The organism is Pseudomonas sp. PDM21, from assembly GCF_014852505.2.
Classification (GTDB): Bacteria; Pseudomonadota; Gammaproteobacteria; order Pseudomonadales; family Pseudomonadaceae; genus Pseudomonas.
Genome location: NZ_CM181223.1, coordinates 1,978,234 through 2,029,673, shown reverse-complemented (window position 1 = coordinate 2,029,673; position 51,440 = coordinate 1,978,234). Strand labels below are relative to the sequence as shown.

Below are 51,440 nucleotides of genomic sequence, written 5' to 3'. Positions count from 1 at the left end.
TGCCATAGGTGCTGTGCAGCCACTGCTCGTTTCCGATCTCGCCTACGACTAGGTAGTGGATTTTCTTGCTGACGCCTGGTGCGATCTGCCCTCCTCGCTCGACCACCATGGCTTCGCAATCTTTACGTGGTCCGTAAGCCATGACGCCCGTGAAGAGAAAGACTCTCCCACTCCAAACCAGCTCAGGCGGCGGATGATTGAGCGGTAAGCCATTGGGCCTGACGAAGCTGTTGTCGCTGGCTTTCGGCTTAGAGGCGGAAACGCCTGCGAATGACCGGAGGATCTCTAGAAGCTCCTTAGACTCCTCTGCATCCAGCACGCCATCTGCCAGCATGTTGGATAGTCGGCGGTACAACAGATTGATGACTGGATCCTCGAGGTGCACGAGATTGGTGGCGATCCAGTTCTGCAGGAATTCGGCCTCCATCTGGTTGATGTGGCCGTCTGCTGTCATGCCCGCCGCCAAGCCCACTAACGCATCAGCAGAGCGTCGATCGATGCGCTCCTGATGGTAGAAGCGGCTCCCTCCAAATTCGCTGTGCAAATCAACCATTGGTCCCCTCCTCCTCGTCCACTCCCCCAGGGCCAGCGAGCTTTGCTAGGTCGGAAGTGAAGATCACTGTCATCCCTGTTTTCGCGCACACCATGGAGAGCTCTTGGTCAGGCTCAATGCATAGATCATCTCCCCGCAAGCCCTGCCACTCTGCAAGGTACTTGTATGAGCCGAATTTCTCTGGCTTCTTCAGGAGTTTCACTACGCCACCTTTCCACCCTAAGGGCGGCAAGTGACCCGCGGCGCAGGCTGCTGCGAGTTCGGGCTCAGCAATGGCTCTGCGACGGCCTATCTCCCAGCAATGAATGATCCCTTTGTCAGGGCGCTGCCAGGTTTCTTGCCAACTTAAATTGGGCCGTAGGGGCTCTTGGATGGAGCGCTTGAATGCTTGCACCTTGAGGTCATCCTTGTGGGTGTTCGTGCAGATGCGGAGTGGGCGTTTCTGCTCCTTCAAATCGAAGCTAGCGGAAGGTCTCTCCAGTGCTGACGTCCAGATAGATTCGGTTACTCACTGTCATTCCGCCGCAGTAGGCGAAGTAAGTGCTGGGGCCTTTGCTCGTCGACTTCATCCACCCGCCCTGGTCCTTAAAGTCAGTCTCTGTGCAGGTGCCTGCATTGATCAGCTGACGCGCAGCCTTTGCAAACACAGCCTGGTGCAAGCGGAAGTCGTCTGAATCCTTAACCAACGCCGCATCCCCGCTAGCGCCCTCTCCTGGATCAGCTGGACGTTTGGCACTGAGATACTTGGATTCGACCCATTCGGCGAACATGCCATTGACGATGCCATTCGCAGGGATACAGGCCTTGTTACCTCGGTCCACGTAGTCGCTTTGCCCTGCGGTACAGGAGGCTGAGTAGGGTTTGGTGATCCTGCTCCATTTGCCTTTCACTTCGAGCACAGTTGCAGCTTCACGGAAGTACAACTGGCCGACAGCGCCACACTGCGCCGAGGGGCAGGTTCTTCGATCCAGGCGATCGGAGGTGACCCACATTTTGGAGTCCGCCCACGCGGCGCTCGCTACGCCTGCAAATAAAACAGCAATTACGGCCAGGCGCCCCATGATCCAGCTCAACGTTCTAGGTACGTTCATTCGCTAGTCCTTCAGCAAAGTGATCGTGGTGCAGCTTCGCAGCAGCTATCAGTGCCTACCGATTGAAAGGGGTCATTGCAGCCATCTGGCGCCAATGAGACCCACACACTCCTGCTGCCGCACCTGATGGCAGAATAATTTCAACGATTTCCTGGAGTGCTGACAAGGTCTAAAACGCGCTAAGAAGAGGCGCCCATCGTTCGAAAGGGACATCCCACGTCAGCGGGTCTCATCGGCTCCGAGGCTACGGCAATCAGGAGGCAGCATGGGTAGCCGCAGCGCATCGACGACGGTGATCAGCACCACCATGGAAAGAGTGAAGGTGACGGCCACTAACCCAAACTGGTGGTACGGAAGCCCGTGAGTTCTTAGCCAGTAAGTCGAGGCGACCAGGAGTAACAGGGATGCCGCAGCGGCGACCTTGCAGACTTGAGAAATGGCCCTGAACACGTCGTCCATAGCTCTCTCCTTTGAGATGAGGTAAGGACGGTTTTAGGTGCTTTGGCTCGAGGTGTATGCAGGCAGTTTCCGATGAAGCGAGGGGAAGTGGCGCTGGTGCCCGCATTTAACAATGTTGAAATCGGGCCACCAGAATTCGCGGCACCGCTAAAATTTTTCAGTAAACTTAAAAACTAACAGAGATGACAGTTCACAATTCTCGGGAAACACATTCACATTTATGAATTAGCGCATGGAAAAGCACGAGCGAATCCAATTCGCCATAGAGCAGAGCGGCCTGCAAAAGAAGGACGTAGCGAAGCTTTGCCAGGTATCCCCAGCGATTGTCACTCAATGGACGACCGGCAAAGCCATGAAAGGTATGAGGGATGAAAACCTCTTCAACCTCGCCAAGGCAACAGGCTTTAGAGCGGAATGGATTTCCCTTGGCACCGGTCCACGCAGACATCAGCCACAAGGCGATGTCATAGGCCTGGTATCTGCCTGGGACGCAAATGAGCCCGTAGCGAATGACGAGGTTGAGCTTCCTTACTACGCAGAAGTGGAGTTTGCAGCAGGTAGCGGCATGACCGAGGCTGTAGAGTCCGCAGATAGAACACTGCGGTTCTCTAAGGAAACCCTCCGGGCTGCAGGGGTCGACCCATCCTGTGCCGCTGTGGCACGGCTGAAGGGCCGCTCCATGGAGAAACTCATTCTTGACGGAGCCGCAATCGGTTTCGATATGTCTTTCAAACAGGTTGTAGACGGAGAAATCTACGCCTTCAACCAAGAGGGGATGCTGCGCGTAAAGTATCTCTATCGGCTGCCTGGAGGGGCTATTCGTGTTCGTAGCGAGAACTCAGAGGAGTACCCAGAGGAGATCCTTAGCTACGAGGAGTTCTCGCATATCATCATGCTAGGGCGAGTTTTCTGGTGGTCGACAGTGCGCCGCTCACCTCGACGCTAGCCGCACTTAACGAATAAAAGCCCGCATTTTTGCGGGCTTTTTTGTGGGAATTAGCCGCCTAGCTATTCAGAAAATTCACTTTTCATCATTTTCCCCATTAGTAATATTGAATAAATCACTTCAATAAATCTAATCTCAACGAACGCCAGACCTACTGGCGATCGCTCTTTCACAATTCGGGATCCCACGCCGGCCTCTGGTAGCCGGCCTGCTCGAAGCTTTGACGCCGATCTGGAGGCGTACGGGCTTTAGGGTTGCATCACTTAAGCTCCCTACCAGGGCTCCTCAGAACGGGGCTCAGTACCTGGTACAGCGGACGTGATGAGGACAAAAATAATCGCCCAGGCACAGGTGGCGGGTAACGGTGCTGGATTTTGGTTTGACTGACTGCCGCACGCGGGTTGCCGGTGAGGCGGTTCTCCAAGACTCCAGAAGAAAGACCCGCGGGTTGTAGAAGCCCAGTTGGCGAACGCGGGAGATACACCAGCATCACTGAAGCGCCTTGGCAACAGGGCGCTTTGGGATGAGGTGGTAGCGACGGCCTCCGATTCATGAAGGCCGGGCTTTTTGCTCAGTTCTCAGGCGAAGCTGCGATGGTGGCTTCTATGCCAGTCGAAGTACTCGTCAGCCTCCTCGGTCCAAGCGCTGCACTGCTTGTCGACCAGGTGCTGAATGGCAGACTTAACCGACGGCACAATCTTGCCGGACTGGCCTGCTTGAATTGCGCCCTTGGCATTGACGACGACGTAACCGTTCTCGAAAAGGCGGTCGCACCCGAGCAGGCAGACGGGCATGACGTTCGCCAGGTCCTTCTTCATCTCAGAAGTGCAGGAGTGGCGCTTACGGATGTGCCCTATCACGAGGAGGTCTACTGGGAGATCGCGCCCACACAGTGCACAGCATTCCGTGGCCTTGTTTTTGAGCAAGATGGTACGCAGCAGTGATTGCTCTTTGCGTCGCTTGGCGGTGGACGAGACGTCCAGATCGCCTTCGAGACCATTGAATGCCGCGAGGGCGTCGGAGACGTCGTTCTCAGAGGTCAGGAGGCTACCCGTGTTGCCCTCGAGCCCCAGTGCATCCGCTATGGCCAAGCTGTGCGCTTCTGAATGGACGGTGTAGCCCTGAACAATGTTTGCAGAGCTATAGCCGGCAGCCTGGTTGTAGTCATGGATACTGATCTGGACTGGCTCTAGATCAGAGATGAAGTACACGAACTCCCAGGCTTGCTCATCTTCGGCCGTCTTCCACAGCTCACGAGCAAGCTCTGGCAGGCGCTTCTTGTACGCAATGGTGCCGCGAAGGAAGAAGTTCTTGGCCCGGTAGAACAAGGCGGTATCGCCCAGGGCCATACGCTCCCACTTCTTCTGATTTCCACCTTTGCTATCGGTCGAGCTCTTGCCACCACTGGGCTTACCCGGCGTTACGCCCCAGACCGCGACCGCATCGGGGAAGGTGCGCTGAAAGGCTTCACGTTCGCCCTCTTCCAGATAAGGAAGAATGCGGCTGGTTTTGACCGGGTTTTGAATGGTGTCGAAGAAGTGCTTGAGCGCGTCATTGCTCGAGCACGGCTGCAATACAAGCTGCATGGCGTCCCTGTCCCTTACAGTTCTGTGTACTTTTTGGCGTTACCCCTGGCCTTCTCTGCCGGGTACTTCGCTTCGTTTTTTTCCAGCTTGTTGAGGATCGCTTCCTGAAGGTCGATCCCTAGATTGTCCGCGAACTCGATGAGGTAGGCGGCCACGTCAGCCACCTCATCAGCGATTTCGTCCTTTGCTTTGGCAGCGTAGGCCTCACTCTCTTCCAAGGTTTTCCACTGGAAATGCTCCAGCAACTCGTTGGCCTCGATGCTGATAGAGATTGCGAGGTTCTTGGGGTTGTGGAACTGCATCCAGTCCCGCGCGTCCCGGAAGCGTCGGATGCGCTCCTGAATCAGTTTCAGATCCATAAATTCCGTACTCCTACTCTCATAACGATTGCTGACCGCGTGAAAGGGGGCGCCTCGCTCCCAGTCCGCCCGCCAGCAGCTTCCCTGCGCTAGCGCTCAGAGGAAGACAACTCGAAGGATTCTACTTGCCTCGAAGGCAAGCTTTTCACAACGTAAGCCAAACCAAGCCAGAGTGGTCGCCCAATCTGCCAGACCTTTTGAGCAACGGGCGCTATTTCGGGGCCTGCTCTTGGGCGCGTCAAACGACGAACTCATCAGCTCCATCCTTGTGCTTTTTCCGGCTCACTTTATCGATCCACCCTCTTACCCCATCAGCAGCCCACCAAGGAGACAGGTGGGCCGGAGAACGGCTGAGAGAAATCCAACCCAATCGAGGAACGTACCATGCAGGCAATTTCGCATAGCAATCCGCCGCTGTTGACGCTACTCCGACTCACCGCCAAAGCTCGCGAGGCATTCGAACGACTGCGCTATCACAGCGAGCCAATCCACTACCGCGTTGAGCGTTGCGACGGTTTAGGCGAGTATCGCTGGAAGGTAGTAATTCCTGGCTCTGCTCGGGCGATCGCTCTTCGACGTACTCGGCGCGAAGCACTGGAAGCCTGTGACAAGCTTGAAGGTAAAGGTTGATCACCTCTATGGGGATCAGCGGTCTTTATCGGCGACTTGCCTCAGCTCCCAATGCAGAACCCTGTGGCAGTTAGCACACAGGCACTGGAGATCTTCGAAGCTTGTCTGGTGACCTGGGGCCATGTCCGCCACTTGTACCGCATGATGGTGGACCTCGATGCAGGAGTCGCCCCCAACGCCATATTGTTCGATGGGTCTCATACTGCAGCGCTCGCAGAAGAGCTCGCCATGGATCTCTCGGAACTTGGCCTTTTTGGCTTTCGACAGACCAGGGGCACGCTCACGGCGGAGGTGTCGCTTAAGCTTGGCGCTGCCCTCTGCCCAAAGTTTATCTTCGGACGTTAGGTCACTGTCGGGGACTGGAGCTGGTTGCCCTTTCGGGACGATTTGGAAACCGGCATCCGAGAGGATCTCAAAACAGGGGGTATTGGTCCCGGCCGTGAAATGAGTTGGCTTGACGGGAAAACCCAACGCATAGGTCGCCGCCACTCCGAAGACAGCCTTAGGTGGAAGCCTGATATCACCATCGGCGAGCAGCTCGAACTTGATCGGCTCACCGAACTGCGGTGCGGTTTTCCCTTGAGCTAAGTCCTGCACTGCCTGCCAGACATGCAGAGCAGTCACCTTCCGCAGAAGCGAGGCAGGCAAACGACCAGTCGGGCCACATTGCACGCTAGCGGCACGCTCACGAACCGTTTGAGCCTGAGCGCCTATTAGGTTGAGTACAAGCGCCCCTAGAGTCGAGGAGATGCTGCTGAGATAGAAGCCTTGATTGCCATTGCCGTTTTGCTGCAAGGGCGAGTAGGTGTCCGGAAGCAATGGGGCAATCTGGTCGATGTAATCCTTGGGACGTATCCCCGCCTCCAAGCGAACCCACTCGATCGGTACACGCCATCCCGTTTGATCCCAGACCTCACCGGCTGCTCCATAGCTGTCGGGTTTCGAGGACTCTGAGTAGTGGTCCGTCGCCACGCCGATCGCTTTGATCATTCCACCTGCATACGAGACGACGATGTCGCCGGGGCGGACTAGCTTGAGGTTGATGTAGGCCTGATTTCGAACGCCCCCTTGCTTAGTCATAGGGGACCAAATGTAGCCGCCATCAAGCTCTACCCTGCTCGTCTGCTTGTGGTTCACCCACCAGAAACCTGTCCATCGGGTAGGGAGGCACAACGAGCATTGGTTGAGCGTGCGCCCCAAATTCTGCAGGGCCCAGGCTTCAATGTCTTCGTAGCTCGCGGAGCAGACTTTGTAGTACGCGTTCGTGGTGTAGTTTTCCTTGCCGGCCAGGCTTCCACAGAACGCGTGGTGAATCATGGGGTACTGGGGATTCGAGTGGGCGTTGTCGACATTTGCCACGTAGGCGGAAGGGTTCATCGCAACCCAGTCGAGGTACTCAGCTTCCTTGTCCTGAAAAACTTCCGGCATCTCACTAGCTCAATGTGATTGATGCAGGGACGCTACCCGATCCGACATCAAATCGCCATGAGCTAAACGGTGTACCACTCAGCGGTATTCGTTTGCGGCGGTGACAGGCGCCCAGCAGAATACTGTTTATTTATACAGTTCAAGCCATGCATTTTGACATCCGCCTATTACGGGAGCGCGGCAGGCCTATCCCAGGCCGGCAGCTCGATCGAATCACTCCGCGCCGCGGTGACATTTACATCCAGCTTGAGCAGAAGTCACCAATGGGGCGCCCTTCTCTGGTTGCCTACATCCACTGCGAAAAGTCTGGATCGAACGAGATTCGGCTGTATGACGCCAGCATCAATGGCATGGCCACGACTGCCTTGGTCATAACCGGTACCGAGATCATCGGGGATGTGGCGTATGCGCAGTCCTGGCATTGCAGAGTGGTCTAGACGCCTGGACTGATCGGTCTCCCCCCCCTTGCGGGTCACGTTGCTTCGCGACCTGCCCTGCGCACTGCCCTGGCACGCTTGAGCTGATCAGGGCCTCCAGTTGTTTTACGTCATTTGAAGACTCTCAAACGAGGCCATCTGGATGAGAAAGCCATCATCTCTGCCGCCTATTCAAAGGCGAATTCTCCGCTTACCAGAAGTGATTCGACTGTGTGGTTTCAAGCGCTCGAACATCTATCTCCTCATGGCTCAGGGGGCGTTCCCAAAAGCAAAGCCGATAGGGGCGAGAGCTGTGGGCTGGGACTCCCTCGAAATAGAGCTATGGATCGCAGCGCGGCTTGAGGGTCGACCCTGGGTATCAAGGAGCGACGAATGAACAAAGAGCTAATCAAAATTAGCGAATTCCAGCGTCGCTACTGGGGTAGCAATGGCACCCCTCTGTGCGGTCAATCCATCCGGAACAAGCTCAGAAACGGGGAGTTCCCTGGCAAACGAATAGGCAAGCTCTGGTACATCGATTGGGCTGCTTTCACGAAGTCCAACGGAAACGATCTGGTAGCGATGGTTCTGCGGGGGGCAATGTAATGGCTGCCCGACCTAGGAATAAGGAGAACAAGGGGCTGCCGCAGAATCTGTACCTGGACGCTCGACGAGGCACTTACCGCTATCGACGACCAACCGATGGCAAATGGTTTCAGTTCGGGTTGGACAGGGTGAAGGCGATTGATGCGGCTAAGCAGCTCAATCTGACATTCACGCGAGGTGGCGATCTGGTCTCGAAGGTCCAGGGTGTCTCAGCGGATCTATTTGTCGACTTCCTGGACTACTACGAGCAGAAGGTCCTGCCTCCACGAGAGCTTGCGAAAAACACCCTCGAGCTTTATGCCGTGAGGTTCCGGCAGTTCCGCGCGGCTTGGCCTGCGCAGGCAGTCGAGAACATTACGATTCGCATGGTGGCTGAGTTGCTGGACGGCTTGACTCCGCGCGCTGCAAACCAAGCTCGTGCCCTACTCGTCGATATCTTCAATCATGCGGTCGCCAAGGGATTGTGCCCGGATAACCCAGCTGCAAGCACGATCCCTAGGGTCGAGAAGAAACAGCGCAAGCGCCATACCATCGATGGCCTGCGGGCAATTCGGGATAAGGCTCCTGGCTGGCTTAAGAATGCGATCGACCTGGCACTGATCACGGCCCAGCGCCGCACCGACATTCTGGCCATGCGCTTTGACGATGTTCGGGACGGCTATCTCTACGTCGTCCAACAGAAGACGGCGAAAGCTTCGGACACGGCTTGGATTCGATTTCAGGTAACGCCTCAACTGCAGGGCGTGCTCGACGGCTGCTGGGACAACGTGCCCTCCCCCTTCTTAATCCACCGTAGACCGGATCGAAAGCGGGGAATATTGGCAGAAACGAAGGCGCACTGGACGAAGGTCGACGAGCGCTACCTAACCCGAGCGTTTAAGGACGCAAGGGATCTCGCTGGCTGCTATGCGGGATGGAGTGACGAGGAGATGCCAGGCTTCCACGAAGTCAGGGCGCTGTCGCTGCACCTGTACAAGAAAGCTGGGAAGGACGGGCAGAAGATTGCGGGACACGCCAGCGAGGATATGACGAGGAACTACCAGCGAGACCATGAGGAGGTGGTGTGGTCAGATGCTGTTCCGGACCTGGATATCAGCGAGATCTCCAATTTCAGACAGCTGAGTACCTGAAAAGCAACGCGGCCACAGCGTACATTCCCACCAAAAGAGGTAGCCCGAACTCGAATCCACCGCGGCTCCAAGCTACTGCTGGAGATAGACGATAGAACCAGGTGACATCGGGAGCTTCCCGTCGAACATGGTCATACCAACTCTTCTCCTCCTGAGTCATTGTGCTCGCCTCCTCGAAAATCTCCACGAATTGATCGTGCTGCTTTTTCCTCCAAAGGAGAAAGTCCGCGCTGGCGTAGATGGAGAACGCGACGATGAAATAGCCCACACACAAGGCCATGAGCAGCAAGAACGCTCCCTGCTCAGGTGCACCGAACTCAATGCCCAAGGCTGAAAGCTTGGTTGGCACGATCCGCATATGAGCAACGGCCAAGGACAGGGCGCTAAAGAGAAGCAGATTCCTGCGCTCTTTGCGGGTGACGTCGCTTAAGGGATCAGCGAGTAAAGAGGACGTGTTTACGCTCATCGCAACAACCTTCCTTGGCAGCACGTTGGCTTGTTTTGCGCGCATTTTGCGCGAGTTTTGCGCAGGCGCATAAACGAAAACGGCCCAAGTACTGTAAGTACTTGAGCCGCTTATCAAATTTGGTCGGGACGGAGTGATTCGAACACTCGACCCCTTGCACCCCATGCATGCCAGTCACTTCGGCATGCCAGTCTACACGCCATATCCCCTGGGCGCTCGCTGCAATCGAACGCCTCACGATGCCGGACTCTGAGTGACTCGGTCACTTGGAAAGTCACTGGCCCTTCTCGCCCGGTTCTGGGCACCTATCCCCCCTTCTTCTCGTACCGCCCCATGTTCCACTCATCGGCCAGCAGCGTCCTGAGCTGGTGGATCGCCACTGAGCTTCCTCCGACCTTTTCTCGATACTGCTTGATGATTGCCTCGGCGTAGTAATGCACGTCGGCCATGACCTGGCGCGAATGCTCAACCTCGAGCAGCAGCCGGCGGATGTCCGGGTCTCGATGCTTCACCCATAGTGCGCGCATCTCGTCCTTCAGGATGGGTTCGAATCTGGGGAGCTTGCTCATGACGGCCTCATAACTGTATGCATATACAGTACAGAGTCACGTCATGCCGTCACAGCGGCTGTCGATCAGCGGATGCCGTCGTAAGCCGCTTCGCAGGCCAGCCCCCTCACTCGGGATTCGTCAGCTGCTTCTGCGTAGACGCCCGCCAGGCGGTCAGCCTCTCCAAGCAGCTCGGCAAGCACTCTGGCGTGCTGGGACGCTGCCTTGCTTGCGGCGGCAGTGCAGGAATCGCGGCCGGCTTCAGCTGCAGCAGTTCGGCCGGCGTACTGGATGCCGGCGTCCCGCACGCGCTGATCAGCAGCGGCATCAGCATTAGCGCGAACCTGATCGATGTTCCTCTGGCCATTCTCAAGCACCTTGTTGATGTTCTGTTGGTAACGCTGTTCGTTGGCGCGCGCTCTGGCTTCGAATGCGTCGGCGGCCTGCTGGTCAGCCTTCTCGTGCTGATACCACTTGGCCTGCCAGGCAGCGTCAGTTCGTTCGCTGCCCTCGTGCCATCCCCCGGCGGCAGCCAGGAATAGCAGCAGAGCGCAAAGCAGCGGCTTCCAATTGCTGAGCAGCCAGGTCACGCCACCACCCCGCCAGCCGCGCGGTATTGCTGCACCAGGTCTTCAAGACGATGCTCACGTTGTTGGTAGCCGGCACCAGGAAGCGATGCCCAAATGTTCCGGCACTTGGCGATAGCCTCGCGCACCCTACCCGCCTGGATATCACCCAGCGCTCCGCGCTCGCGTATCTGCTGGATCGCCACGCGGTCCTGGCTCTCCGGGCTGAAGTCCTTCAGCTGCAGGAGGTCTCGGTACGGCTTCCACCAGCGGAACAGCAACTGGTAACGACCGGCGGCTGTCGACGCCAGACCCTTGCTGTTGACCTGTACAAGGATGTTCGGGTGGCCCGCGTAGTTGCTGAAGGTGTTCGGCGAGTTGATCCCGCCAACCACCACGTCATAGCCATCGTCCTTGGTGTAGCGGCTGGTCCGTGTCCCTTCCGACCAGGACAGCATATCCAGAAAGGCGAGCACGTTCTTTCCGCCGGCGGCGGAAGCACTGATTCGCGGCATGGTCAAACTCCAGAAACGACAACGCCAGCTCGGCGGCTGGCGTTGTGGTAGATGCGCAGGAGCTGCGCTTCGGTAATCGGCATGATTAAGGCCCCTTCACGGACATGGTCACCATCACGGTGCCGAAGTTGTTGGCGCCGGCGTTCGTTGTGAACGTAGAGGGGTCAACACTGGCTGCCTGGAACGTCCCATAGCAGATTGCCGTTAGACCAATCGTGCCTGCGATGCCCGTGGTCCCCTGGCTTTGTATGAAGTCGCCATCGGCATATGGGTAGGCGGTAGGCTGCATATCGCCGCGGCAGACATAGCTCGCGATTACCATATACTTGGCGCTGCCGCTGCTCGGTGTCAGAGCAGGAGGGTTCGGCGCGTTGGTGAGTGCGTTGGCGAACGCGATCTCTGGAGCTACCGCAGCATTGAAGGTCCCGTTCTTGATCGACGAAATTATTCCCGACACAGCTGTGGTAACCGAGAAAGTCACCGTTACCGAAGAGCCTTCGCTACCGTCGGCTATCTTGTAGAAGGCCTGGCACTTGGTGTTCGACCCCTGGCTTTGGCTGCCGAGAGACACCCATCCAGATGGCATGGACGCAACGCTGGCCGTAGATCTCACGCAGAGCACTGCGATAAGCAGATCGTTCGTTGAATAGGTCGGCAAGGAGAAGCTTGCCGACATCGTTGATGCAGAGGACGACTTCGCTTTCGCCCTGAGTTCTGGGAAGCCGGAGCTTCCCCCGCCCCCGAACGCATAGGGGTTCAGCAACATCGTCATGGCTGATATCCGATGAGAGTGACCTTCAGGCCCTTCGCGCTTCCATCGCCAATCTGATCGATGTCGATGGTGATCTCAGCGTCGTCCGCCAGAGATGTGTCAGAAATCACCGGAGGCGTGGCGGCGGTAACGCTGGTCTTCTCGGTATTGTCGATGGTCAACTTGGTGCTGAGGATGCTGGATGCACCCTCGTTGATGTCGACGGTGAAGATGCTTCCACTGGTCTGCGCTACGTTCAGCGATGCCCGCACCGCGGTTACGGTGAAGGCATAGGGCATGCGGAACGTCACCTTGGCCGTTCCGGCAGTGAGCGCCGTGGTTTCGTCTGAGCATGCGATGATGATCGGCACCAGGACGGTTACGGCGCCGGTTCGCGCATTGACTGACGTCACGCCGCCGCCAGTCACGTCAGGCACAGACCAGGCTGAGCCTGTATAGCCATACCGCTTCGGGACGTTGTTCGCGTCGAGTTCATCGAGAACGGACACCATCCATCCCAGCAATGGGACGATGAACTGCCAGGCGTTGGCATCGGTCAGCCAATAGGCAATCTGGCCTGTCTTTCCACTCCATACCCCAGTTGGGCTAGCCGCAACAATGTAGGCATCACCGTTGTTTGGTGAGTCAGGCGGGGTCGCCAGATCCTTGCGCTTCACTCCAGCCTGCACGATCTGGTCGAGAAGCGCGAAGCTGGTATTCGCCAGCGTCTGGTTGGCGGCGCTGTTCTGCAGGTACTCGAGCTTCAGTTTGGCGGATTGCGTCACAGCGTGACCTCCAATGGGTAGCCTCTGCCTGCAGTCGCGGACAGCTGATAAATGCGGAAGGTGATTGAGGACTGCGGCGACCCGAAGTCAGTCGTCTGGTTGGCAGCTGAATAGGACCACGCAGGAGAAGTTGCCGAGATCGTCCGCTTCACCGTCGAGCCCTGCATTACGTCGATCTCATAGGACTCCGAGGCCTCACCGACCGGAGCAACCACCCCATTGATCCACCAGGTGTTAGTCAGGCGGCTGCGACGAGTGAACGTCCCAGAGAAGTTGCTGGAAACGTCGCGAGATCCCTTGGCGTATACCGGGCTCAGGCACTCCAGATTCACGCCGCGATAGGTGAAGGGAATGTCTGTCGCGCTATCGAGGCTCGCCCCGCTGGTGACGCCGCGGTACAGACGCTGCAACCCGATCGCCTCTACCGGTGAGCCGATGAATGCGTTATCCGGGTCCTCCAGGAGAACCAGGTAATCGCCGGCGGCATGAGTACCAGTCGCCCATTCCGTGCCTTTCTCCCCGCGCACGAAGCCGGACAAGTTGTACGTGCCATCGGTCTGCAACACGGCATTCTGGAAGCGCATGATCTCCCAGCGACCGTCAGCCCCATAAGCCACGTAGTGGGCGCCGGCGAGCATCTGGTCGCGAGTGATCGACTCAGGCTCACCGCTGATGAAGCTGACGTTCAGCACGCTCAGGTCGATAACCGTGCAGGTGCTGGTGTTCAGCTTGTTCTGCGCCACACCAAGGCTTCCCTTCGCAACAAAGGCCTGCAGATCCTGCCAGGTCTGGCCGTTGTCATTGGACCGTATAGCTACGCCACCAGGCCAACTGGCTCCCGGACTGGTCATCACTCCCACAAAGCCGGGCTCGTTCTGTACTGTCTCGTCGACAGTCGGGATGTCCAGCAGCATCAGGATCGATGGGCCATCCAGCGGTACCGTGCCAACCGGAGGCGGCGACGAGGCACCCACCGCATTGCTGGTGTACAGGGCAGCGTTATTCAGCGAGGCCTTGCATTCGACGATCCCGTTAGAGCCGATGGATACCTCTGTGAAGCGAAGCTCGAAGATCCCAAACTTCGACGTGACGGTCAGCACGTCCCCCGGCTCAAGCGCCTGATAGGTAGGTGGCAAGGTCAAGCTGAAAGCCTGCCTCTCCTGCCAGCGCAGTTCACAGATTTTCTCAGCGATCTGTGCAATCTCGTCGTCGCTCAGCACCAGGCCAAGATCGATCGTCTCGCTGTTGACTGCGGAAGTCCCGATTCTCTCGTAGGTCTGGCTCGAATCGGCATACTCTCGATTGGCGCTGATCCCCTTGGCGGTGATCTTCGCCGGGAGCTGGGTGTCCATTTCCCGGTCATAGGGTAGGCTGTCACCGATCTCGTCACTATCAGTTGCCGCAAGATCTCCCCATGGAACGCTGCCCATGGAAGACTGGCCGCGCGGCAAGAACTGCAGCTTAAAGCCATGCATCCGCGCATCGAATGGGTATGCGGCGCGCAGTGGTTCGATGTTGTCCCGAATGCTGCCACCGGCAATGCGATAGCCAGTAACCTGCTGCGTCAGCATCGATACGTCGATGTCCGCCGCACTGAGCAGGCTACTGAGTTCGCACTCGCTTGTGATCACCGAGGCGAGCGTCTGCTTCTCTGCCCCGAACAGCGGGAGCGTCGAATAGGCGATCCCAGAGTTTCCCTCCAAGAAAGCGGTGAAGATGACCCGCTCGAAGATTACGAATGGCACCCCTCTTCCCGGCAGAGCATTCATGCTCGGCATGGAGAAGTTTTCGATCTGGGCGCCAGTAGAAGGGCTGAACGACTGCAGGTAGTACGCGTTCGGGTCTGAAGAAACGCTGGTCGCCCAAACCTTGCCCTCGAAGTACCAGCAGAAGGCCCCGTCCGATCCAAACGAATGCGCCGGGGAAATCGCTGCCGACGACAAGACGGCCCCGCTGATCGGGTCAATTCGGTAGATGGTCGACCAGGAAACGGCGTAGAGAAAAGCGTCGTCGCCGATGCACATGGACTGGGCATCAGTCAGCGGAACCTCTACCGTTGCCGGCTCACCAATGGGCGGATTGCGTCGGATGATCACAATCTTCAGGACGCCGCCGATGAAGTTCCTGGCTTTCACATAGAGGATGTCCGGGGTAACGATCGCCTGAAAATCCAGCCATGTGGCGCCGAAGGACGTGGTAGACCACGCCGTGCTGTCGGCGAGGAACGAATTCCGATCATCCCCGACGAAGAAGTCTTTTGCGCCGACCACGCGGGTCACGCTCGTGTTGCCACGGTAGCCAACAGGGCGAGTGATGTTCCCCAAGCGAAGCTGCGTCGACGGATAGTGCTCGATAAGCCCGAAAGTCGCATTGCCAGAGCTAGGATTGCCAGAGTAGGTGCGGATCACCTGCCCATTGGTGCCGAAGTTGGTCTGGTTGATATCGCTGGCCGCAGAAACACGCTTCAGCGTCGGCGTCCCATAGCTTGAGACGGTGACCACTTCGACCTTGAATTGGGAGCCAGCCAGAGAGTCGCCGTAGTCCTTCAGCGCGAACTTCTTGAACTTGATGTAGGCGAGACCGCGGTACGCCGGAGTGTTCTCAACGCCCTTGTCAGCCTGGATATCCGGGTCAGGCTGCTGATCATCGGTCCCCAGGTAGAGCTTCCACCCCTTCGCCGTCTGGTTGCTGGCGATGATCGTCTCCAGATCATCTGAGCTGGCGTTGTAGATCAGCTTATCCCCGCACCACATGCGCCGAATGCCGGCTATAGGCCCCTCGCCAAGCGCCAGAGCGAAGGTGGCGAAGTAGCTGTAGGTGGTCTGCGCAGTGCTCTGCCCACCCTTCCCGCCCGACTTCTTCTTCGTGGTGACATCCAGCTTGCCACCCTTCAGCCAAATGACGTTGCCGGATACTCCGATCGTGCCGTAGAAACGCGGGATGGGATTGCCGTAGGCGCTGTCCTGGACGGTAGGGATGGTCGGCGAGGGAGTTTCGGCATCCTTTGGCCCAAATTTTCGATCAAGCCAGCCAGGAATTCCCAACCCGAGGACATTCGTTGCGCGATGTATGAACGAATCACGGCCGAACAGCTGCGCGCTGAGACTCATTCCTCAACCCCTTTAAAACGGTATGCCAGCAGGATTCGATGGCGCCATGTCGAGTCCACCCTGTGGTGGCAGACGTGGCCGGCCTCCTCGCTGGAGTGAACGATGTACGGCTGACCGCCGATGAACCCCGCGTGGATGGCGATGTGTTGCGGAGCGCGGCTGATTCGCATGGCCAGCAGGTCACCCGCTTTCGCTTCGGCCGGGCTGATCCGCTCGAGGCATGGCTGCCGATCAAGCTCACGCTCGAGCGTGCCGTCGTAGGGATCGCGGGCGTAGCCGGTGGTGTCGATGCACTCCAACCCCAGAACCTGGCAGACGTGGACGTACAGTCCAACGCAATCCAGAGCCCGGCCGGCAATTCTCCCCTGATGCATGAACGGCGTTCGCAGGGCGCCCATGGCTGCGTCGACGATCTCGGATCGCTTCATGAGCCACGCCCTACCTGGGTGTATTCGGAAGTTGTCGGAACGTGCGGCTGACCACCGAAGTTGATGATGTTCCCGTATGCCTGGCAGTCGACCATGCGCTTACGGCAACCCGGGATCATCTCGTAGGTGTCGCCAACCTGCGGCATGTAGTAGGTACCGCCGTGAAGGTAAAACTGTCCGCCAGCGGTGCTCTGTTTGATCTTGATGGGCGCCAGGCCAGCATTAGGACCAGTAAGGAAGCGCACCTCGCCGGAGGTGAAATAGTCGTCAGCCTCTGATCGAGCGATATCTTGGAATTGGTACTGGCCGGTGACGGCAGTTATCGCCCCGGTTACTCGATAGACATCAATATCCGGCCCGTCAGGCGCGCTTCTTGGGCCTATGCAGCGACTCCTCGTAGAAGCGATCAGTCCAGAGCCAAGGTGTTGATCAAAGAGCGTCCACTGGCATTGCGGGCTGTAGATGCGACCGACGTCCTGGCTGAGAACATCGCCAGCCGACATGACTTCTGTCGTATAGGTGTTGTCCCGAAGCGCTGTCTTACCAAGGAATGAAAGTGATCCAGGCTCCTCATCCTCTACAGCTGCCGCCCATGTCGTGGAGAAGGCATAGATACGCGCGTTGTCGAATACACCGCTGCCAAGCTGGTCGCGAGTAATGCCGTGATCGAGGATGCCATCGAGATCAAAACTTCCTGGCGCCATCGAGGCTTGATCATCGTAACCAGTGAATTCGTACCCTGTGTCACAGCGATATACCTGGCCATTGCTCATAACGAGGTCGACCGGATGCTCCGTGATACGAACGGTAGTGCCATCCGCGGCCACAATTCGGGCGCAGCGAACCTTCGTCGACCAGTCGGCAACGTGTGGTTTCATGAGGCTCCAAACGAGAAAGCCCGGCACATGGCCGGGCTTCTGAATAGATGGTCGATCAGGGGTTGAATATCTCGATGACGTCGATGTTCCCGGCGTCGATCGTTTCCCAGTTGGAGAACCTGCTGTTGAGGTCGTCGGTGAAGCGCATGGGGATATCGAACTCACACCCTGCTGTCACAGATTCACCGGTCTGCGGCGCGGTATTCACGACTCCGCCGCTGGTGTAATCACTGAATCCCGTGGAGTTAATGGCCAGGGAGATGGTTGTTCCGCTGATGGCTGTTACCAGGGCGCGAAGGCCGTTTATCTGCGTCATTCCCACCACGCCGGAGATCAGAACAGAGTCTCCGATGACAAATGTGTGCGAACCAACGGTCACCACTGCACTGCTTGCCTTGCTGATCCCTGTGATTCCCTTCGTCTTGTTCGCCGCGAAGGTCACGATGCCCGTAGTGTTATCGACGCTCCACTGGGCTGTCGGGAAGACGGCGCCATGCACTCCAACCTTCACGGTGCCGGCCACCGGCTTCCGGATGCGCCGGCGAATGCAGGAGGTGTCCGAACTATCGCCGTACCAGCGCATCAGCTGGTACACGCCAGGAACTGTTGGATTCACCAGCACCATTGGCTGGTCGAATGCGGTCGGTGGCTCCCGGTAGTTCTTAGTTGAGTAATCGGTCGGATGCATTACCCGGAAGCCGCGATACGTACCGCCAGCACGATTGTTGAGGTCGACTATCTTGCTGATGATGAAGTTTGTCTGGCGCTCGAATTCTATCGTCATGGACGCCTTGATGTACGGGTGCTTCAGGGTCCGGTACTCGTTCCCGCCGGCCGTGACGACATTCTCTGCCGCATAGCTCGAGCCGAACCCACTGCCATAGTCGATGTTCTCGGCCAGGCGCTCTTCCAGGAACTGGCTCATCATGCGTACCTGTTGGCTTTGGTGACTGCGCTGACGACGCGGCGGCCCATGCGCGCGGTCGACTCGCGCATTCCCTTGGAGTCGTTGGCGCCGTTGAGGTTGATGTTCACGGTGGTCGAACGCTGCTGGTTGAAGGTCTGGCCGGGGCTGGCGGGATCAGGACTCTGGCCGCGACGAATAGCCTCCAGGTTGTCCACTCCGATCCGGGAGACCGCAGCGGCGTCGAAGACAAATTCCTTGCCATGGACAACGCCGGCGATGTCGTTTACGCCGCCGTCACCGGTGTAGCCGCCAGTCTTGAAGCCAACGCCAGCGATGCTCGCGATGTTCGCTGCAGTCATCACGCCAGCAGAGATGGCCAGAGCCACGCCAACAGGGTAAGGCGGAACTGCCAGGGCGTTCTGAATGGCGAGGAAGCCCGAGACGGTCGCCTGCGCGATCGCTGCAGCCTTGCCGATTGCTCCAAGCTTCTTGTTCCCGGACTGGCTAAGGGTTGCCATCTCTCCGAAGAACTGCTGGCTGCTATCGAGTAGGGCCTGATTCTTCGCCTTCTCGATCTTGGCCTGGCCGTCCCTGCCCTGCTGATTGATCGAGTTCACCCTGGTGGCATAGGTCTCCTCGTTGATCGCCTTGGCGTCGAGGAAGGCCTTCTGCTTGTCCAGCTCGGTTTTGCGCCAGGTCTCAAGCTCTCGCGCCTCTTCTTCCAAGCGCGTCATCTCGCTGTTAGCGCCACCGACACTGGCGTCGAGATTGCCGACTTTTGGTGCCTTGGTGACGCCCTCGACAGTTCCCTTCTCGACATCAGACTTACTGGCAACTTCGCGGATCTGCTTCAGCGTCTCCAGACGCTGTAGCGCAGCGACGTTCCCTTGGCTCTCGTACTGCGCGATCTTTTTCGCGTAGTCGAGCTCAAACTGCATGTCGTTCGCGGCCTGGAGCTGCCCGGTCTCCTGTAGGATCGCCAGGCGGATGTTGTCCTGATCCACCAGGTCCTGCTTGGCGTCCAGTTCGGTGGCGAGGTCGAGCAGGTGCTGTTTCTGCTGGGCATTGAGCTTGGAGAGCTCGCCGTTCTCAAGGTAGTACTTGACCCTGGCAACCTCGGTCGATTGCCCGAACAGCGCTACCTGCTGAGCGAGGCTCTTCTCGACGTTCTTGTAGGCGGTAGCGAGCTGGTTCGCCGCGCGCTGCTCATCCGTCATCGCCGCGCGCTTCGCCTTGGACGGTGCAGCGGCAGCCTCAGCTTCTACCTTCGGATTTTCCTTGGGTTTTGGCTCAGGCACTGGCTCCGGAGCGCCATTATTAGCGCGCGAGTTAGCCAATTCGTCATGAAGCTTAATTAGCGTTTGAGTTGCCTTGATCTCTTCTCGCAGAGTTGCCATCTGCGGGGACTCTTTGGCATCTGGATCAATGGTCCTCAGATTCGCAAGCGCTTTCTCCTGCTCTGCCAGTTCTCCTTGCTGGCGAACCAATTGATCGTTCAGGCGAACGATGTCATCTAAAGCTGCCTTGCCTCCACTTGCCTGATAGGCAACTTCCTCACCGAACCATTGGAATACCTTGATAGCCTCGCGCGTCTTGTCGATGATTTGACTCATCGCCTTAACGACGGCTGTCGCGACATCCTGTGATGCTCGGATGATTTCTGGGTCCTGCAGGGCCTCGGAAAGCTCTCCCACAAGCCCGTTCAACAGCCCCGTCGCGCTACTCGCCTTATTGACCTCTCCGACATAAACCTGGAAGGAGTTCTGGAGTGCCGTGATGGCATCCGCCACAGACGTCTCCATTCCGGCCGCGAGGTCCTCATTAGTGTCTTTGGATTGGCGAAGCGCCTCGTTCAGCGCGGCAAGGCTTAGCTTGCCCTCGATGCCCAGCTTCCGAATTTCAGCAGTAGATCTCCCTGTCGCAGCGGCCAGAGAATCAACAATCGTCGGCATCGCCGACAGGATCGATTGCCATCCATCCGACTCGACCTTACCTGTCTGAATTGCCTTGGAGTAAGCGTCGATGGCAGAGGATGCCCTGTCTGCGGATGCGGCATTGGTCACCAGAAGAAAGCTGAAACTGTCGGTGATATCCAGCGCATCGTCAGTGTTATATCCAAGCGCACGAATTGCATCGGCCGTCCTAATGTAGACCTCTTGAGCCTCATTCAGCGGACGATAGGTGGCGTTAGCCGTTTGGAGAAGACGCGTCTGGACCTTGTTGTATTCCTCAGTTGAAGCAGACGCCATTCGGACGCGCGCGGCCATTTGCCCATATTGGTCTGACGCTCGAATGATTGCGCGCACGCTGATCGCCGCAGCCAGGGCGCCGAACGCTTTCCCCAGCCCATTGGTCGACTTCGTGAGTTCCTGGTTCGACTTATCCGCCTTCGCCGTCACATCGATCATGATGCGCAGCTCGTCGGTGGCCTTCTTCGCCGACGTAGAGTCGACCGATAGGACCAGGCGGGCGTATTCAGTCATTGTGTCGGACCTTGGTGGCGATGGCGTCGAGACGCATGATCGCTTCGACCTCCAGGGGATCGAGCTCCTGATGGGTCATCAGCGACCAGTTGCGCAGTTCGGTGTAGGTAAGCGGGTCGGGTGATCGGCGAATCTGGAAGAAAACGCCCAGCAGGTAGGCGAGATCTTCGGGGATCGGAGGGGTCTGGAGCTCTGGCGGCTGCTCGCCGATGACCTTGGCGATCTGCTCCAGGTGCTCACGAGTGGTGCGCTTCGAGCCCGGAGCGCGCTTGAGGAGCTTTAGCTCTGCTTCGGCGTGTCGCTCGAGGGCTCCGAGGCGATCCCGAAAAAACGGGAGCGGTCCGCGGCTGCGCTATCAACAGCGTCTGCGACGATCGGGGCGTTGGTGAGGAACTCACGCACCGCCTCCGGAGTGCAGTCCTCTTCGAACGACCAGCCCGCGACCAGCGAGACGAGGCTGTCCATCACGGCCTGATCCCGGGCGGCGGCGCGGTCCCAGTCGCTGGCACTTGCAGGCAGGTCTCGCATGGTGCGCGATCCTTCGAACTTGACCTTGCGGAAGGCGTCGGAGTCGATGCCCCGCACCATCAGCCAGTGCTCGGACGGGCTGCCGTCGGCCTGCATCAGTTGCATCTTCACGCCCTTGTCGGCGTTCGGCTTCGTGTAGAAGTCTTCTTTGCGCATGGTTTCTCCAGAAACTAGAAACCCCTCCAGAGAGGGGCTGCGGGATTAGCTGCGGGTGATGCGCAGGGTGGTGGTGCCGTCGTAGCCGGCCGAGTAGGTGTACTGCGGGATCACTGCACCTGGGCCGCTGGTTTGCTTCTGGCCCTGGGTGTAGCGAACCTTCGGCAGCTCGATGGTGTAGCTATCGGCGCCTTCCTCCAGCACAACGATGTGGCTGGTTTCGGTCTCGTCCAGCACCTTGGCCCACAGAGATCCGTCCTTAAGGTAGGCGTTCATGGTTCCGGTGACGGCGGCGATGCCGTTGGTGACGCAGTAGGCCTCGCGCTGGAACAGCGAGAACGCGGCTTCCATTCCGTTATCAAGACTGAGGTTCCACTCGGTGGCGTAGGCGATCACCTGGCCACCTTCGGTGAAGGAGCCATTGGTGGTGACCATCATGTCGCTGGTGGTAGCCGGCACGAAGGTGGTTCCGCCGGGAATGGTGTAGGGCTCAGCCTTGGTGCCAATCATCCCGAAGGTGATGCCGGCTTTGTCGCCCAAGGGGGCGGCGATATTCAGGGTGTTCACGCGGCAGCCGCGGTAGATGTAGTCGGCGCCAATGTCGGTGTGACGTTCGAGAATCGCGAAGGAGCGCTCGGTCGAGCCAACGATCAGCACGTCACCGGTCCAGGTTCCCTGCAGCGCGGCCTCGATCAGGTCGTCGAAACTGCCGAAGCTCACCTCAGCGGCGATCTCGCCCTGGACGCTGTAGTTTCCGCCGCGGCTCGGCGCACGCTGGCGTGCCTGGTTGATCTCCGCCGACTCGATCTGATTGATGTTCGGGCTGAGGCCTTCGGTGACGAAGCGGATCGGCTTGAACTGTGGATTACCCGGGATCGAGCCTTCCATGATGATGGTGATTGCCGGACTGGCAGCTGCATCCACCAGGGTGACAGCCGAACCGTCGACGTTGGTGACAGTGATCTTGCCGGCTGCGGCGGTAGCGATCTTGCGCTTGCCGTTGTTCGCGGCGTTGGCGAATCCGGAGACTGTGATGATCTGTCCAGCAAGGAAACCTGCAGTCAGAAAGCCGTTGCCGGAGTCGTTGTAGCTGGAGTCAGACGCAGCCGCGCTGATGGTAGCGGCGGTCTTGGTGGCGCCCTCGAGGACGTAGTAGAGCTTGACGGCAGAGCCGTTGGCAAAGCAGGCCATGGTTTATACCTCCGGGCGGATGGTGTTGGCGCTGTAGTAGATGGAGACGTTGATCTGCTGCCAGCCATTGACCGGCCGGAGGTTGTTGCGGGTGACGCGTTCGATGTGGACGCACTGGGTCTGGTAGACCAACCTGCGGCCGGCAACAAAGTAGTCGCGGAGCTTCTGCACGGCGGCGAGGATATTCCCGGTGCCATCGTTCAGCGGGTAGTTCAGGTCAACCTGGAAGACGCCGACGGTTTCATCCATGCCGCCTACGCCGAGGCTTGAAGGGTCGGTACTGGACGGAAGGTTGAACCAGGCGGCCCAAGGCAGTGAGACAGCCGGCGGCGTGAAGTTTTTGCCTTCATTGGCCGTCGGAATGCCGAGTGCCGCCGCCGTCAGCCCTCCGACCAAGGCAGCGTTGATCTTGATTTCGGACATTGGTCAGACTCGAAACTTGGCGATGGCCCGGTCGACGATGCGCTGCACGCGCGCCAGATTGCGGCGCACCATGCCGTTAGGGGCTTGCTTGCTGCTCCCGTATTCGAGCTTGTCGATATAGGGCAGCGAATTCGACATGAAGGTCTCTTGGCCGGCGCCTTCCGGCGTCTTCGCCACGATCTCGGAAATGACGGAAGAGCCTGACTTATCTTCGCGGTTAATCTCGCCCTGCGCCGGCTTGTCGGTGCTGGTAACCCAGTTCCCGCGCGCGCGGCCGGTATCGACCGGCGTGTCCTTCACGGTGCCGCTGAAGAAGTCGATGGTCGCCGCACGGGCGATCTTGTCCTGGGCGTCGATGATCTTCTTGACCGCCCCGTCCATGTCGCTCGTGAAGCTCATTACTTGCGCCCCTGGCAGAAGTACACCAGCGGAGTGCCGGCTGGGTTCGCTTCCTTCACGTTCACGACCTGCCAGAGCACGCCGTCGACGTCGATGCGGGTGGTGAGTGCCGGCGGCCAGGTCAGGCCCTTGGCCGCGATGATGATCTTCTTGTCGCCCTTCAGGATCTCCGAGCCTTCCGCATAGCTCTGTCCTGACTCTTGCGCTGTGTACTCCAGCAGGAGCAGCTGGGCAGGCTGACTGATGTCTCCAGGAGGCGTGGTCCATTCGCCCTCCACTGGGTCATACACGCCATCGGTGACGTCGCGCAGCGTCTGCTCCGACCCGAACCGGCTAATCAGGCGCAGAGCCGTGGACGCCATGCGGTCGTAGAAGGCGCTCATGCACGCACCAGGCGGCCGTTGTATGGGCCCAAGGTGTACTTGGCGAAGAACCCATCAGATTGGCGTCCTGAAGCAGCCTTGGCCTTGTAGCCAGTGATTGTGGCGTACTTGACGTCTACGGCACCTTCGACGCGCTCTTCAGTTACCGCGCCAGTGCGCCCTTCCGGCGGGTCGATGTCATCCTGATGAATCTCGCAGGCCAATGCCATCTGGCCCATCTTGATGTTGCGCGGGAGCGATGAGCCGTCCGCCATGAATCCACGGCGCACGGTGTAGTAACGCGGCCAGGGCAGCCCCTGCTCGTCATGAAGCTGGCTGCCGACCCACTCCATTGCCCACATGGCCACGCCGGCGCGGCGCAGGATCGCTTCGCGCGCGGTGGTGTCATCCGGAATCGTCCAGCCGTAGTCGCTGGCGAACTGCACCAGCTCATCCACGGTGGCGAAGGAGTCGGCATCAGGCAGCCCGCCGCCAGTTTCAATGACGAGGGCCATGATCAGGCCTTACCTTTCGCCATGGCGTCAGCGGCAGCCTTTTTCAGGCCTTCTGCGACTACCGATCCATCTGCGCGTACTACGGAGTAGTTGCCGCGGCCTTTTTGAACAACGGACAGGGCCTGCTCGGTCTCGGTCTCGGTCTCGGTCTCGGTCAGAGAGTTGGCGCCCTCTTCTACTGGCACAACCACTGTGGGCTGACCGAGCAGCTTCTCGAGCACGAAGGCGGCAGCAAGGCCCTCTTCCATCTCCGGCACCGTCCATTGGCCATAGGCGACGCGAGCGAAGTAGGACTCACTGGCATCGACTGCAACCCCAGCGTAAGGCGCCGGTCCATGGGCCTCCACAGGCACACCGGCGAGCAGGGCATCATGGCCGATGTTGCTGTTCCAGGTGACGATCTTGCCGGCGCGCGCCAGGACATCGCTCAGCGGCTCAGATTCACCACCGGCAGACGGATGAGCACGGAATTCGTCGTGCTCGATGGTTTCCGCCCAGGCTTCGAGCTTCTCCGCGGTGTCGAAGGGATGGGCAGCGTCACCAATGACCTGTCCGCAGAGGATGACCGGGCCGTCGCCTTTCACAGGCTTCTGGATGTCCAGACCCAGCGCCTCGAATCGGTCGCCCGGGCATTCGAATTGGGGAATCTGGCTCAGACCGCCGAGGCTGACTTGCCAGTAGCCGTCCGAATCTTCAGCCGTGGCGCGGTTCAGGTAGCCATAGTCGATCACGAGGACCGGAACGTCACGCTCACGGTAGTCCCGCAGCGCATCGGCGCCTTTCCCGCGCAGGCCGACGATCACAACGAGGTCGAAATCCTCAATGCAGCCATGACCGTAGTCCGGCAGGGAGCGGAACAGGGCCCGCTGGCCTTGCAGTTCGAAGCCATGCTTCATGGCCACAGCGGCAACCTGATGGTCCCGCGCATAGATGCCGATCTTCATTCCAACCTCCAAAAGAAAGCCCCTCCGGAGAGGGGCTTCTGGCCTTAACGGCTCTGGATGACCACGCCGGCGAAGTCCTTGAAGGAATCGCGGTTCGGGTCCCAGTTGGTGCCGGTACCCAGAGCGGTGTCGGTGGGGTTGGCAGCGCCGTTGGCGATGTCCCACTTGAAGCCGCGGACGCCCAGGTTGTAGGCGAACTCACCCTGCAGGCGGGTGATCAGGTTCTCGTTGCCAGTCACGTTCTCGATGACCAGTTCTTCTTCCTCGGTGTTCTCGACGATCAGACCGCCGGCGGTAAGGCCGAGGGTGTAGTAGTCGGTCACAGCGGTGGAGCCGGAGCCGGAGTTCACGAGCAGCGCGTCGGAGTCGGTGATCAGAACCGGGCGGTTCAGGGTTACCGGGGTGCCGGTGGCCACGTTGAAGTTCGATACGCCGTCGATGTTGGCGGCGATCTGCGCTTTGACCAGGTTGTAGTAGGTCTTGGAGTGCATGACCCAGCAGACGATCTGGCCGGCTGCGTCGCCGAACTTTGCCAGGCCGTCAACAAGCCCGTCGGTGTTCAGGGTACCGTTGGTGGGGACGGTGTATTTCACCGAGGCCTGTGCGTTCAGCGCAGCACGGCCGGCGCGCAGGGCGGAGTTGAGCATTTCCACCTGCATCGCCTTGGCAGCCTGCTCGCCGAGGATGAAGGACATCTCGTCTTCAGCCAGGCCGGCCATGATCTTGCGGAAGGCGTCCTTGGTCTGGTCGACCGGGCCGATCTTGCGGTTCAGCTTCACGCTGACCCACTCGTCCTGGGTCATGCCGAGGATGGTCGCGGCCGAGGTACTGGTGGTGTCGCGACGGGTGATCAGGTTCGCGACGTTCTTGAAGAACGCCTGCTGCGAGAAATCACCGCGGCGGCTGATGGTGGACAGGGCGATCGCGCCGGCCGAAGCCGCGTTGAACGCGTTGCTGTTCTGGGTCAGGGTCTCGATGACGCCCGCCTGGAACTGGTCCTGATAGACCTTGAAGTCAGAAGCTTTGCCTGCGGCCATGATTCATTCTCCCAATGGCTTAGGCGGGAAGCGCGAAGTACGCGTCTTTCCCGTGTTTGCTGATGTATTCGGCCTTCTGCTTGGCGGTCATCTTGGACCGCGGGGTGCCTGGCCGAACCTCACTACCAGTGCCGCCGGCTCCGCTGCCGCTGCCGTTGGCAGGGAACCAGTGCGGGCGAGTCTCTTTCATCTCCGCGAACCACTCCTTGAGGGTCAGCGGCTTGCCGTCTTTGCCGAAGCGACCTTCTTTGGCGATTGGGTTGCCCTCATCGTCCAGCTCGAAGTCGCGCGAAGCAGCCAGCATGGCGTCCTCCATGGCGAACTTGTGGACACCAGCGTCGGTGGCAGCGCCGATCACCTCGCCCTTGAGCACGCGGGAAGCGAACTTCTCAGTGCGGGACTGGTGACGGGTGGCCTCTTCGCGGGCGGCCTGCAGATCGCGGTCATAGCCGGACTTCATGCGTTCGGTGCGCTTGCTCAGGACTTCGTCGATCTTGCCGGCTGCGATGAGCCCGGCCTCTTCGTCGTCGGAGAAGCGCTGCAGGATGGATTTCACGGCCTCTGGGTCGATGCCGTCGAAGGTCTTCAGCTTGTCGCCCTGCTCTTTCAGCTTGCCCAGGAGTTCGGAGTTCTTGGTCTTGAGACCGCCCACTGCCGCGCTGACCTGCGCATCGATCAGAGCCTGGATTTCCGGGGTGATCTCTGGCCCTTGGCCGCCACCACCGTTACCGCCTTCGCCGCCTTCTTCCTGCATGAACAGCTGCTTGAGTTGGAACATGTGTTATCCCCTTGGGACTGTTGGCGCCCTTGGCGCATAAAAAACCCCGGCATTGCCGAGGCTGGAAAGAAAAAGCCCGCTCAGTGGCGGGCTTCTTGGATTCATCAGGTAAGTGACTCTCTTACCGCTTCTAGGGCGCGGATTTCATCCCACGAAAGCCCAAATCTGAGCAGATCATCAGGCGCCATATTTGCGATCAGTTTGATAAGTGCTGTTCTAGCTTCTGGAGGAAGGCGAAGGATGGCATCCTCTGAATCATCATTGCCTGCCAGCGGCACCCTATAGCTCATGCGACCACCACCCTCTCGCCCTTCATGAAGCAGTGCGCGCAGAGCAGCTGCTTGGTGCCTCCGGATGGCTTGCCGTTCTTGATGACCATCCCGATCTTGGTCTCAATGACCTCGATGCAGCCGCACCGGTGGCAGCTGACGGTGTAGCTCGGCCGGGACGCCTTCACACGGTCGATCACACGCTGCTTTGGCGTGTCCGGTGGGGGCGTTCCGTCGATTACCTTGAAGGGGTGCTTATCGGTCATGCAGACCGCCGATTCCACGCATCTACGGCATCCTTCACATGATTCGGGTTATTCCAGTCATCAAACTTTGGCCCGCAGGCGCTACATGAGCAGCGAACATAGACGTATGTGACGCCGCCTCCGTGTGCGCTCTCAGGCTCCTTGAACAGGTTGGCCCCATCGGTTCTCCCGCAGAACGGGCAACTCTTAAGCTCGTATTGCATTGCGGACGCCTCGCAACGGGGAAACGTCCTGATCTTACGCCGCAATTCCCGCCCGCTCAAAGAGGTCTTCGTCGCGCTTCTTCAGCTCGTCCAGGGTGTAAACCTTGCCCTTGTCGTTGGTGAACTTGTCTATGTCCACCTTGCCGTCACGGAAGAGCTTCCCGCGAGTGGCGCCAAGCACTTCGTCTTGGAACGCCGCAGGCTTGTTACGCAGCCAGTCGCTATAGGTCACGTCGTCGGCGACATAACCATCCATGCTGGCCTGAGTGCCCTTGCCGATCTCTTCCTTGGTGAGCCCTAGTTGCTCCCAGGACTTGATCACCGGGGTTGAAGTGCTGCGGCAGTTGATATGCCGCGGCGGCTGCGGGCCTTTGCCGACCGGGAAGGTCTTCCCCGAGAGGCTTGCGCAGGTGATCGTGGTCCGGCCGTCCAGTGTCGCCAGGAACTGCCATTCGTCCACCAGGTCGTCGTTCTCCGCGTAGAAGGCTTGGCGCGTGAAGTTCGACAGGTGGTTCACAGAAGTCCGAACGATCGCCTCGGCGTTGCGGCGGTCGATCTCCAGCAGGCCGTCTGCGTAGCCGGCGGTGCGACTTCCACGAATCCGGCGAACCATCTGGTCAACGGTCTCCCCTTCCACGAACCCGATGCGGACCGCGTCGCGCACCCGAGTCATACGATCAGCCTCGAGGTCCTTGGTGAACTCCGACAGCAGCTTCCCCTGGAATGGCCTGGCCATCGCGGCGGCGTAGACCTGCTGCGCGTTAACCGAGTTGATCGGCACCACCACCTGGACAGGCTCCGGGATGGTGTTCAGGAACAGCTTGTGCTGGTAGTCCGCCTCATAGGCCACATAGGCCTGCATTTCGGCGTCCAACTCCCTCCGGAGCGCCTGATAGGCCTGCGCGTTGATCTTCTGCACCGATTGCAGGAGCTGATCCAATCGTTGCACAGTGAAGCTGCCAGGCGGCATCTGCTCGATCGCTTCCATCAGTTGGCCGAAGAGGTCTCTGTCGACCCTGTTCAGCAGCGCGATCATCCGCTGGACGACACCGTTGCTGAAGCGCTGCAGGCTGACTGCGTGCGCAATCTCGGCGTCGGCCAGCTTGTCGTTAACCGTTGCCACTGCCGGCGCCCATCAGCCCGAGCGGAGGACCTTGCTGGTCGATGCGCTCCTTCTCCGAATCCCAGTCCAGTTCGCTCGATAGGATGCCGCGGCGCTGGTACTCGCCGAAGAGGGTCTCGTCGGAGAGCTTGCCCTGCACAGCCATGCTCAGCAGGGTCGGCATGGTGGTCTCCGGTGCGAAGTCCGTCTCGAAGTTGCCGCGGGCCTGAACGTGGCCACCTTCAGCCTCGCCGATGTAGTCGGCCATGATCTGAAGAACCTGGGCGACGGAGTCTTCGAACTGCCCAGACATCATCTGGAGCGGCGACATCTCGATTGCGGCGTCTTCCTGGGCCTGCTCTGCCGTCTTCGGCGCAGCATTCTCCAAGCGCAGGAGCTTGGCACCGGCGATGCGCATCTCCTCGATCATGTCCTTGAGGGAATCACGGCCGGCCTCGATAGCCTTCCCGCCGTGCTCCACGTAGGAGAGCTTCGCGTCCGGGTTGTCGTTCTTCGCCAGCGTGCCACCGCCGATAACGATGGCGTGGCTTTCCTCGAAGCCAGCACCAAAGAGAATCGGCACCCGGGCGTAGTGAAGGATCGTGTCCTGGTCGCTCTGGCTCTGCCAGTGCTTGACGTTCAGGTAAGCCAGTTCCATCAGCGGCGGCTTACCGGTGAGGAATCCGGTGCGCTTGGTGTAGAACGGCACGATCGGGATGTAGGTGAGGCTGGAGGTTCCTTCCTCGTGGATATACCAGCCATCCTTTCCGGCTTGCCGGTAGATGGTCCAACTGCCCGGCTCTAGCACGCGGATCTGCGCGACAGCCTTCTGGCCGAAAGCGCCCTCGTCCTCGTATACACACTCCTCGTAGCGGAACTGCAGGAGCTGGCCGCCCGATTCCTTCCAGCCCAGGACCTGCTCAGGCCGGATGTGGATAGCGTATGGTCGTGCGCCAGTGGTAATGACGTCCGCCTCGGTGACGATGGTTTCGCCTTCCGCTTCGCTCGCCGGGCTCTGCGGGTAGTCGACGTAGACGAAGCTGATCGACTTTGCCAGGGCGTCCTCGAACCAGCCGCGGCCGAACACAGTGCCGTTGTTGCCCTGCTGATCGATGTCCTGCCAGTACTCGCGCAGGCGCGGCGGCACGTCATCCATCAGGTGGATCGGCTCGGCGAATACCCGGCTGCCCATGTTCATCACGGTTTCCGAGTAGGCCGGAAGCAGTGTGGACGACAGCAGACGGCACTTGTAGGACTCTGCGTCCTCCGCCGGCCAGCGCGGCAGCAGCTCTTCACCCGCAACGCGCATCGCCCCAGTCCCGCCCATCAGCGGACTGACGATGGCCCAATGGGCACGCATCTTCTGCACGTCGGCACTGACGATGCTCGGATCATCGCTCATTGAGTTACATCCTTAGAGGCTCTGAGGTGGCAATACGGCGGACAATCGGGAACTGGTTGTGAATGAAGTAGCCGCCAGCATCGTTCGCGTGGTCGGCGCCCTGCGACTTGTCGGGCTCTCCGCTCTCGGCCCACACCTGCTGCTCCAGGCAGTCGGCATAGGTTGGGCAGCGGTCTGCATTCACCAGATAGCGGCGCTCGCCGTTGGCGTTGCAGAACATGGCATTCATCGCGTTCACCCGGTCTTTGACCGGAGGGTTTGCAGCCGGCGCCTTGACTTGGAATCCAGCCTGCTTGAGCAGGGCCAAGTCAGTCGTGCTGGCATTCACCGACTTGCGCGAGTCACCCGAAGCGTCCGGGTAGACGATGATTTCGCAAGTCTTCTGGTAAGTGTTGCCGTCGAAGCGCCAGTAGCGCTCCTTAATCTTTCGGATCATGTCTGGCGTGTCGTAGCCATTCATGATCTCGTCCACCGCCCGCGGCAGGCCATCACGCTTCACATGGGTCACGGCGGACATCTTGCCGACGTTGAAATCCATGCCAATGTGCAGCACCTCGCCGGGCTGTCGCTCGTCAGAGCAGCCATTCAGCCTACGGTCAAAGGCGTGGTAGACCGTCCCCGACGTAAGGTTGACGAACTGCCCTTCCAGGTATGCCTGGATCAACTGCGGCGGGTAAGACTCCATCAGAGAGCTGATGTAGTCCTCTGGCAGGTTGAGCTCGTTGTCGTAGGTGCTTGCCTGGATCAGCCCGTACAGGTCAGCAAGGTTAGGCTTCTCACGGAGCTGTTTCACGAACTGCTGGTGGACGAACTTGAAGCCTTCAGGCGTCGTTGCGACGTCTACGCCATTTCGCAGGCCATCTACGTTGTAGCGCATGCGGGCGATGATCTTGCGCCAGGCATGCTGGGCCTTGGTGACCGTAAGTACGTCCAGCTCATCAACTAGGCCGTGCCCGATCTTGAAGCCAACGATGGTCTGCGGCTTCTCCATGGATCGGCAGATGGTCGTGCTGCGATATTTTCCGCCAGCGTAGAACTCAACCTCTTTGTCGCCTTCCTTCGTCTTGACCTTCAGGCCCCAGTCGAAGGCGACTTCCTCGATGGTCGGGAAGAAGATGTCGCGGATCTGCGGGTACGTAGGAGCGAAGTACCCTGAGTTGATCCCGGGCCACTCCCAAACGTGTTTGCAGATCCCGGCAGAACCTACCCAGGTCTTGCCTGAGCCGAAACCAGCAACGAACGCCCTGAACTTGTGCGGCAAAGCCAGGAACTTGCCCTGCGGAACGTTAAGCGTCGGCATCGCGCTTCCTGGCGTCGACGATCTCGACCTCTACCCGGGTGGGCGGTACGTCATCAGGGCCGGAATCAACCTTGGCCTGACGGTTCACGTACATGTCGCCCGCTTCCTTCGCGGCCTGCTCCAGGATCTGGAGGGTCAGGCGAGCGTTCTTGCTGCTTTCTGCCTTCTCGGCTAGGCGGCCCAGTGTGCGCAACCTGAAAGCTCGGTTCGCAATCGGAATATCAGCAGTATCCTCGCGGAATCGCTTGCGGGTATCGTGGAACAGAGTTACCCACTTTGCCGCCAATGTTGAGCCAGCACGCTTCGTTGGGTCGTGCGTCTCACATTGCTGGCGGCTTATCTCGATACCAAATTCATCTTTGACGGCCTGAACCACCTGAGACGGCGTATCGAAACAGGCCAGAGCCTGAACGATGAAGGCTTTCACCTCATCTTTGAGCGCTGCCATAGATTCGAATCCGTCTAGTGCCTGTCAAATATCAGGCCGACTTCAGTAGGCAGGTTCCGCAGGCCCTCGCGATGTTGATCTTCGCCACCTCGGGCGGGTTGTTTGCCGCCTCTACCAGGGCCTTAACCCCTTCACTGGCGCCATAACGGCGAACCACACCGACGAACTCTTCGACGTCGTGGCCGCGCAGCTTGAGCTTGGGCTGGCCTTCATCGGTAAACTGCGGCTCACCTTCGGCATTGAGCTTCTGGGCCATGTGGTAAAGCTCGTGCTCCACCAAGGCGCAGAACTCGGCATCCGAGCACTCTGCGCAGTAATCTGCAGCCAGGGTTATCAGGAAGCTCGGGATATACCCGAACCACTGGAGCATCTGCTGCTCCTGCCTACCCTTCTGCCATGCACTACAGCGGAAGGTGACCTCTTCGCACTGGCCTAACACCAGGCGACCTTGCTTCTCGAAACCAGACGCCGCCCATAGGAACGCTATCGGCGCATCCTCAATGTGAGCGTGATCTTCGTTGCGGAGCTGGCCACCTTCCAGAACGAAGGTCTCCATTGCCCACTGCAGAACCTCAGGCGCCGGAATGTAGGCATCAGCCCAATCAGCGCCTTCGGCAAACTGGCCGATAGTTGAGGGCGGCATAGGGCGCATGGTTAGCCCTGGGGCAGAGTGAAGGTGCGGATCAGGCCGCCAGTGCAGGTATCGCGCTTCGCTGCTAGCTCTACTGCCTGACGGGCAGATGCACCCATGTCGAATGCGGTATAGGCATGATCAGACCCACTTCCAATGGCGTATGGGCGATCAGGCAGAACCTCGCTCTCGTACACGCGACCGTCTGCAAAGGAAATCAGGGACAGCTTGTCTTCACGAAGAACCAGCGCCCTAGCATCCATATCGAAGCCAGGGATCTCGCCGAAGTAGGCAGAGATCAGCAGATCAATGTCAGCCGTTGATCCAGAACCGAAGAACAGCACCCCATTGCGCTCGCGCTTCTTGTCAAAGTCGTCGTAAATCACGGTTCCGCCGGCAGTTACCAGCGAGTCGTATGCGATCACGCCGTCTCGATAGGCAATCGTAGTCATGGCGCAACCGATACAAATTCTTTATGTTCTGAGTCCAAGCCGGTCCTGCCGGGCACCTCTTGTACAGCTCCGTCGATGAGAACGGAGACATTCATTCAGCTATTCCGCACGAAGGCATGCCTTGACTGGGCTTTGCCCTGAAGTGGTCAATGGTCTGCCCGTTGGCGTTCTCGATATAGATGGCGTTGTAGTCAGCCATGCTGAAGTGAATACCTTTCTCCACATCGTATATCGTTGCGACGCCGGGATCGCTGTCGCAGGACTGCTCAGACCACACGACGCGATATGCGCCCTCACAGGGGTGGCAGTAACGCTCGCCGTCGCGCTTGATGGCTTTGATGGTGTACATGAGGCTCATGGTGTCTCTCCTTTCTTGCTGGTGATATCGGTGTGTCGCCACGCCTTGGGTGAAGCTAGTTCGCGAAGAGTTTGATCAGCCATGCGCCCAGCCCCATCAGGAACAGCGCGATGCCGGTGAAGAAGCGCATGCAGGCGACGATGACGTCATCCTTCCTGTGCGAGCCGATGTAGATCCAGAGGCCGGCGAGGCAGAGGAGCAGGATGATCCAGTTCATCAGTCGATCTCGCGGCCAACCTTGAACATGAAGGTCGGCTCATTGCCGAGCAGACAGTTGCAGATGCCCTCGATGTAGGAGAACACCGGCATCAGGTAATCCAACGGAAGCCACTTTGCAAAGGCGAGCGGCGCATCGCTGTCGATGTCACCCATCCAGAGCGGAATTCCGTAATAGCTGGCGTGATGAGTGCAGCCAATGGCCTTAGCTTCGCTTGCAGTCGTATAACCGAGCATCAGAAAGCCCTCACTTCAGCAGCGCGGCCTTAGCCACCGTGATCAGGTCGCCAACCATCTGGATGAAGTTCTTTCCGCCCTTCCGGTACTCGGCGTATGCGAAGAAGCCGCGGACCATGACCCACCCAGGTAGGCCACAGGCGAAGACCATGCCGAGCAGGGCGCAGAGGCCGAACACGTCATCAGCCCATGCCATGAGCCCGAAGGCCTTGATCAGTGCAGCACCACCACCAATCGAACCCACCAGGGTGCAGATCAGCGAGACGACGAACTCTTTCACCGTCTTCGGGATGGTAAGCGCCATGACCACCACAGCGGCCAGCGCTGCCATGCAGCCGAACGCGCCGAGCTTGTACAGCGCGATCCCGCCAGCGGCAGTAGTGGCCGGCTCAGTCATGTCGTTCAGCCTCATAGGGAGAGTTCCTGCGACCATCGCCGGTCGGGCACTGCGGAAATAGGTTCAGGCGGCCGGCGCTGAAATCCGGCATGATCTCTTGATGATGGAGATCGCACGTCTAGCCCGTGCGCGAATCAGCTTTCGCATTCGCCTGAATTTGGTGCCGCCACCAGGCATCGAACCCGGGACCTGCCGATTACAAGTCGGCTGCTCTACCGGCTGAGCTATAGCGGCTTGAAGAAAACGCCGGACGGAGGGCCGGCAGCGCTGGGGAGCGCAAAAGTGCATTCAAGTGCCGATTTCGGCCTCGGAAGGCTGGAATACTGGCACTTCATTGCCGATTACCTTCATCGGCAGAAAGCGTATGTGCTTCCTGGCGTATGGGTAGTCGTCGGGATGGATCAGGATTCGCTCAAGATGGATCCCCCTTCGCTGCGCTTCGAGAATCCAGCGCGAGATGCGAAGGTCTAGGTCCATCGAGACTCCAGAAACAAGAAGGCCCAGCTATGTGCCGGGCCTGTGCGCTACTTGCGTAGCATGGGAAGAATTCTGCTCGCTTGTTCGTTCGTTGTCAACGTGTATTTACAGCATTCATCTGGCGATTTGTGAAGGCACTCGACTGGAGAGGAACCTATCCTGCTTCTCCACCCATTCGCGATGAAGAGGGTCATAGAACTCTGGCGCCATGAACTCCTCCGGCACATCGACGGTGAAGCCAATCTTTGCGGCTATCACTGCTCTGCAGATCGCAGTTTGCGCCGTCTTGCCAGGGATGTACTTGCCATTCTGCTTGTAGATGGCGCGCCATTCGTTCACGAATCCAGCCTGCACACCCATCGCGTACTTGTCGATCAGTTCGCCGGCCTGCTGCCAGTTAGTCGATGGCGAATAGGTCAGGTCGCTCTGATCGCGCCCCTCGATTCCGGCCATAAGCCAGTCCATGGCTCGGTCAGTGATGAGCAGGTTGGGGATGGAGATCATTTTCATCATGCAGCCTCGCTAAAGAGGAGTTGGTCTTCGCTCAGCAGCGGGGTCGCCGCCTTGATCGCCTCGGTTACCTGATCCTCCAGCCACTTCCTGGTGATCGACTTCCAGCGGCGCAGGGTGCCTTCCGGCGTGCCGTCCGTGTCCCATGTGTGAATCTCGTAGAACGATTCAGGCAGGCCATTGCGCGAGGTCTTCACGCCATCCTTCACGCCACGCTTCGGCGGGATAGCCCAGGCAGTGACGCACTTCATGCGGAATAGGTGGTGCGCAGGGGTAACGGCGCGCGGTGCAAGCCAGCGTACCGAATCGACTACCTCGCGGTCGTTGATGCTGTACTTGGCCACCAGCACGCTCCAGTGCTCAGGCTTCAGCTCACGGTGCAGCATGGCGCGGGTCATGGCGTCCTGAGCAAGGCGCTCAGATGCAGTCAGCGGGCAAGGATTCGCAGCAGGCGGCTCCTCCTGATACCCAGCCTCATACCGGCGCTGCCAGTCAGCCTTCTGCGTGCCGTCGATGGTCTCGATGCTCATGATTCGTGCAATAGCGTGCTCTGCGTCGCGATAGATCATGTCCGTTCTCCCCAGTTCAGACCGAATAAACAGCGCGGCGAAGGCTTGCCTGAGTTCCAGGCATGGCCTTGTCGATGATGTCTTTGACTTCCTCAGCGGTGATGGTGATGCGCCCCTTCTCGCCGTAGGTCTTTGAGCGAAGCACAGCTGACAAGCACGCCCGGGAACGCCACCCGCCGTCGTGTGCCCACTTGTCCGATGGGGCCAGCTGCGCCCAGGACTCAACGGTTACGCCTGGCATCTCCTTGGCCACCATGCGGTGGTGGATGTGGCCAATATCGATGTAGCGATAGGTGGATTCACCCCAATCCCGGGCGAAGTCGGTTGCCATGACGCTGACCAGTTGCGGCGGCTTGCACTTGTCACTGTGGTGGCACATGACGAAGGTGTTCCCCATCCGGTAAGGGATGAACACGCTGGAGTTGTCCAGCACGTGGAGGCGCTTGTTGTTCTGGTAGACGTGGTTCAGGAATACGCGCATCCAGACGTCATTGGAGCGCGAGTGGTTGCCCTGGTTGACGATGACATCCACGAACTGGAACTTGGAAAGCGCCTTGTCGACGATGGTACGCATCACCCGGGCGCACACCTCAATCATCTTCGGATAGCGGCTGTCGTAGTCGAAGTCGTGGCCCGACTCGCTCTTTGCAGTGAAGTCCTGGTAGTGGCTCATATCCCCCAGGTCCTGGATCACGCAACGCTCACAAGACGGAGCCCGATCGATCAGCTTCTGCATGGCCAGGGTCAGCTCACGCTCAGCGATCTTCAGGTCGAAGTTGTGCCCGACCTCGTTCGAGTGCGCCAACATGCCGACGTGGGCGTCGCCGATTTGGAACCAAGGGATGATGTCGGAATCCAGTTCGCAGGATGGCGGATCGATTGCTGGCAGCGGTTCCGACTCGCTCAGGAAGCCAGTAGTGAATGCCTCCATCAGCTCCTTCTGGCGCTCCAGATCGATGTTCGACTTCACCCATTGAAGGATCGGCTCACCTCTCTTGTAGAGCGTGCTGTTGCCTTTTAGGTGGAAACCGTCAGGAACGCGGTGATGCATGTTGTGCTCTGGCGACCAACCAAGGCGAGCAAGCCGCGCCTTGTGGTGCCACATGCGCCGCTCGTGGATGCCGATGAAGGCAGCAGCCTCTGCAACGGTGCGGCCAGTCAGTGCTGCCATCAGCTGCTCATCGGTCGCTTTGCGTTGAGACATCAGGCTTGCTCCTGTGCGTTGTCAGCGATGGTGTAGTGCTTCGGCGCCTTGTCGGAGAACAGGCCCTTGAGGCGCGCTACCTGCGGAGTCAGGCTTTCAACCAACTCCCGGTAACCGGCACCGTTGTATTGGCGGTCATCGACGAGCTTCCCGGCCGCTTTGGCATCAACTAGGATCGCCAGGCAGGCCAGGGCATTGGCCAAGTGCGGCGACCCACTGTCCGGAGCGCACTCTTCCCCTTCAAACCACGCATCGAGGTGACGCTTACAGGCGTCCACGTAGATGGATGCGCGCACTCCAGCCTCTCGCCAGTTGCTGCGCCCGTACTTCAGCATCCCCTCGAGCAGGCCGATGCAGCCCATCGCAGTGGCAGTAGTCGGCCACAAGTGCAGAGGCAGCTTTTCGCTTCCAATGAGGTCCTTCGGGTTAGTCGGCTTGACGTCGCTCATGCACTCTCCCCTTTGCGATGAAAAGTCTTGTCGTACCAGCGGTAGAAGTACTGCGCGGAGGTGATACCGATAGATCCGCCAAAGCCGGAGATCACCAGGAAAGGGACGGTATCGATGCGCGAGTGAGCAACCGCCCAGATGTATCCGAACTGCGCGAGCGTGATCATCCAGGACACCACAAAGCCCGCGGCGATCTTGTCGTCACGCAGTAGCTTACTGTTCAGTCCAAGGAGGAAGACTTGCGCGAAAGCGGAGGTGAAGATCAGGACGCCCTGTGCTTCCGGTGTCATCACGCGCCCTCCGGTTCAAATTTCACCTGATCGAACTCAAGGTCAGTCATGATCCGATGAAGAATGGCCAGCATCTGATCGCGCATCAGCTCCTGCTCGACGCCTGAGTTCCATGCGGCATGGATGGCGCCATAGACATGCTCCTGAAAGTCAGAGCGGGCCTTGAGTAACGTTTCGAGCTTGTCCTTGCGCAGTTGAACGACTTCGCTCATTTCGTACCCCCTGATAATTCCGTGATCTTGAAGAAGCGCCATGTTCCAGGCGGCGTATTCGGTAATGGTCATGCAGTTGCTTTCTTCACTTCTCGCAGTAGGGCGCGGTACTCAACGGCAATGGCCTTGAGCTCTTCGATGGTGTGCTTGCGCGGCTCCTGATCGGCTTCCAGGGCCTCGACAGCCTCCACGCCAATGCGCTCGATCAGGCCGGCGCGGAATCCCTGCGCAACGGTTAGCCCCTTCCTGGCGTACTTGCTGGAGCCCGCATTACAGGCCTTGCACTGCAACCAGATATTGAGCGGCTCCAGTCGCAGCTCTGGGCGAGCCCCCTTCCCGAGGAAATGGCCTGCATCGAAAGCGCCCCCGGTCTTCCACCCCTGAGCGGCCTGCACCTCTGCCTGGGTCTTGCCGCAGCTGATGCAACCGCTGCCGATGGATAGCTCGTAGGTGCGCCGGTAGTCACGCACGGCCTTCTCTGCATCCTTGAGGTGATCCGCCCTGCTCTTCAGCTTCTCCCGGCGAACCTTGATCTCCCGGCGCTCGCGCTGCTCGATAGCCTTCTTGCCAAGGTTCTGGATGCGCTTGTCCGCTCGGCCCACGACCAGGGCGCACGCATGACTGCAGACCTTCTCAGTCGACCGGTAGCGCGGGACGAACTCCTGGCCGCACTCGGCGTTCTGGCACTTCTTGGGCTTGGGCTGGCGGGTGGAGAGAGTCATGCTTCCTCCTTCTCAGCCGGGAAAACGGTCCAGTCCCCGATTCCGCTCCAGACTCCGGCGCCTCCGTAGTGGCTCACACCGCCCTTTGTTGAGCCAAGCAGCGTGAGGAAGATGTCTCCCCATACCACAGGTGCGTGCATCCAGCGCGGATAGCGCAACTCACGGAAGCCATGCTCCTTTCCGCAGGCCCATGCGAAGCGCGTGAAGGAGGTGGCGGCGGCGCAGGCATAGAGCACTGCGCCAATGCCCCGGCCAAGTTTCACGCCGAGCCAGAGAGTGGCTCCCATGCCGGCGGCGAGTAGCCAAAGGATGAACAGCTTTTCCATGCTCATACCTCCACCTCCTTCGCCTTCTGCTGCTCGGGCTGGAAGTCGCCGCGGAGGGGCATGAGCCATGACTGGCGGCAATAACCTTCGCTGACAAAGATCTTCCCTATCTCTGGGCCATCTATTCCGAAGGTTGTACGTACTGCTAGGTCCTTTTCTCCGCTAATCGACCTTACAAGCCACCGCTCATGGCCTGCTGGAATGAATGAACCTCCTTCACCCGCTATCGCTCGCTCTCCGGCATATTCGACGAGTTCCACCGCCTTCCCGATATTCTCTTCTGCCGGGGAATAGATGATCAGCGCCATGTCTCCGGCCTTGAACTTGCTCACGCCGCAACCTCGCTCAGCAGATCGTCGAATACCACGCCCTTCTCTGTGAACTCGGCCACGATGGCGTCGGTGTAGGCGATGCCCTGGGCGCGGTTGAAGAGGCGTGTCACCGGGAATCCATCCGGGCCAAACATGGCGCACGGGCCCATGAGGCGCAGCTTCACTTCGTAGGGAAGGTCCAGGAACAAGCGATTCCAGCCGTCCCGGAAGTCGGCGTCGGCCTTGCGCATGATCGGCACGCCGAAGTGGAGCTTGCAGTACCGGCGTGCGTCCTCGACGTCATCCATGCCCATCTGATCGGAGATGCGCTGGTACATCGCGAACCAGAGGGCGTTCTGATCCAGGGTGCGGTCCTTGCCTGGGCGCATCGACACCACGACGAAGCGGTTCTGCTTGTACATGGCGGTCAAGGCGCTGATGGCACGCGACAGCTTGTCCGAGCTGTTGACGCTGATCTTCTCGGTGTTAGCCATGGCGCTGATCCTCCAGCGCCATCTCGGCAAGCAGCATCAGGATGTAGAGCCAGAAGATCGGCCAGAGCAGGATGCAGCGCCACGGCCGGCTGCTACCGGCAGCGAGGGCAGTCAGGAAGCAGCCAACCAGGTAGACGGTCACGATTGCCTCAGCCATTGCATGCCCTCCTCTCCACTTCTACGCCGGCATCGCCGCGCTCAACGATCTCGTCACCGATGACGCCGTTGGACTTCATAGACTCGAAGGCCTGGTAGGCGTCCCGATGGTCGTCGGCGAGGATGATCGCCACCCGGTGGACGCCGTTGTGGATGTACTCGATCTCGAATTCAGCCATCACGCCACCTCCGCAGTCGGCCAGATGGAGCGCGCAACCTGCAGCGGGTCGCAGTCTTCCATCAGGATCATCGTGAATGCCGGGCGGCCCGGCAGGATTACCTTCCAGCAGCGCTTCATGCGGCCACCTCCTGAACACGAACGCCAGGCCCAGGGTTTCGGCGCAGGAAAGAGGCGATCGCCCATTCAGCCTTCGATGTTGGTGAATGGCAGGCGACCTTGGGAGCGTTCAGTTCTTTGTGGTGATCAGCTCGAGAAGCCTCGGCCGCAGATCGCCCCACCATCTCGAGCAACACCTCCTGGAGGTAATCACCGATCATCACCGCGCCAGGGTGCTGATGTTTGATGCCTGCGCGGAGGTACTTGTTGAAGTACTGCTCGCCTAAGCCGAGACGGATCAGCTTTCTGAACTCAAAGGTGGAGAACTCAACGAAGCCTGCTGGACCAAGGCATCCAAGCATCCCACCGCAAACCCCGTCCAAGGAGAACTGCATGTCTCCCCAAGCAAAGATGACCGGGCAGCCAGTCGCTTCCTGCAGATCGCGGCCCTTTTCCAACTCGGTCTGAGTCGGGGCTGGGCCTTTCACTTCCAGGTACACGCCGGCGCCCGGAAGGTAGAAGTCGGGCAGATACCAGCCATGCCGTGTTTCGACTACCTGAGGCTCGTAGATCCAGCGAATCCCCAGCGCATCCAGCATCGATGCCCAGCGGGTTTCGGAGTGCGACCGCATCCAATAGCCCTGGAACTTGTGGATGGAGCTACCCATTTGCCACCTCCCGCGCTTGCAGCTGCTCTGCGGCAGCGATCAGTTGTGCCTTGCGCTCAGCGAACTTCCGACGCTCGCAGCGCGCATCCCAGCGGCGTTGAATCTCTTGGCGGCGCTTGCCCTGCTCGACTACCTGCTTCACCTGCTGCCACTTCTCCCGAAGCGCGGGCGATGGGGCTACGCCGTTACCGGTGATCAGCCCAGCGATTGCCTGACCATCACCAGAGATCGGCTCTTGTGTGTGCTGCGAAAGAAGGAGCGCCGCCTCTGGAGCCGGTAGGCGGCCCAAACGCTCGGCGTCACGGATCGCAGTCACGCGGCATTGCTGGTCATGACCCAGGGAGATCACCCACTTAGCCGGCTGCGAGAGCTGCCGCGCAGCGGTAGTTAGCTTTGCGTAGGCCTCGATGAAGGCCATGCGGGCGCCGACTTTGTCCTTCGCCTGGAAAATCGGGAGTGCCGCGGCAGCGGCCTGCTGAATCTCCGGCGTCATCAGGACGGTGGATGCTTCGTCGAATGACTCCAGAGCGATTGCCCAGGCCTCGTTCGGCTCAGGACGTCCGTCGGCCGCATGGATGCGCTGCAGGATCGATGCGAGTGTCAGCTTGCCGGTCAATTCGCGGCGGCACGCGCGCAGAGCGTTGGCGATGCCCTCGGCCGGAAACTCGGCGAGGTCATGAGCCATCATCTCGGCGGCAGAGGAACTGATCGTCTGCCCGAGGGTTTCTGCCGTGGCGACGATTGCGGCTGCGAGTTGGGCTCGATCAGCGGAGGAAAGCATTGGCTACCCCTCCCTGACGATCGATGATGTTCTCAGCGGCCTGCTGTGCGGCGTTGATGTTCGCCTGGGTCTGCTCGAGCTGGCGGGCAGTCGTGGAGTTCATCTGACGGTTGGTTGCCCACTGCGTGTGGTACGCCTCCGCCCTGGCGAGCAGGTCACCGATGCTGTGGAAGTTGTTGATCAGGCGGGCATCGTTGATACCGACGTAGAACGCAGCGACTTTCGGTGCTTCGGCCTGACCAAGGCGGTCAACCAGTTTCGCGAGTTGGCCGGCGACTGTTGCGTTCCAAACCGGCCAAGCGCCCTTGTAGCGCTTGCGGTAAGCCATGGCGTAGTTCGCCCAGACCTTGAAGGTTTTGCAGGACTGGTCTTTCGGGCCTGGCATGTCGACGGGGATATCGCAGCGCGGTGCATCCTGGTCGACCACCAGCACCAGCGAGGTCGGCGCAGCGGGCGAAGCCGGCTCGGCCGAAAGTACCTGACTGGTACCCTGATTCTTGGTTACCTGATTACTGGTATCCTGATTTGTCGGAGATTTTTCCGACCCTTCTCGGATTTTTTTCCGACCCACATCGGAAATTTTTCCGACCTTGATCGGATTATTTTCCGACCCTCTCGCCTTCTTAGGATCGGATTTTATTCCGACCTCGGACGAATATCCGACCTCGGATTTTTTTCCGACCTTGCGGCTGTATTTCTCCGCGCCGTTGAGCTTCCGGTTCCACTCCTGACCTTTCTCGGTGATGCGCACCAGAGTGATGCTGGCGGTGCTCGAAAGGCCGATTACCCCTACTGCAGCCAGCTGCTTCAGAAGGCGGTACGCGGTGTCTGATTTATCAGTAAGCAACGGCAGTTCTTCGATGATCTTGGCCTTGCTCAGCGCGTAGAAATCACCGTCAGCCGTCTGCACCAGTTTCGCCCAGGAAGGAGACTCGTATACGAAGGCGAACAGCAGCGCTTGCTGCGCGTTCAGCCCCCACTCGAGTGCCTTGGCCTGGTTGATGGTGACGGTGAATTGCATTTCAAACGGCCCGACCAATCGGCATGTTGCGAACAGCTGCCAGGAGCTGCTGCTGAGCCTTTTGCTCGGCGGCGATGGCGTTCTCGATGTCCTTGCGCTCCTGGGCGGTGAGGATTCGATCTTCCAGGGCTTCCATCACGATCTGCGTTGTAGACGCGGACTGCTTCAGGCTGTCCATCAGCGCCTGGATCGGCGTCTTCTCGGTCACCACGTAGCCGCCGACCAGGTCGTAGCCGAAGTCGTTGGCCAGGGCGCGCAGCGAGCGATGGTCCTGGCTGTGCAGGTTGATCTGGTAGAACTGGGCGAAGGTCAGCTGGTGGCCTTCGTTCTGCGGGTTCGAGCGCTGCAGGAGCGATACGTGCGACAGGCCCATCTTCGGAGCCAGCTGCTTGGCGCAGGCTTCAAGCACCGTCTCGTGAATCGATTGCTGAATGTTTTCCATCTGTAAAAACCTCTCGGGTCTTTCCGTGGAGCCCTCGCCTACGCGCTGGCAACCTGTCATCACTCGATCAACCGACAGGGAATTCCCCATGGCCGACCTCTCCGAACTTCAGGGCGAAGTGCTCGCCCTCCGCTGCTTCGTCGCAGCCTTGATCTCTACCGCTCCGCTCGGTCAGCAACTGCGCGTCTGGCCGGCGTTCAATCACTACTCAGAACTGGTTCAGGACCGGATGGATGAGGCAGGCAAAGCCGCGTTCAACCATGCGGTCGTAAGGCTGTCGGCTAGGCGGCAGTCTTCGAGTTCTGCGTCGGGAACGGCTTGATCTCTTCCGCAGAGAAGGAGCCGTCGGTGTTCTCGGTGACGTAGATGTCACGGCCGACGCGCAGGGCTTTGTTCAGCGCGCCCTGGGTGAGCCCGAGAAGCGCTGCAGCTTTGGTCTGCCCCTTCTCGGCAGCGAATTCATTGAGGGTTATGCGGTGCATTGATCTGCTCCCCATGGTGGCTTTGGAGAACAGATTATCTCCCATGGCGATATTTAGCAACTCCATTGGAGATAGGCGATTATCTCCGCCGGGAATACGATCAGGCGATGAAGAAAGAACGACGCGAACTGGAAGACTGGGAGAAGCAGGAGTGCGCAGCGCTCAAGGCTGCTATTGCTGATTTCAACGCCGGGAAGCCGCGCGAGAAGCGAGTCACTCAAGAAGAGCTGGCCCACGAGCTGAAGATGAGCCAGGGCACCCTGAACAGCCACCTGAATGGTGGCCGGCCGCTCAGCAAGGAGATGGCTGCGAAGATTTATCTCTTCATGGGCATTCCCGCCTCCCGCTACAGCCACCGCCTCGCCGAAGAGCTTGAGGATCTGGCCAAGGCGGTTCCCCAGCCCAGTCAAACCACCATCGACCAAGCACCGCTTGGAGCCGGTGCACAGGCCATTGGGCTGATGGCTGTGGCATCTGAGCGAAGCCGTAAAATCCTGGAGCGGATTGCGATTGCCGCAGACCAGGGCCGATTAACGGAAGAAGACCTTGCTCTACTCGGCTCCATAGCCGAACGATTCGAGGCTAGGGCGCCTGCGACTGAGCGCCCTCCTCTCCCTAATGCAATGCAGAAGCAAAGGGATGCGCTGCGTGGCAATAAAGACCCTTCCGAGTAGTGCTTTCAAGGGCCCGCTGAGGGCCCCTGACATGACTGGCGATAGCCCCATCTTCCGGGGAATCGTCACGGTCGATAATGTTGACCATCGCTGCTACATCAAGCCGGCGACGGATCACATCCGATGTCCAGTGTCGGGCATGATGCTTGTGAACCGAGCGCTGCCTGCAGAGGTGATCGGGCATGTGCTGGCGTCCATCTGCGGGTTCAAGGTTGCAGATCCAGCCGGAATCGTTCTCCTAACTCAGGAGCAGATCCCTGCTTCGGTGCTGAATCGGCTGCACCCCCAGGAAGACTACTTCTGTTGGTTCGGGCGAGACATGGAGCACCCGAGCCTCAGACAGAAGCATCTTGGTTTCGAGGCGTTCAGCCCGCTTATGGAGGCGCGTCTGCTTCGCCTGGCGAAGGAGCTCTCCAAGCATCCTGAGCTCGCCAGGTTGATCGCGTTTGATGAGTGGCTTCTAAACTCAGATCGCAACCTAGGCAATCTGCTGCAAACGCGCCGCGGGGAGCTGATACTGATTGATCACGAAAGAATCTTTGTCTATCCAAACTGGACACCTGGCTCGATGGGCAAGCACCCAGACCCAGCTAGAAACAGGATCAAGGACTTGGTAGACGTCGCCATCCTCAGGTGGAGCGAGCAGCTGCCAAATAAGAGCGCTCGCGTTTTGGCCTACAATGGCTTCGCCGTCAGCTTCCGTGACAGAGCCGCGAACGAGCTCCGTGAAAATCTGTCAAAATTGCTTGATCGAGACGAGATCGAAGCAGTAATCGACCTACTTGAACAGCGACTTGACCCGGGCGCCTACGCCCGATCCGAAGGCCTCATCGTATGAACTCATTAGCATCGCTTCGCTCGCAATTGCGAGATCAGGCTAAGGGGCCCAAGGTTGCTGGCCATTGGAGGCCTATCAGCATCCGACTTGACCAGGACGTCGATGAATTCCTGAACGTTGGCGTCGTCCTGAGCTATTCGGGCAAAGCTGAGGTTCGGATGCTGGACAGCTTTGATCGCATCAAATGCCTGTATGACGACAGGATCGATAATAGGGAACTCCAATTCCTGCTTCAGGACATAGAGAGCTCTCTGATAAAAGCAGGCGACAACTTTCCAGATATATTGAGCGAAAGCATAAAGCTTGGGCCGCCATTGTTTGCATCTGGAGAAACTCCTGAAGAGATAGTTGACCGATTCTTTGAGGCTGCTGTCACGCTAGGAAGGCCGCGCGGAAAGATAAATGATGCAGGCTTTAGATACAGATCAACGCCTAAGCTCAAATCAATAATTATTGATAAATTGACAGAGACTCTCGGAATGAGAGCATCTGAGATCGTGCAAGACGAAAGATATCAATTGAAGATGAAGTCAGGGCACGTCATTGAAATTGACGTACCACTACTGAGCCAGAGCGCTTCAGGGCACATCGTGTCGGCGTGGTACAAGAGTCCATTGGTGGTTGACCACAACTTGCTGCAGGCTTCAGCCGATCTCAACCTGATACGCAGCAACACCGATAGGCAGCGTGCATCTTTATCTGTTCTTGTTCCAGGCGACGATTGCGGAATGGACATTAAGGAGCTTTCAAAGCACCGTGATGTTCTCCACAAGCAACTGGATAGACTGGACAAGTCAGGCATAGAGATTCTTCAAGCTGATAGCGAAGACAAATTGGCTGAATTGACAACAAATTGGTGGAAAAACATAGCCTGAGCTAACTCCTGTAATTGCAATTACAGGAGTTAGCGATCCATGGAGGGTTCATGCGAAAACTTATCGCAGTTATTGCCATATCGATGCTGACCGCTTGCGGTCATACCCAAGTTGCCTACACCCCCTCCCCGCGCGCCGGAATGGACACCAAGCAGGCTGCCTCGATCGTCGAGCAGGGTTTCTATGAGGACTACGGCAGCGAGAAGGCCCAGTCCGCCATGGTGACGCCCGAGTACATCGCTCTATCGAATGGCACCGTCAGCCGCGGCGTGAACGTCGGCCAGGCGTCCGCCTACAACGGCGTTGTCGTCGGGCTCGGCTCGACCTTCATGACGACCCAGGAGATCAACCAGCGGATCTACTACCGCTCCGTTGGCGCGATCCAGGTGTACAAGAAGAACATGCGCGACAATCGGTACGCGGTGATCATCCGTACCTCGGAGGGCGCCAATGCCCGGCGCATATTCTTCCGCTCCGAGTCGCGCGCCGAGGAGTTCGCCGATGCCATGGAGTACCTGAAGCGCAGCTATGCTGCAGGCACTCTCGCACCCCAGGCGCCGGCGGCTTCTTCGGGTGCTGCGCTCTCCCGCGAGCAACAGATTCAGCAGCTCCAGCAGCGCAACCTGCCCTATGAGCAGTACCAGCAGGAATACCGGCGAATCATGTCGAACTGATCGAGGAACCGCTTCATGGAAAGAAACTGGGATCTGATCCGCGAAGTCCTCGTGGAGGTTGAGGCGCTCAACCCCACCCGCAACGAATACATCTCCTATGGCCCGCTGCTGAAGAAGGTCGACTCCGCTAAGGATGTTGAGGCGATTCGCCTTTGGAAAGCTGGCTTCATCACCGGTGTGGATGCCGGTACATCAGACGGTGGCGACGAGGTGATCGCCCAGGAGTTGACCTGGGCCGGCCTAGATCTGCTCGACACCATTCGGAGCAAAGCCGTATGGGAGCGCGTGAAGACGGTCGCCAAACAGAAAGGCATTGAGCTGACCTTTGACTCAGTGAAAGCGATCGGAAAGCTGGTTCTCGCAAGCCTCCTAGAAAACTAACCCCACCCCGCCCCTCCAAGCCCGCCTAGTGCGGGCTTTGTCGTTTCTGCGCCACTCACTTCATCGGCCGGCGATCTCCTTTGGAAATATTTTATCTCCATTGGAGTTGACGAAAGTATTTCCATGGGAGATATTTATCTCAACGCCGAGCAACACACCGCCGGCCAGGCCGAGAGGCCGCAGCTCTTTAGCTCTACCCAAGGCAGCGATGGACAGGCCTCAACAGTCCAGAGGGATGGCAACTCTCCCGGGCGTGCAGCGTAAAGCGCCAAGACGAGTTTTCCGGCAGGCAGAGACCGTGGCTGGAGGAACAGACGAGACACTCCGCGCGAGACGCCAGATTGCTGAGCGCGGCGGGAAACACCGAATCGAATTAGCGCGCCGAGCTTCGGCTGAAGGCGCGCCGGACCTCATGCACCCTGCCCCATCACCCGGGCGCCTGCTCTGTAGCGTGCATGTTGTAAGGACCTGTGATCCGCAGCGAAAGCAAGTTGGCTGATTGACGCTGCGGGGAGGAAGAGCGAGCCCAACCATAGAGAACCCAGAACCTGCAATCAGCAGCGGGCGCGGGCATCGCCAGGGGTGTTTCCTGGATGACAGCCGGGAACAGACCGGCAACCGATTTCTCAGATGCCCTTCGCAAGAGGGGCATCGAGGAAGTCAACGAACACAGCCCGGGAGGGCAAGACGATGCGCAATCACAAAGGCCAATTCGCAAGCACCAAGCAAGCCATGGCAGCTGACCTTGAGGGCTTCATCTCCGACTGGAAGCACTGGGCGCTGGCCGCATTCCGCAGCGGAGACCGTGAAGAAGGCATGCGCTGCAAGCGCGAGATGGACGACTGCCGCCAGAAGCTGGCCGCACTGACCGCCTAACCCCACGTCCCATTTGGAGCGGAAGCGATGCCTGCACGCAACAAACCTGAGAATTTGCCGCCCTTTGCTCAGAAGGTGCTCAAGAAGCTTAAACGCTTCGAGGAATGCGCCGAGGATCCCGGCGCGGACGGCATAGACATTGGTCGGCACTGGCTGGATCTGCTGACTCAACTCGCCCTGCTCATTCGCGTGCAGCGAAGCCCGGCAATATGGGAAATCAGTCAGCAGGGCGAGGACTTGCTTCGCGACTTCGATCCGCGATAACCGCCGCCCTGCCGGTAGCAGGGCATCACCAGCTCCAACCCATTTGCCCATCCGGGCGCCCTATCGCCCAACCCAGGGCAAACCTAAAACGGAGAATCGCGATGGCGAGCAAGAAAGCTGCGCAGGGCACTGCTTTGGTTTTGAGAACCTGCAGTGCGGATATGACGAGCTACGGCGGCTTTCAATGGCCGAACGAAGTTGGCGCTGTTGTTGAGGCGCCAGACTGGAAGAAGAACGACGAATGCGGCAACGGACTGCATGGCTGGCTGTTTGGTCATGGCGATCACGGCTGCAGCTCCAGCATCAAAGAAGAAGGCGCGAAGTGGCTGGTAGTCGAGGTGATCCTGAGCGACACCATCGCACTCGGCGGCAAGGTCAAGTTCCCGCGCTGTACCATTCGCCACATTGGCGACCAGGCCAGCGCTACGCAGTTCCTGGAAGAGAACGAATCGCGCGCTAAAGACGTAGCTGTGATCGGTGCATGCCGCCAAGTCGGCGAGAAGTCTGTCGTACAGGTTGGTGCACTCGGCACCGCCTCTGCCGGGAACGAGGGCACCGCCTCTGCCGGGGACTGGGGCACCGCCTCTGCCGGGGACTGGGGCACCGCCTCTGCCGGGAACGAGGGCACCGCCTCTGCCGGGAACGAGGGCACCGCCTCTGCCGGGGACTGGGGCACCGCCTCTGCCGGGGACTGGGGCACCGCCTCTGCCGGGTACAAGGGCACCGCCTCTGCCGGGTACAAGGGCACCGCCTCTGCCGGGGACTGGGGCACCGCCTCTGCCGGGAACGAGGGCACCGCCTCTGCCGGGGACTGGGGCACCGCCTCTGCCGGGAACGAGGGCACCGCCTCTGCCGGGGACTGGGGCACCGCCTCTGCCGGGAACGAGGGCACCGCCTCTGCCGGGGACTGGGGCACCGCCTCTGCCGGGAACGAGGGCACCGCCTCTGCCGGGTACAAGGGCACCGCCTCTGCCGGGGAGAAAGGCGAAATCAGAATCCGCTACTGGGACAGGAAGGCCGAGCGCTACCGCACGGTAGTTGGCTACATCGGCGAAGACGGTCTTGAGCCGAACACCCCTTACAAGCTTGATGACAACCGCAAGTTTGTGAAGGCGTGAAGAGCATGCCCCTCCCGCAGGGGCATTCACTTGGAGTCATGAGGGGAGCGGTCTGAATCTGCAGGCTGATGCAGCGGTGCCGGGGTTGGACTCCCCGGGGGTAAAGAGGCCCATTGTCATAGACCGTGCCGTCCCGAAAGACGGCTTAACAGACTAAGCCGGAGATCAGCACCGGCCAGACCGCTCCCCCATGGCTCCGCATACAGGAGAAAGAGATGAGTAAGCACCCAACTTCCTGCCGTGAATGCGGCGGCGAATCACTGTCGTGGTTCACCAACAACGTGACCTATTCGGGCGTGCAGAACGGAAGGCTGAAGACGAGCGAAGTCACCTGCCTGTTCGTGCTGGGATGCGATGAGTGCTCTGCAACCGTTTTCGTGATACCGGCGGACAAGGTTGCTGATTCGCTGAACGAAACGGCCAAGGCCACCGCCTAACGCGCCCTGGCGCATACACACACTGGAGGCGAGAACATGGCTGCAACCGCAGAGTACAAATGCGCGTGCTGCAAACAGCCGTTCATTGCCCGAACTGCTGACCGAAAGCGCGGATGGGCTAGGTTCTGTAGCAAGTCCTGCAAGGCTGTCAGGCAGGAACGAAAGACCGGTCAGCACGCGAGCTACTTGGCCAGACAAGATGGTCACGCAGGCGGCGAGTTTTCCGATGCGCACCTCTTCAGCAACGAAGAGCACGACTGCAACAAGCAATTCTGACTTCCCGGCAAGGACGCCACCCTTCAATGGGGATGAAATGCGGAGTAGCGCTCCGCCGATTCAGGAAATGAAGCCTCCCCTTCTGGCGTGAAGCCAAGGGAAAGACCTGACGGGTAAAAGCGAAAGCTGCCGTTAAGAGGCGCCGACACAGCAAATCGGCCATCCCCACCCTACCCCGCATTAGCCCGGCAAGTCCGGGAATTTTTTCGCCTGTATGCGCATGCCCAACGAATCGTCCCTGCCGAATGTCGTTATGGGCGTTGGGCAGCCGCATGCACGCGACCACGAGGTCATAGACATGAACGCAATCCAGCACCACAGGATCGAGGAACGCATCCTCGTTCAGAGCGATTGGCTGAGCTCCCAGGTCGGCCAGCTCCTCAAGGGCAACGACGCCGACAACGTCCTGTTCTTCACCAAGACCATGCCGAACTGGCAGCAGGGCTTCGCCGACTCAGTCATGGAACTGCTCGGCGAGATCGGCGGCCGGGAATGCCCGGTCGTGCAAATCCTCATCGCTCTGGAACAGAACGAACCCGAACTGGCCTCGGCCATCTACCACAGCCGAATCCGCGAGCACGTCGTCCAGCTCGCTGAGCAATGCATCCAGGAGAACGCAGCATGAAGTACTACGTCGAACTGACCTACCCGAAAGCGCTGCGCCTGCCGGTCTACGGCATCACCCTGGAAGCGGTGAGCAAGTCGCAGGCGATCACCGAGGCCACCATCGAAGCAGGCCGTGAGGGTTATCGCGGCTCGCCGAAGAAGGTAACCGCCCGGCAGCTTCAGGAGGCCGCAGCATGAGTGCCGCCACCGAAAGCCAGTACGAAGAGTTCGCCGGCAAGAGCATCCGCGCAGCGACCAGCCTTGCGCGCCGCAAAGGCTACTTCAACCCGGTATTCACCCAGATTTGCGGGGACCTCTGTGTCCTCCGTTTCAAGCGCCATCCACACCCGACCTCGGCGGGCCGCTAAGCGGATATCTGTAGGAGGTATCAGCCGGTTCGTGGCCTGGAGTTAACCCCGGCAGCGGCCATCCCTAGTGCCTCCTTCACACGGGGCCGAGGTCGCCGAGTGGCGCACGTTAAGCGCCTTTCCACTCCCCTACTCCCGGAGAACAGCATGTCCTGGATCATCTTGGTCGATGCACGCAGCAACAACGGGCACTACATGAACATCGAAGACTCGGACGGGAACATCGCCCAGTTCGAATCGGAAGAATCCGCCCGAGAGGTCATGAGTGACCACCCGCTGAGCGCCTTCCCCTGCTACGCGATAAGCGTTGACGACGACGAGATCGCATACCTGTAGCGCCTTCCCTTCTACCTGGAGAACGATATGAGCGTTCAGTCCAACACCTATGTCCTGGTCGGCGTGAAGCT

At 59.2% G+C, this 51,440-nt stretch carries 75 protein-coding genes and 2 tRNA genes (2 of these 77 only partly in view); 18 read left to right on the top strand and 59 right to left on the bottom strand.

All coding sequences use genetic code 11. From position 1 onward, the window contains the following. From IB275_RS09785 to IB275_RS09775, 3 genes are all read right to left on the bottom strand, one after another. On the bottom strand, positions 1-553 hold the 5' portion of the coding sequence (locus IB275_RS09785; RefSeq protein ID WP_192288899.1) for a BRCT domain-containing protein. Its footprint begins 92 nt before the window's first position; only the first 553 of its 645 coding nucleotides appear in the window; the start codon lies at positions 551-553; its stop codon lies off the left edge, out of view. A gap of 461 nt (positions 554-1,014) precedes the next feature. Beyond that, on the bottom strand, positions 1,015-1,644 hold the full coding sequence (locus tag IB275_RS09780; RefSeq protein WP_192288901.1) for a hypothetical protein: 630 nt from the start codon (positions 1,642-1,644) through the stop codon (positions 1,015-1,017). A 219-nt stretch (positions 1,645-1,863) separates the two neighbouring features. Beyond that, on the bottom strand, positions 1,864-2,103 hold the full coding sequence (locus IB275_RS09775) for a hypothetical protein (protein ID WP_192288903.1): 240 nt from the start codon (positions 2,101-2,103) through the stop codon (positions 1,864-1,866). A 232-nt stretch (positions 2,104-2,335) separates the two neighbouring features. Between IB275_RS09775 and IB275_RS09770 the strand changes: the two genes are divergently transcribed. After that, the gene (locus IB275_RS09770) at positions 2,336-3,049 is read left to right on the top strand and encodes a LexA family transcriptional regulator (protein ID WP_192288905.1); all 714 of its coding nucleotides are present in this window, start codon (positions 2,336-2,338) and stop codon (positions 3,047-3,049) included. 578 nt (positions 3,050-3,627) lie between these two features. Here the strand turns inward: IB275_RS09770 and IB275_RS09765 are convergent. The 3 genes from IB275_RS09765 to IB275_RS09755 form a co-directional block, all read right to left on the bottom strand. After that, the gene (locus IB275_RS09765) at positions 3,628-4,635 is read right to left on the bottom strand and encodes a hypothetical protein (RefSeq protein WP_192288907.1); all 1,008 of its coding nucleotides are present in this window, start codon (positions 4,633-4,635) and stop codon (positions 3,628-3,630) included. Between the two features lie 14 nt (positions 4,636-4,649). After that, positions 4,650-4,994 (bottom strand): nucleotide pyrophosphohydrolase, encoded by a 345-nt coding sequence (locus IB275_RS09760; protein WP_192288909.1) that lies wholly within the window; start codon positions 4,992-4,994, stop codon positions 4,650-4,652. Positions 4,995-5,639: 645 nt separating this feature from the next. After that, positions 5,640-7,052 carry an HNH endonuclease gene (locus IB275_RS09755; protein ID WP_192288911.1) on the bottom strand — a complete coding sequence of 471 codons (1,413 nt, stop codon included), beginning with the start codon at positions 7,050-7,052 and terminating at the stop codon, positions 5,640-5,642. 579 nt (positions 7,053-7,631) lie between these two features. Between IB275_RS09755 and IB275_RS09750 the strand changes: the two genes are divergently transcribed. Genes IB275_RS09750 through IB275_RS09740 form a run of 3 tightly spaced genes read left to right on the top strand, consistent with a single transcriptional unit; the run spans position 7,632 to position 9,204 of the window. Continuing rightward, complete coding sequence (locus IB275_RS09750; protein WP_192288913.1) at positions 7,632-7,865, top strand: AlpA family phage regulatory protein; 234 nt, start codon at positions 7,632-7,634, stop codon at positions 7,863-7,865. Beyond that, positions 7,862-8,074 (top strand): hypothetical protein, encoded by a 213-nt coding sequence (locus tag IB275_RS09745; protein ID WP_192288915.1) that lies wholly within the window; start codon positions 7,862-7,864, stop codon positions 8,072-8,074. The genes IB275_RS09750 and IB275_RS09745 overlap by 4 nt, the downstream gene beginning before the upstream one ends. Further along, on the top strand, positions 8,074-9,204 hold the full coding sequence (locus tag IB275_RS09740) for a phage integrase Arm DNA-binding domain-containing protein (RefSeq protein ID WP_192288917.1): 1,131 nt from the start codon (positions 8,074-8,076) through the stop codon (positions 9,202-9,204). The genes IB275_RS09745 and IB275_RS09740 overlap by 1 nt, the downstream gene beginning before the upstream one ends. On the opposite strand, the gene IB275_RS09735 is transcribed toward IB275_RS09740, so the two are convergent. The 53 genes from IB275_RS09735 to IB275_RS09475 all read right to left on the bottom strand — a co-directional run bounded on the left by IB275_RS09735 (position 9,185) and on the right by IB275_RS09475 (position 43,646). Beyond that, complete coding sequence (locus tag IB275_RS09735; RefSeq protein ID WP_192318861.1) at positions 9,185-9,670, bottom strand: hypothetical protein; 486 nt, start codon at positions 9,668-9,670, stop codon at positions 9,185-9,187. The genes IB275_RS09740 and IB275_RS09735 overlap by 20 nt on opposite strands. A 120-nt stretch (positions 9,671-9,790) precedes the next feature. Continuing rightward, positions 9,791-9,879 (bottom strand) — tRNA-Ser (locus tag IB275_RS09730). 96 nt (positions 9,880-9,975) lie between these two features. After that, positions 9,976-10,239, bottom strand: a complete 264-nt coding sequence (locus tag IB275_RS09725; RefSeq protein WP_192318864.1) for a hypothetical protein — start codon at positions 10,237-10,239, stop codon at positions 9,976-9,978. A gap of 65 nt (positions 10,240-10,304) precedes the next feature. Continuing rightward, positions 10,305-10,808, bottom strand: coding sequence for a DUF2514 family protein (locus tag IB275_RS09720; protein WP_192318867.1), 504 nt, complete (start codon positions 10,806-10,808; stop codon positions 10,305-10,307). Continuing rightward, complete coding sequence (locus IB275_RS09715; protein WP_192288925.1) at positions 10,805-11,299, bottom strand: glycoside hydrolase family 24 protein; 495 nt, start codon at positions 11,297-11,299, stop codon at positions 10,805-10,807. The genes IB275_RS09720 and IB275_RS09715 overlap by 4 nt, the downstream gene beginning before the upstream one ends. 85 nt (positions 11,300-11,384) lie before the next feature. Next, positions 11,385-12,071, bottom strand: coding sequence for a hypothetical protein (locus IB275_RS09710; protein ID WP_192288927.1), 687 nt, complete (start codon positions 12,069-12,071; stop codon positions 11,385-11,387). Continuing rightward, positions 12,068-12,835, bottom strand: a complete 768-nt coding sequence (locus tag IB275_RS09705; protein ID WP_318652545.1) for a DUF2793 domain-containing protein — start codon at positions 12,833-12,835, stop codon at positions 12,068-12,070. The genes IB275_RS09710 and IB275_RS09705 overlap by 4 nt, the downstream gene beginning before the upstream one ends. Continuing rightward, entirely contained in the window at positions 12,832-15,945 is a 3,114-nt protein-coding gene (locus IB275_RS09700; protein ID WP_192288929.1) for a phage tail protein, read from the bottom strand. Before IB275_RS09700 ends, IB275_RS09705 begins: the two co-directional genes overlap by 4 nt. Then, a complete protein-coding gene (locus IB275_RS09695) occupies positions 15,942-16,373 on the bottom strand; it encodes an NlpC/P60 family protein (protein WP_192288931.1) in 432 nt (143 codons plus the stop codon). Before IB275_RS09695 ends, IB275_RS09700 begins: the two co-directional genes overlap by 4 nt. Then, complete coding sequence (locus IB275_RS09690; protein ID WP_192288932.1) at positions 16,370-17,251, bottom strand: DUF2163 domain-containing protein; 882 nt, start codon at positions 17,249-17,251, stop codon at positions 16,370-16,372. Before IB275_RS09690 ends, IB275_RS09695 begins: the two co-directional genes overlap by 4 nt. A gap of 55 nt (positions 17,252-17,306) precedes the next feature. Further along, on the bottom strand, positions 17,307-18,176 hold the full coding sequence (locus IB275_RS09685; protein ID WP_192288935.1) for a DUF2460 domain-containing protein: 870 nt from the start codon (positions 18,174-18,176) through the stop codon (positions 17,307-17,309). Next, on the bottom strand, positions 18,176-20,641 hold the full coding sequence (locus IB275_RS09680; RefSeq protein ID WP_192318870.1) for a tape measure protein: 2,466 nt from the start codon (positions 20,639-20,641) through the stop codon (positions 18,176-18,178). Before IB275_RS09680 ends, IB275_RS09685 begins: the two co-directional genes overlap by 1 nt. Further along, positions 20,634-20,816, bottom strand: a complete 183-nt coding sequence (locus IB275_RS09675; protein ID WP_494514442.1) for a phage tail assembly chaperone — start codon at positions 20,814-20,816, stop codon at positions 20,634-20,636. The genes IB275_RS09680 and IB275_RS09675 overlap by 8 nt, the downstream gene beginning before the upstream one ends. A 104-nt stretch (positions 20,817-20,920) precedes the next feature. After that, positions 20,921-21,325: a phage tail assembly chaperone gene (locus tag IB275_RS09670; protein ID WP_192318873.1), complete on the bottom strand. Its 405-nt coding sequence runs from the start codon at positions 21,323-21,325 to the stop codon at positions 20,921-20,923. Between the two features lie 45 nt (positions 21,326-21,370). Next, positions 21,371-22,516, bottom strand: coding sequence for a phage tail tube protein (locus tag IB275_RS09665; RefSeq protein WP_192318875.1), 1,146 nt, complete (start codon positions 22,514-22,516; stop codon positions 21,371-21,373). A gap of 3 nt (positions 22,517-22,519) precedes the next feature. Next, positions 22,520-22,939 (bottom strand): phage tail terminator-like protein, encoded by a 420-nt coding sequence (locus IB275_RS09660; RefSeq protein WP_192318878.1) that lies wholly within the window; start codon positions 22,937-22,939, stop codon positions 22,520-22,522. 3 nt (positions 22,940-22,942) lie between these two features. Beyond that, on the bottom strand, positions 22,943-23,338 hold the full coding sequence (locus IB275_RS09655; RefSeq protein ID WP_192288944.1) for an HK97 gp10 family phage protein: 396 nt from the start codon (positions 23,336-23,338) through the stop codon (positions 22,943-22,945). Further along, a complete protein-coding gene (locus tag IB275_RS09650; RefSeq protein ID WP_192288946.1) occupies positions 23,338-23,721 on the bottom strand; it encodes a hypothetical protein in 384 nt (127 codons plus the stop codon). The genes IB275_RS09655 and IB275_RS09650 overlap by 1 nt, the downstream gene beginning before the upstream one ends. After that, positions 23,718-24,215: a DnaT-like ssDNA-binding protein gene (locus tag IB275_RS09645; protein WP_192288948.1), complete on the bottom strand. Its 498-nt coding sequence runs from the start codon at positions 24,213-24,215 to the stop codon at positions 23,718-23,720. The genes IB275_RS09650 and IB275_RS09645 overlap by 4 nt, the downstream gene beginning before the upstream one ends. 2 nt (positions 24,216-24,217) lie before the next feature. Next, complete coding sequence (locus tag IB275_RS09640) at positions 24,218-25,159, bottom strand: hypothetical protein (RefSeq protein ID WP_192318881.1); 942 nt, start codon at positions 25,157-25,159, stop codon at positions 24,218-24,220. A 44-nt stretch (positions 25,160-25,203) separates the two neighbouring features. Beyond that, positions 25,204-26,196, bottom strand: a complete 993-nt coding sequence (locus IB275_RS09635) for a major capsid protein (RefSeq protein ID WP_192318884.1) — start codon at positions 26,194-26,196, stop codon at positions 25,204-25,206. A gap of 19 nt (positions 26,197-26,215) precedes the next feature. Continuing rightward, positions 26,216-26,974, bottom strand: a complete 759-nt coding sequence (locus tag IB275_RS09630) for a hypothetical protein (RefSeq protein ID WP_192288953.1) — start codon at positions 26,972-26,974, stop codon at positions 26,216-26,218. A gap of 104 nt (positions 26,975-27,078) precedes the next feature. Beyond that, positions 27,079-27,264 (bottom strand): hypothetical protein, encoded by a 186-nt coding sequence (locus tag IB275_RS09625; protein WP_192290685.1) that lies wholly within the window; start codon positions 27,262-27,264, stop codon positions 27,079-27,081. Continuing rightward, positions 27,261-27,509, bottom strand: a complete 249-nt coding sequence (locus tag IB275_RS09620; RefSeq protein ID WP_192288955.1) for a hypothetical protein — start codon at positions 27,507-27,509, stop codon at positions 27,261-27,263. Before IB275_RS09620 ends, IB275_RS09625 begins: the two co-directional genes overlap by 4 nt. Positions 27,510-27,746: 237 nt before the next feature. Further along, positions 27,747-28,835: a phage head morphogenesis protein gene (locus IB275_RS09615; RefSeq protein WP_192318887.1), complete on the bottom strand. Its 1,089-nt coding sequence runs from the start codon at positions 28,833-28,835 to the stop codon at positions 27,747-27,749. Next, a complete protein-coding gene (locus IB275_RS09610; protein WP_192288961.1) occupies positions 28,822-30,216 on the bottom strand; it encodes a DUF4055 domain-containing protein in 1,395 nt (464 codons plus the stop codon). The genes IB275_RS09615 and IB275_RS09610 overlap by 14 nt, the downstream gene beginning before the upstream one ends. 4 nt (positions 30,217-30,220) lie before the next feature. Continuing rightward, a complete protein-coding gene (locus IB275_RS09605) occupies positions 30,221-31,516 on the bottom strand; it encodes a terminase large subunit domain-containing protein (protein WP_192288963.1) in 1,296 nt (431 codons plus the stop codon). Beyond that, a complete protein-coding gene (locus tag IB275_RS09600; protein WP_192288965.1) occupies positions 31,503-31,964 on the bottom strand; it encodes a DUF2280 domain-containing protein in 462 nt (153 codons plus the stop codon). The genes IB275_RS09605 and IB275_RS09600 overlap by 14 nt, the downstream gene beginning before the upstream one ends. A gap of 31 nt (positions 31,965-31,995) precedes the next feature. Then, on the bottom strand, positions 31,996-32,616 hold the full coding sequence (locus IB275_RS09595) for a putative metallopeptidase (RefSeq protein WP_192288967.1): 621 nt from the start codon (positions 32,614-32,616) through the stop codon (positions 31,996-31,998). A gap of 2 nt (positions 32,617-32,618) precedes the next feature. Beyond that, on the bottom strand, positions 32,619-33,047 hold the full coding sequence (locus tag IB275_RS09590; protein ID WP_192288969.1) for a proteasome subunit beta: 429 nt from the start codon (positions 33,045-33,047) through the stop codon (positions 32,619-32,621). 91 nt (positions 33,048-33,138) lie between these two features. Further along, positions 33,139-33,405: a hypothetical protein gene (locus IB275_RS09585; RefSeq protein WP_192288970.1), complete on the bottom strand. Its 267-nt coding sequence runs from the start codon at positions 33,403-33,405 to the stop codon at positions 33,139-33,141. Positions 33,406-33,460: 55 nt separating this feature from the next. Beyond that, entirely contained in the window at positions 33,461-33,622 is a 162-nt protein-coding gene (locus tag IB275_RS09580; RefSeq protein WP_192288972.1) for a hypothetical protein, read from the bottom strand. Continuing rightward, complete coding sequence (locus IB275_RS09575; RefSeq protein WP_192288974.1) at positions 33,622-33,858, bottom strand: hypothetical protein; 237 nt, start codon at positions 33,856-33,858, stop codon at positions 33,622-33,624. The genes IB275_RS09580 and IB275_RS09575 overlap by 1 nt, the downstream gene beginning before the upstream one ends. A 10-nt stretch (positions 33,859-33,868) precedes the next feature. Then, positions 33,869-34,270, bottom strand: a complete 402-nt coding sequence (locus tag IB275_RS09570) for a hypothetical protein (protein WP_192288976.1) — start codon at positions 34,268-34,270, stop codon at positions 33,869-33,871. A gap of 143 nt (positions 34,271-34,413) precedes the next feature. Continuing rightward, a tRNA-Thr gene (locus IB275_RS09565) sits at positions 34,414-34,489 on the bottom strand. A gap of 54 nt (positions 34,490-34,543) precedes the next feature. Continuing rightward, positions 34,544-34,732, bottom strand: coding sequence for a hypothetical protein (locus tag IB275_RS09560; protein ID WP_192288977.1), 189 nt, complete (start codon positions 34,730-34,732; stop codon positions 34,544-34,546). A gap of 114 nt (positions 34,733-34,846) precedes the next feature. Then, complete coding sequence (locus IB275_RS09555) at positions 34,847-35,245, bottom strand: phage protein NinX family protein (protein ID WP_192288979.1); 399 nt, start codon at positions 35,243-35,245, stop codon at positions 34,847-34,849. Further along, positions 35,242-35,811 carry a hypothetical protein gene (locus tag IB275_RS09550; RefSeq protein WP_192288981.1) on the bottom strand — a complete coding sequence of 190 codons (570 nt, stop codon included), beginning with the start codon at positions 35,809-35,811 and terminating at the stop codon, positions 35,242-35,244. The genes IB275_RS09555 and IB275_RS09550 overlap by 4 nt, the downstream gene beginning before the upstream one ends. Before the next feature lie 16 nt (positions 35,812-35,827). After that, positions 35,828-37,015 (bottom strand): oxidoreductase, encoded by a 1,188-nt coding sequence (locus IB275_RS09545; protein ID WP_192288983.1) that lies wholly within the window; start codon positions 37,013-37,015, stop codon positions 35,828-35,830. Next, the gene (locus IB275_RS09540) at positions 37,015-37,464 is read right to left on the bottom strand and encodes a dATP/dGTP diphosphohydrolase domain-containing protein (RefSeq protein WP_192288985.1); all 450 of its coding nucleotides are present in this window, start codon (positions 37,462-37,464) and stop codon (positions 37,015-37,017) included. Before IB275_RS09540 ends, IB275_RS09545 begins: the two co-directional genes overlap by 1 nt. After that, complete coding sequence (locus tag IB275_RS09535) at positions 37,461-37,754, bottom strand: hypothetical protein (protein WP_192318890.1); 294 nt, start codon at positions 37,752-37,754, stop codon at positions 37,461-37,463. Before IB275_RS09535 ends, IB275_RS09540 begins: the two co-directional genes overlap by 4 nt. Continuing rightward, a complete protein-coding gene (locus tag IB275_RS09530) occupies positions 37,754-38,038 on the bottom strand; it encodes a hypothetical protein (RefSeq protein ID WP_192288989.1) in 285 nt (94 codons plus the stop codon). Before IB275_RS09530 ends, IB275_RS09535 begins: the two co-directional genes overlap by 1 nt. Next, a complete protein-coding gene (locus tag IB275_RS09525; RefSeq protein ID WP_192318893.1) occupies positions 38,035-38,688 on the bottom strand; it encodes a recombination protein NinG in 654 nt (217 codons plus the stop codon). The genes IB275_RS09530 and IB275_RS09525 overlap by 4 nt, the downstream gene beginning before the upstream one ends. Next, a complete protein-coding gene (locus IB275_RS09520; protein ID WP_192318896.1) occupies positions 38,685-39,014 on the bottom strand; it encodes a hypothetical protein in 330 nt (109 codons plus the stop codon). Before IB275_RS09520 ends, IB275_RS09525 begins: the two co-directional genes overlap by 4 nt. Before the next feature lie 2 nt (positions 39,015-39,016). After that, entirely contained in the window at positions 39,017-39,346 is a 330-nt protein-coding gene (locus IB275_RS09515) for a hypothetical protein (RefSeq protein ID WP_318653026.1), read from the bottom strand. Then, positions 39,343-39,819, bottom strand: a complete 477-nt coding sequence (locus IB275_RS09510; protein WP_192318899.1) for a hypothetical protein — start codon at positions 39,817-39,819, stop codon at positions 39,343-39,345. The genes IB275_RS09515 and IB275_RS09510 overlap by 4 nt, the downstream gene beginning before the upstream one ends. After that, the gene (locus IB275_RS09505; protein ID WP_192318902.1) at positions 39,812-39,976 is read right to left on the bottom strand and encodes a hypothetical protein; all 165 of its coding nucleotides are present in this window, start codon (positions 39,974-39,976) and stop codon (positions 39,812-39,814) included. Before IB275_RS09505 ends, IB275_RS09510 begins: the two co-directional genes overlap by 8 nt. Continuing rightward, positions 39,969-40,154 (bottom strand): hypothetical protein, encoded by a 186-nt coding sequence (locus IB275_RS09500; RefSeq protein ID WP_192318906.1) that lies wholly within the window; start codon positions 40,152-40,154, stop codon positions 39,969-39,971. The genes IB275_RS09505 and IB275_RS09500 overlap by 8 nt, the downstream gene beginning before the upstream one ends. A 115-nt stretch (positions 40,155-40,269) precedes the next feature. Next, a complete protein-coding gene (locus IB275_RS09495; RefSeq protein WP_192318909.1) occupies positions 40,270-40,920 on the bottom strand; it encodes a PDDEXK family nuclease in 651 nt (216 codons plus the stop codon). Next, the gene (locus IB275_RS09490) at positions 40,913-41,701 is read right to left on the bottom strand and encodes a hypothetical protein (RefSeq protein WP_192318912.1); all 789 of its coding nucleotides are present in this window, start codon (positions 41,699-41,701) and stop codon (positions 40,913-40,915) included. The genes IB275_RS09495 and IB275_RS09490 overlap by 8 nt, the downstream gene beginning before the upstream one ends. Then, complete coding sequence (locus IB275_RS09485) at positions 41,685-42,722, bottom strand: phage replication protein (protein ID WP_192318915.1); 1,038 nt, start codon at positions 42,720-42,722, stop codon at positions 41,685-41,687. The genes IB275_RS09490 and IB275_RS09485 overlap by 17 nt, the downstream gene beginning before the upstream one ends. A gap of 1 nt (position 42,723) precedes the next feature. Continuing rightward, entirely contained in the window at positions 42,724-43,164 is a 441-nt protein-coding gene (locus tag IB275_RS09480) for a phage regulatory CII family protein (RefSeq protein ID WP_192318918.1), read from the bottom strand. Between the two features lie 281 nt (positions 43,165-43,445). Continuing rightward, positions 43,446-43,646 carry a Cro/CI family transcriptional regulator gene (locus tag IB275_RS09475; RefSeq protein WP_192318924.1) on the bottom strand — a complete coding sequence of 67 codons (201 nt, stop codon included), beginning with the start codon at positions 43,644-43,646 and terminating at the stop codon, positions 43,446-43,448. A 107-nt stretch (positions 43,647-43,753) separates the two neighbouring features. Here IB275_RS09475 and IB275_RS09470 point away from each other — a divergent pair, with 107 nt between their 5' ends. The 14 genes from IB275_RS09470 to IB275_RS09405 all read left to right on the top strand — a co-directional run. Continuing rightward, positions 43,754-44,320 (top strand): helix-turn-helix domain-containing protein, encoded by a 567-nt coding sequence (locus IB275_RS09470; RefSeq protein ID WP_192318927.1) that lies wholly within the window; start codon positions 43,754-43,756, stop codon positions 44,318-44,320. A gap of 31 nt (positions 44,321-44,351) precedes the next feature. Continuing rightward, positions 44,352-45,158, top strand: a complete 807-nt coding sequence (locus IB275_RS09465; RefSeq protein ID WP_192318931.1) for a hypothetical protein — start codon at positions 44,352-44,354, stop codon at positions 45,156-45,158. Continuing rightward, entirely contained in the window at positions 45,155-46,033 is an 879-nt protein-coding gene (locus IB275_RS09460) for a hypothetical protein (RefSeq protein WP_192318934.1), read from the top strand. Before IB275_RS09465 ends, IB275_RS09460 begins: the two co-directional genes overlap by 4 nt. A 50-nt stretch (positions 46,034-46,083) precedes the next feature. Continuing rightward, entirely contained in the window at positions 46,084-46,707 is a 624-nt protein-coding gene (locus tag IB275_RS09455) for a hypothetical protein (RefSeq protein WP_192318990.1), read from the top strand. A 15-nt stretch (positions 46,708-46,722) separates the two neighbouring features. Further along, the gene (locus IB275_RS09450) at positions 46,723-47,088 is read left to right on the top strand and encodes a DUF2513 domain-containing protein (RefSeq protein WP_192318937.1); all 366 of its coding nucleotides are present in this window, start codon (positions 46,723-46,725) and stop codon (positions 47,086-47,088) included. 732 nt (positions 47,089-47,820) lie between these two features. Then, on the top strand, positions 47,821-47,964 hold the full coding sequence (locus tag IB275_RS09445) for a hypothetical protein (RefSeq protein WP_192318940.1): 144 nt from the start codon (positions 47,821-47,823) through the stop codon (positions 47,962-47,964). A gap of 27 nt (positions 47,965-47,991) precedes the next feature. Beyond that, on the top strand, positions 47,992-48,228 hold the full coding sequence (locus IB275_RS09440) for a hypothetical protein (RefSeq protein ID WP_192318943.1): 237 nt from the start codon (positions 47,992-47,994) through the stop codon (positions 48,226-48,228). A 101-nt stretch (positions 48,229-48,329) separates the two neighbouring features. Then, positions 48,330-49,346, top strand: a complete 1,017-nt coding sequence (locus tag IB275_RS09435; protein WP_494514427.1) for a DUF7666 domain-containing protein — start codon at positions 48,330-48,332, stop codon at positions 49,344-49,346. A gap of 215 nt (positions 49,347-49,561) precedes the next feature. Continuing rightward, a complete protein-coding gene (locus tag IB275_RS09430; RefSeq protein WP_192318949.1) occupies positions 49,562-49,783 on the top strand; it encodes a hypothetical protein in 222 nt (73 codons plus the stop codon). A 574-nt stretch (positions 49,784-50,357) separates the two neighbouring features. Then, positions 50,358-50,684 carry a hypothetical protein gene (locus IB275_RS09425; protein ID WP_192318952.1) on the top strand — a complete coding sequence of 109 codons (327 nt, stop codon included), beginning with the start codon at positions 50,358-50,360 and terminating at the stop codon, positions 50,682-50,684. Further along, positions 50,681-50,863: a hypothetical protein gene (locus IB275_RS09420; protein WP_054908781.1), complete on the top strand. Its 183-nt coding sequence runs from the start codon at positions 50,681-50,683 to the stop codon at positions 50,861-50,863. The genes IB275_RS09425 and IB275_RS09420 overlap by 4 nt, the downstream gene beginning before the upstream one ends. Continuing rightward, the gene (locus IB275_RS09415) at positions 50,860-51,033 is read left to right on the top strand and encodes a hypothetical protein (protein ID WP_192318955.1); all 174 of its coding nucleotides are present in this window, start codon (positions 50,860-50,862) and stop codon (positions 51,031-51,033) included. Before IB275_RS09420 ends, IB275_RS09415 begins: the two co-directional genes overlap by 4 nt. A 147-nt stretch (positions 51,034-51,180) precedes the next feature. Then, the gene (locus tag IB275_RS09410) at positions 51,181-51,369 is read left to right on the top strand and encodes a hypothetical protein (RefSeq protein WP_192318958.1); all 189 of its coding nucleotides are present in this window, start codon (positions 51,181-51,183) and stop codon (positions 51,367-51,369) included. Between the two features lie 27 nt (positions 51,370-51,396). Beyond that, a protein-coding gene (locus IB275_RS09405; protein ID WP_192318961.1) for a hypothetical protein crosses the window boundary here: on the top strand, positions 51,397-51,440 show its 5' end (the start). Its footprint extends 322 nt past the window's final position; only the first 44 of its 366 coding nucleotides appear in the window; the start codon lies at positions 51,397-51,399; its stop codon lies beyond the right edge, outside the window.

Coding starts and splice junctions, on each gene's coding strand:
- IB275_RS09780 (WP_192288901.1), bottom strand. CDS start 1,644: ATGAACGTACCTAGAACGTTGAGCTGGATCATGGGGCGCCTGGCCGTA.
- IB275_RS09775 (WP_192288903.1), bottom strand. CDS start 2,103: ATGGACGACGTGTTCAGGGCCATTTCTCAAGTCTGCAAGGTCGCCGCT.
- IB275_RS09770 (WP_192288905.1), top strand. CDS start 2,336: ATGGAAAAGCACGAGCGAATCCAATTCGCCATAGAGCAGAGCGGCCTG.
- IB275_RS09765 (WP_192288907.1), bottom strand. CDS start 4,635: ATGCAGCTTGTATTGCAGCCGTGCTCGAGCAATGACGCGCTCAAGCAC.
- IB275_RS09760 (WP_192288909.1), bottom strand. CDS start 4,994: ATGGATCTGAAACTGATTCAGGAGCGCATCCGACGCTTCCGGGACGCG.
- IB275_RS09755 (WP_192288911.1), bottom strand. CDS start 7,052: ATGCCGGAAGTTTTTCAGGACAAGGAAGCTGAGTACCTCGACTGGGTT.
- IB275_RS09750 (WP_192288913.1), top strand. CDS start 7,632: ATGAGAAAGCCATCATCTCTGCCGCCTATTCAAAGGCGAATTCTCCGC.
- IB275_RS09745 (WP_192288915.1), top strand. CDS start 7,862: ATGAACAAAGAGCTAATCAAAATTAGCGAATTCCAGCGTCGCTACTGG.
- IB275_RS09740 (WP_192288917.1), top strand. CDS start 8,074: ATGGCTGCCCGACCTAGGAATAAGGAGAACAAGGGGCTGCCGCAGAAT.
- IB275_RS09735 (WP_192318861.1), bottom strand. CDS start 9,670: ATGAGCGTAAACACGTCCTCTTTACTCGCTGATCCCTTAAGCGACGTC.
- IB275_RS09725 (WP_192318864.1), bottom strand. CDS start 10,239: ATGAGCAAGCTCCCCAGATTCGAACCCATCCTGAAGGACGAGATGCGC.
- IB275_RS09715 (WP_192288925.1), bottom strand. CDS start 11,299: ATGCCGCGAATCAGTGCTTCCGCCGCCGGCGGAAAGAACGTGCTCGCC.
- IB275_RS09710 (WP_192288927.1), bottom strand. CDS start 12,071: ATGACGATGTTGCTGAACCCCTATGCGTTCGGGGGCGGGGGAAGCTCC.
- IB275_RS09700 (WP_192288929.1), bottom strand. CDS start 15,945: ATGAGTCTCAGCGCGCAGCTGTTCGGCCGTGATTCGTTCATACATCGC.
- IB275_RS09695 (WP_192288931.1), bottom strand. CDS start 16,373: ATGAAGCGATCCGAGATCGTCGACGCAGCCATGGGCGCCCTGCGAACG.
- IB275_RS09690 (WP_192288932.1), bottom strand. CDS start 17,251: ATGAAACCACACGTTGCCGACTGGTCGACGAAGGTTCGCTGCGCCCGA.
- IB275_RS09685 (WP_192288935.1), bottom strand. CDS start 18,176: ATGAGCCAGTTCCTGGAAGAGCGCCTGGCCGAGAACATCGACTATGGC.
- IB275_RS09680 (WP_192318870.1), bottom strand. CDS start 20,641: ATGACTGAATACGCCCGCCTGGTCCTATCGGTCGACTCTACGTCGGCG.
- IB275_RS09670 (WP_192318873.1), bottom strand. CDS start 21,325: ATGCGCAAAGAAGACTTCTACACGAAGCCGAACGCCGACAAGGGCGTG.
- IB275_RS09665 (WP_192318875.1), bottom strand. CDS start 22,516: ATGGCCTGCTTTGCCAACGGCTCTGCCGTCAAGCTCTACTACGTCCTC.
- IB275_RS09660 (WP_192318878.1), bottom strand. CDS start 22,939: ATGTCCGAAATCAAGATCAACGCTGCCTTGGTCGGAGGGCTGACGGCG.
- IB275_RS09655 (WP_192288944.1), bottom strand. CDS start 23,338: ATGAGCTTCACGAGCGACATGGACGGGGCGGTCAAGAAGATCATCGAC.
- IB275_RS09650 (WP_192288946.1), bottom strand. CDS start 23,721: ATGAGCGCCTTCTACGACCGCATGGCGTCCACGGCTCTGCGCCTGATT.
- IB275_RS09645 (WP_192288948.1), bottom strand. CDS start 24,215: ATGGCCCTCGTCATTGAAACTGGCGGCGGGCTGCCTGATGCCGACTCC.
- IB275_RS09640 (WP_192318881.1), bottom strand. CDS start 25,159: ATGAAGATCGGCATCTATGCGCGGGACCATCAGGTTGCCGCTGTGGCC.
- IB275_RS09635 (WP_192318884.1), bottom strand. CDS start 26,196: ATGGCCGCAGGCAAAGCTTCTGACTTCAAGGTCTATCAGGACCAGTTC.
- IB275_RS09630 (WP_192288953.1), bottom strand. CDS start 26,974: ATGTTCCAACTCAAGCAGCTGTTCATGCAGGAAGAAGGCGGCGAAGGC.
- IB275_RS09625 (WP_192290685.1), bottom strand. CDS start 27,264: ATGAGCTATAGGGTGCCGCTGGCAGGCAATGATGATTCAGAGGATGCC.
- IB275_RS09620 (WP_192288955.1), bottom strand. CDS start 27,509: ATGACCGATAAGCACCCCTTCAAGGTAATCGACGGAACGCCCCCACCG.
- IB275_RS09610 (WP_192288961.1), bottom strand. CDS start 30,216: ATGAGCGATGATCCGAGCATCGTCAGTGCCGACGTGCAGAAGATGCGT.
- IB275_RS09605 (WP_192288963.1), bottom strand. CDS start 31,516: ATGCCGACGCTTAACGTTCCGCAGGGCAAGTTCCTGGCTTTGCCGCAC.
- IB275_RS09600 (WP_192288965.1), bottom strand. CDS start 31,964: ATGGCAGCGCTCAAAGATGAGGTGAAAGCCTTCATCGTTCAGGCTCTG.
- IB275_RS09595 (WP_192288967.1), bottom strand. CDS start 32,616: ATGCGCCCTATGCCGCCCTCAACTATCGGCCAGTTTGCCGAAGGCGCT.
- IB275_RS09590 (WP_192288969.1), bottom strand. CDS start 33,047: ATGACTACGATTGCCTATCGAGACGGCGTGATCGCATACGACTCGCTG.
- IB275_RS09585 (WP_192288970.1), bottom strand. CDS start 33,405: ATGAGCCTCATGTACACCATCAAAGCCATCAAGCGCGACGGCGAGCGT.
- IB275_RS09580 (WP_192288972.1), bottom strand. CDS start 33,622: ATGAACTGGATCATCCTGCTCCTCTGCCTCGCCGGCCTCTGGATCTAC.
- IB275_RS09575 (WP_192288974.1), bottom strand. CDS start 33,858: ATGCTCGGTTATACGACTGCAAGCGAAGCTAAGGCCATTGGCTGCACT.
- IB275_RS09570 (WP_192288976.1), bottom strand. CDS start 34,270: ATGAGGCTGAACGACATGACTGAGCCGGCCACTACTGCCGCTGGCGGG.
- IB275_RS09560 (WP_192288977.1), bottom strand. CDS start 34,732: ATGGACCTAGACCTTCGCATCTCGCGCTGGATTCTCGAAGCGCAGCGA.
- IB275_RS09555 (WP_192288979.1), bottom strand. CDS start 35,245: ATGATGAAAATGATCTCCATCCCCAACCTGCTCATCACTGACCGAGCC.
- IB275_RS09550 (WP_192288981.1), bottom strand. CDS start 35,811: ATGATCTATCGCGACGCAGAGCACGCTATTGCACGAATCATGAGCATC.
- IB275_RS09545 (WP_192288983.1), bottom strand. CDS start 37,015: ATGTCTCAACGCAAAGCGACCGATGAGCAGCTGATGGCAGCACTGACT.
- IB275_RS09540 (WP_192288985.1), bottom strand. CDS start 37,464: ATGAGCGACGTCAAGCCGACTAACCCGAAGGACCTCATTGGAAGCGAA.
- IB275_RS09535 (WP_192318890.1), bottom strand. CDS start 37,754: ATGACACCGGAAGCACAGGGCGTCCTGATCTTCACCTCCGCTTTCGCG.
- IB275_RS09530 (WP_192288989.1), bottom strand. CDS start 38,038: ATGACCATTACCGAATACGCCGCCTGGAACATGGCGCTTCTTCAAGAT.
- IB275_RS09525 (WP_192318893.1), bottom strand. CDS start 38,688: ATGACTCTCTCCACCCGCCAGCCCAAGCCCAAGAAGTGCCAGAACGCC.
- IB275_RS09520 (WP_192318896.1), bottom strand. CDS start 39,014: ATGGAAAAGCTGTTCATCCTTTGGCTACTCGCCGCCGGCATGGGAGCC.
- IB275_RS09510 (WP_192318899.1), bottom strand. CDS start 39,819: ATGGCTAACACCGAGAAGATCAGCGTCAACAGCTCGGACAAGCTGTCG.
- IB275_RS09505 (WP_192318902.1), bottom strand. CDS start 39,976: ATGGCTGAGGCAATCGTGACCGTCTACCTGGTTGGCTGCTTCCTGACT.
- IB275_RS09500 (WP_192318906.1), bottom strand. CDS start 40,154: ATGGCTGAATTCGAGATCGAGTACATCCACAACGGCGTCCACCGGGTG.
- IB275_RS09495 (WP_192318909.1), bottom strand. CDS start 40,920: ATGGGTAGCTCCATCCACAAGTTCCAGGGCTATTGGATGCGGTCGCAC.
- IB275_RS09490 (WP_192318912.1), bottom strand. CDS start 41,701: ATGCTTTCCTCCGCTGATCGAGCCCAACTCGCAGCCGCAATCGTCGCC.
- IB275_RS09485 (WP_192318915.1), bottom strand. CDS start 42,722: ATGCAATTCACCGTCACCATCAACCAGGCCAAGGCACTCGAGTGGGGG.
- IB275_RS09480 (WP_192318918.1), bottom strand. CDS start 43,164: ATGGAAAACATTCAGCAATCGATTCACGAGACGGTGCTTGAAGCCTGC.
- IB275_RS09475 (WP_192318924.1), bottom strand. CDS start 43,646: ATGCACCGCATAACCCTCAATGAATTCGCTGCCGAGAAGGGGCAGACC.
- IB275_RS09470 (WP_192318927.1), top strand. CDS start 43,754: ATGAAGAAAGAACGACGCGAACTGGAAGACTGGGAGAAGCAGGAGTGC.
- IB275_RS09465 (WP_192318931.1), top strand. CDS start 44,352: ATGACTGGCGATAGCCCCATCTTCCGGGGAATCGTCACGGTCGATAAT.
- IB275_RS09460 (WP_192318934.1), top strand. CDS start 45,155: ATGAACTCATTAGCATCGCTTCGCTCGCAATTGCGAGATCAGGCTAAG.
- IB275_RS09455 (WP_192318990.1), top strand. CDS start 46,084: ATGCGAAAACTTATCGCAGTTATTGCCATATCGATGCTGACCGCTTGC.
- IB275_RS09450 (WP_192318937.1), top strand. CDS start 46,723: ATGGAAAGAAACTGGGATCTGATCCGCGAAGTCCTCGTGGAGGTTGAG.
- IB275_RS09445 (WP_192318940.1), top strand. CDS start 47,821: ATGGCAGCTGACCTTGAGGGCTTCATCTCCGACTGGAAGCACTGGGCG.
- IB275_RS09440 (WP_192318943.1), top strand. CDS start 47,992: ATGCCTGCACGCAACAAACCTGAGAATTTGCCGCCCTTTGCTCAGAAG.
- IB275_RS09435 (WP_494514427.1), top strand. CDS start 48,330: ATGGCGAGCAAGAAAGCTGCGCAGGGCACTGCTTTGGTTTTGAGAACC.
- IB275_RS09430 (WP_192318949.1), top strand. CDS start 49,562: ATGAGTAAGCACCCAACTTCCTGCCGTGAATGCGGCGGCGAATCACTG.
- IB275_RS09425 (WP_192318952.1), top strand. CDS start 50,358: ATGAACGCAATCCAGCACCACAGGATCGAGGAACGCATCCTCGTTCAG.
- IB275_RS09420 (WP_054908781.1), top strand. CDS start 50,681: ATGAAGTACTACGTCGAACTGACCTACCCGAAAGCGCTGCGCCTGCCG.
- IB275_RS09415 (WP_192318955.1), top strand. CDS start 50,860: ATGAGTGCCGCCACCGAAAGCCAGTACGAAGAGTTCGCCGGCAAGAGC.
- IB275_RS09410 (WP_192318958.1), top strand. CDS start 51,181: ATGTCCTGGATCATCTTGGTCGATGCACGCAGCAACAACGGGCACTAC.